The organism is Cyanobacterium sp. Dongsha4, from assembly GCF_036345015.1.
In the GTDB taxonomy this organism is placed as follows: Bacteria; Cyanobacteriota; Cyanobacteriia; order Cyanobacteriales; family Cyanobacteriaceae; genus PCC-10605.
Window position 1 is genome coordinate 115,344 of record NZ_CP084098.1, and the last position, 57,671, is coordinate 173,014.

General features: G+C 34.4%; 54 protein-coding genes, 1 other RNA gene and 1 pseudogene (2 of these 56 cut by a window edge). 29 read left to right on the forward strand and 27 right to left on the reverse strand.

Annotated elements, in window-relative coordinates:
- Both proC and Dongsha4_RS00505 read left to right on the forward strand, forming a co-directional pair.
- Positions 1–202: the 3' end of a pyrroline-5-carboxylate reductase gene (gene proC, locus Dongsha4_RS00500; protein WP_330203850.1), read on the forward strand. Its footprint begins 605 nt before the window's first position; the window shows 202 of its 807 coding nt (coding positions 606–807); its start codon lies beyond the left edge, outside the window; it ends in the stop codon at positions 200–202.
- Positions 203–275: 73 nt separating this feature from the next.
- Entirely contained in the window at positions 276–1,640 is a 1,365-nt protein-coding gene (locus Dongsha4_RS00505) for a flavin monoamine oxidase family protein (protein WP_330203851.1), read from the forward strand.
- A gap of 159 nt (positions 1,641–1,799) precedes the next feature.
- Here Dongsha4_RS00505 and Dongsha4_RS00510 read toward each other — a convergent pair whose 3' ends face one another.
- Positions 1,800–2,246 carry a peroxiredoxin gene (locus tag Dongsha4_RS00510; RefSeq protein WP_330203852.1) on the reverse strand — a complete coding sequence of 149 codons (447 nt, stop codon included), beginning with the start codon at positions 2,244–2,246 and terminating at the stop codon, positions 1,800–1,802.
- A gap of 69 nt (positions 2,247–2,315) precedes the next feature.
- Here Dongsha4_RS00510 and Dongsha4_RS00515 point away from each other — a divergent pair, with 69 nt between their 5' ends.
- The gene (locus tag Dongsha4_RS00515) at positions 2,316–3,029 is read left to right on the forward strand and encodes a hypothetical protein (protein ID WP_330203853.1); all 714 of its coding nucleotides are present in this window, start codon (positions 2,316–2,318) and stop codon (positions 3,027–3,029) included.
- 98 nt (positions 3,030–3,127) lie between these two features.
- On the opposite strand, the gene petE is transcribed toward Dongsha4_RS00515, so the two are convergent.
- On the reverse strand, positions 3,128–3,496 hold the full coding sequence (gene petE / locus Dongsha4_RS00520) for a plastocyanin (protein ID WP_330203854.1): 369 nt from the start codon (positions 3,494–3,496) through the stop codon (positions 3,128–3,130).
- A 146-nt stretch (positions 3,497–3,642) separates the two neighbouring features.
- On the opposite strand from petE, the gene ffs reads away from it, so the two are divergent.
- Positions 3,643–3,739, forward strand: an RNA gene (gene ffs / locus Dongsha4_RS00525) — signal recognition particle sRNA small type.
- 383 nt (positions 3,740–4,122) lie between these two features.
- On the opposite strand, the gene Dongsha4_RS00530 is transcribed toward ffs, so the two are convergent.
- The 8 genes from Dongsha4_RS00530 to Dongsha4_RS00565 all read right to left on the reverse strand — a co-directional run bounded on the left by Dongsha4_RS00530 (position 4,123) and on the right by Dongsha4_RS00565 (position 15,869).
- Positions 4,123–5,199 (reverse strand): DNA (cytosine-5-)-methyltransferase, encoded by a 1,077-nt coding sequence (locus Dongsha4_RS00530; RefSeq protein ID WP_330203855.1) that lies wholly within the window; start codon positions 5,197–5,199, stop codon positions 4,123–4,125.
- A gap of 51 nt (positions 5,200–5,250) precedes the next feature.
- Complete coding sequence (locus Dongsha4_RS00535) at positions 5,251–6,015, reverse strand: hypothetical protein (RefSeq protein ID WP_330203856.1); 765 nt, start codon at positions 6,013–6,015, stop codon at positions 5,251–5,253.
- A gap of 130 nt (positions 6,016–6,145) precedes the next feature.
- On the reverse strand, positions 6,146–10,828 hold the full coding sequence (gene gltB / locus Dongsha4_RS00540) for a glutamate synthase large subunit (RefSeq protein ID WP_330203857.1): 4,683 nt from the start codon (positions 10,826–10,828) through the stop codon (positions 6,146–6,148).
- 460 nt (positions 10,829–11,288) lie between these two features.
- Positions 11,289–11,720, reverse strand: coding sequence for a DUF4168 domain-containing protein (locus Dongsha4_RS00545; protein WP_330203858.1), 432 nt, complete (start codon positions 11,718–11,720; stop codon positions 11,289–11,291).
- Positions 11,721–11,810: 90 nt separating this feature from the next.
- Positions 11,811–13,181, reverse strand: a complete 1,371-nt coding sequence (locus Dongsha4_RS00550; RefSeq protein ID WP_330203859.1) for an MFS transporter — start codon at positions 13,179–13,181, stop codon at positions 11,811–11,813.
- Between the two features lie 167 nt (positions 13,182–13,348).
- On the reverse strand, positions 13,349–13,663 hold the full coding sequence (locus tag Dongsha4_RS00555; protein ID WP_330203860.1) for a DUF3067 family protein: 315 nt from the start codon (positions 13,661–13,663) through the stop codon (positions 13,349–13,351).
- Positions 13,664–13,708: 45 nt separating this feature from the next.
- Entirely contained in the window at positions 13,709–15,058 is a 1,350-nt protein-coding gene (locus Dongsha4_RS00560; RefSeq protein ID WP_330203861.1) for a DUF6745 domain-containing protein, read from the reverse strand.
- 25 nt (positions 15,059–15,083) lie between these two features.
- A complete protein-coding gene (locus Dongsha4_RS00565; RefSeq protein WP_330203862.1) occupies positions 15,084–15,869 on the reverse strand; it encodes a hypothetical protein in 786 nt (261 codons plus the stop codon).
- A gap of 159 nt (positions 15,870–16,028) precedes the next feature.
- Here Dongsha4_RS00565 and Dongsha4_RS00570 point away from each other — a divergent pair, with 159 nt between their 5' ends.
- The 4 genes from Dongsha4_RS00570 (at position 16,029) to Dongsha4_RS00585 (ending at position 18,700) form a co-directional block, all read left to right on the forward strand.
- Entirely contained in the window at positions 16,029–16,184 is a 156-nt protein-coding gene (locus Dongsha4_RS00570; RefSeq protein ID WP_330203863.1) for a hypothetical protein, read from the forward strand.
- Positions 16,185–16,355: 171 nt separating this feature from the next.
- Positions 16,356–16,895 (forward strand): cytochrome b6-f complex iron-sulfur subunit, encoded by a 540-nt coding sequence (gene petC / locus Dongsha4_RS00575; protein WP_330203864.1) that lies wholly within the window; start codon positions 16,356–16,358, stop codon positions 16,893–16,895.
- A gap of 55 nt (positions 16,896–16,950) precedes the next feature.
- Positions 16,951–17,916 (forward strand): cytochrome f, encoded by a 966-nt coding sequence (gene petA / locus Dongsha4_RS00580; protein WP_330203865.1) that lies wholly within the window; start codon positions 16,951–16,953, stop codon positions 17,914–17,916.
- Positions 17,917–18,220: 304 nt separating this feature from the next.
- Positions 18,221–18,700 carry a pentapeptide repeat-containing protein gene (locus Dongsha4_RS00585; protein WP_330203866.1) on the forward strand — a complete coding sequence of 160 codons (480 nt, stop codon included), beginning with the start codon at positions 18,221–18,223 and terminating at the stop codon, positions 18,698–18,700.
- A 35-nt stretch (positions 18,701–18,735) separates the two neighbouring features.
- Here the strand turns inward: Dongsha4_RS00585 and Dongsha4_RS00590 are convergent, their stop codons facing one another.
- From Dongsha4_RS00590 to metK, 3 genes are all read right to left on the reverse strand, one after another.
- Positions 18,736–18,972 carry a hypothetical protein gene (locus Dongsha4_RS00590; RefSeq protein ID WP_330203867.1) on the reverse strand — a complete coding sequence of 79 codons (237 nt, stop codon included), beginning with the start codon at positions 18,970–18,972 and terminating at the stop codon, positions 18,736–18,738.
- A gap of 141 nt (positions 18,973–19,113) precedes the next feature.
- Positions 19,114–20,730: a TM0106 family RecB-like putative nuclease gene (locus Dongsha4_RS00595; protein ID WP_330203868.1), complete on the reverse strand. Its 1,617-nt coding sequence runs from the start codon at positions 20,728–20,730 to the stop codon at positions 19,114–19,116.
- Positions 20,731–20,896: 166 nt separating this feature from the next.
- A complete protein-coding gene (metK, locus tag Dongsha4_RS00600) occupies positions 20,897–22,159 on the reverse strand; it encodes a methionine adenosyltransferase (RefSeq protein WP_330203869.1) in 1,263 nt (420 codons plus the stop codon).
- Between the two features lie 113 nt (positions 22,160–22,272).
- On the opposite strand from metK, the gene Dongsha4_RS00605 reads away from it, so the two are divergent.
- A complete protein-coding gene (locus Dongsha4_RS00605; protein ID WP_330203870.1) occupies positions 22,273–22,845 on the forward strand; it encodes a DUF1176 domain-containing protein in 573 nt (190 codons plus the stop codon).
- A gap of 80 nt (positions 22,846–22,925) precedes the next feature.
- On the opposite strand, the gene Dongsha4_RS00610 is transcribed toward Dongsha4_RS00605, so the two are convergent.
- The 5 genes from Dongsha4_RS00610 to Dongsha4_RS00630 all read right to left on the reverse strand — a co-directional run bounded on the left by Dongsha4_RS00610 (position 22,926) and on the right by Dongsha4_RS00630 (position 26,944).
- Positions 22,926–23,246, reverse strand: coding sequence for an STAS domain-containing protein (locus Dongsha4_RS00610; RefSeq protein ID WP_330203871.1), 321 nt, complete (start codon positions 23,244–23,246; stop codon positions 22,926–22,928).
- Between the two features lie 161 nt (positions 23,247–23,407).
- Positions 23,408–24,484 carry a magnesium-protoporphyrin IX monomethyl ester (oxidative) cyclase gene (gene acsF, locus Dongsha4_RS00615; protein ID WP_330203872.1) on the reverse strand — a complete coding sequence of 359 codons (1,077 nt, stop codon included), beginning with the start codon at positions 24,482–24,484 and terminating at the stop codon, positions 23,408–23,410.
- 163 nt (positions 24,485–24,647) lie between these two features.
- The gene (locus Dongsha4_RS00620) at positions 24,648–25,394 is read right to left on the reverse strand and encodes a DUF2232 domain-containing protein (protein ID WP_330203873.1); all 747 of its coding nucleotides are present in this window, start codon (positions 25,392–25,394) and stop codon (positions 24,648–24,650) included.
- Positions 25,395–25,433: 39 nt separating this feature from the next.
- The gene (locus Dongsha4_RS00625) at positions 25,434–26,027 is read right to left on the reverse strand and encodes a L,D-transpeptidase (protein WP_330203874.1); all 594 of its coding nucleotides are present in this window, start codon (positions 26,025–26,027) and stop codon (positions 25,434–25,436) included.
- Positions 26,028–26,350: 323 nt separating this feature from the next.
- A complete protein-coding gene (locus tag Dongsha4_RS00630; RefSeq protein ID WP_330203875.1) occupies positions 26,351–26,944 on the reverse strand; it encodes a hypothetical protein in 594 nt (197 codons plus the stop codon).
- A gap of 344 nt (positions 26,945–27,288) precedes the next feature.
- Here Dongsha4_RS00630 and Dongsha4_RS00635 point away from each other — a divergent pair, with 344 nt between their 5' ends.
- From Dongsha4_RS00635 to pipX, 5 genes are all read left to right on the forward strand, one after another.
- Entirely contained in the window at positions 27,289–28,053 is a 765-nt protein-coding gene (locus tag Dongsha4_RS00635) for a DUF1449 domain-containing protein (protein WP_330203876.1), read from the forward strand.
- A gap of 70 nt (positions 28,054–28,123) precedes the next feature.
- Entirely contained in the window at positions 28,124–30,217 is a 2,094-nt protein-coding gene (locus Dongsha4_RS00640) for a flotillin family protein (protein WP_330203877.1), read from the forward strand.
- Positions 30,218–30,404: 187 nt separating this feature from the next.
- Positions 30,405–30,713: a hypothetical protein gene (locus Dongsha4_RS00645; RefSeq protein ID WP_330203878.1), complete on the forward strand. Its 309-nt coding sequence runs from the start codon at positions 30,405–30,407 to the stop codon at positions 30,711–30,713.
- 765 nt (positions 30,714–31,478) lie between these two features.
- Entirely contained in the window at positions 31,479–33,983 is a 2,505-nt protein-coding gene (locus Dongsha4_RS00650) for an ATP-binding cassette domain-containing protein (RefSeq protein ID WP_330203879.1), read from the forward strand.
- Positions 33,984–34,492: 509 nt separating this feature from the next.
- A complete protein-coding gene (gene pipX / locus Dongsha4_RS00655; protein ID WP_330203880.1) occupies positions 34,493–34,762 on the forward strand; it encodes a transcriptional coactivator PipX in 270 nt (89 codons plus the stop codon).
- Positions 34,763–35,045: 283 nt separating this feature from the next.
- Here pipX and Dongsha4_RS00660 read toward each other — a convergent pair whose 3' ends face one another.
- From Dongsha4_RS00660 to Dongsha4_RS00680, 5 genes are all read right to left on the reverse strand, one after another.
- Positions 35,046–36,983 carry a glycoside hydrolase family 10 protein gene (locus Dongsha4_RS00660; RefSeq protein WP_330203881.1) on the reverse strand — a complete coding sequence of 646 codons (1,938 nt, stop codon included), beginning with the start codon at positions 36,981–36,983 and terminating at the stop codon, positions 35,046–35,048.
- Between the two features lie 217 nt (positions 36,984–37,200).
- Entirely contained in the window at positions 37,201–38,223 is a 1,023-nt protein-coding gene (locus tag Dongsha4_RS00665; protein WP_330203882.1) for an ABC transporter ATP-binding protein, read from the reverse strand.
- Between the two features lie 478 nt (positions 38,224–38,701).
- Positions 38,702–39,421 (reverse strand): GTP cyclohydrolase I FolE, encoded by a 720-nt coding sequence (gene folE / locus Dongsha4_RS00670; RefSeq protein ID WP_015218358.1) that lies wholly within the window; start codon positions 39,419–39,421, stop codon positions 38,702–38,704.
- A gap of 280 nt (positions 39,422–39,701) precedes the next feature.
- Positions 39,702–40,430, reverse strand: coding sequence for an SDR family oxidoreductase (locus tag Dongsha4_RS00675; protein ID WP_330203883.1), 729 nt, complete (start codon positions 40,428–40,430; stop codon positions 39,702–39,704).
- A 432-nt stretch (positions 40,431–40,862) separates the two neighbouring features.
- The gene (locus Dongsha4_RS00680; RefSeq protein WP_330203884.1) at positions 40,863–41,876 is read right to left on the reverse strand and encodes an AraC family transcriptional regulator; all 1,014 of its coding nucleotides are present in this window, start codon (positions 41,874–41,876) and stop codon (positions 40,863–40,865) included.
- Positions 41,877–42,474: 598 nt separating this feature from the next.
- Here Dongsha4_RS00680 and Dongsha4_RS00685 point away from each other — a divergent pair.
- The 4 genes from Dongsha4_RS00685 to Dongsha4_RS00700 are packed head-to-tail and all read left to right on the forward strand — an operon-like array spanning position 42,475 to position 44,416.
- Positions 42,475–42,885, forward strand: a complete 411-nt coding sequence (locus tag Dongsha4_RS00685) for a hypothetical protein (RefSeq protein ID WP_330203885.1) — start codon at positions 42,475–42,477, stop codon at positions 42,883–42,885.
- A 34-nt stretch (positions 42,886–42,919) separates the two neighbouring features.
- Positions 42,920–43,459 (forward strand): DUF2808 domain-containing protein, encoded by a 540-nt coding sequence (locus Dongsha4_RS00690; RefSeq protein WP_330203886.1) that lies wholly within the window; start codon positions 42,920–42,922, stop codon positions 43,457–43,459.
- 56 nt (positions 43,460–43,515) lie between these two features.
- Positions 43,516–43,923, forward strand: coding sequence for a hypothetical protein (locus Dongsha4_RS00695; RefSeq protein ID WP_330203887.1), 408 nt, complete (start codon positions 43,516–43,518; stop codon positions 43,921–43,923).
- A gap of 16 nt (positions 43,924–43,939) precedes the next feature.
- A complete protein-coding gene (locus Dongsha4_RS00700; protein WP_330203888.1) occupies positions 43,940–44,416 on the forward strand; it encodes a hypothetical protein in 477 nt (158 codons plus the stop codon).
- 14 nt (positions 44,417–44,430) lie between these two features.
- Here the strand turns inward: Dongsha4_RS00700 and Dongsha4_RS00705 are convergent, their stop codons facing one another.
- The 3 genes from Dongsha4_RS00705 to Dongsha4_RS00715 are packed head-to-tail and all read right to left on the reverse strand — an operon-like array spanning position 44,431 to position 45,218.
- Complete coding sequence (locus tag Dongsha4_RS00705) at positions 44,431–44,598, reverse strand: hypothetical protein (protein ID WP_330203889.1); 168 nt, start codon at positions 44,596–44,598, stop codon at positions 44,431–44,433.
- Between the two features lie 49 nt (positions 44,599–44,647).
- The gene (locus tag Dongsha4_RS00710; RefSeq protein ID WP_330203890.1) at positions 44,648–44,938 is read right to left on the reverse strand and encodes a hypothetical protein; all 291 of its coding nucleotides are present in this window, start codon (positions 44,936–44,938) and stop codon (positions 44,648–44,650) included.
- Positions 44,925–45,218 (reverse strand): BrnT family toxin, encoded by a 294-nt coding sequence (locus tag Dongsha4_RS00715; RefSeq protein WP_330203891.1) that lies wholly within the window; start codon positions 45,216–45,218, stop codon positions 44,925–44,927. The genes Dongsha4_RS00710 and Dongsha4_RS00715 overlap by 14 nt, the downstream gene beginning before the upstream one ends.
- 116 nt (positions 45,219–45,334) lie before the next feature.
- Between Dongsha4_RS00715 and alaS the strand changes: the two genes are divergently transcribed.
- The 3 genes from alaS to Dongsha4_RS00730 all read left to right on the forward strand — a co-directional run bounded on the left by alaS (position 45,335) and on the right by Dongsha4_RS00730 (position 49,906).
- A complete protein-coding gene (gene alaS, locus Dongsha4_RS00720; protein ID WP_330203892.1) occupies positions 45,335–47,980 on the forward strand; it encodes an alanine--tRNA ligase in 2,646 nt (881 codons plus the stop codon).
- A 61-nt stretch (positions 47,981–48,041) separates the two neighbouring features.
- The gene (locus Dongsha4_RS00725) at positions 48,042–48,506 is read left to right on the forward strand and encodes a hypothetical protein (protein WP_330203893.1); all 465 of its coding nucleotides are present in this window, start codon (positions 48,042–48,044) and stop codon (positions 48,504–48,506) included.
- Positions 48,507–48,808: 302 nt separating this feature from the next.
- Positions 48,809–49,906 (forward strand): hypothetical protein, encoded by a 1,098-nt coding sequence (locus Dongsha4_RS00730; protein ID WP_330203894.1) that lies wholly within the window; start codon positions 48,809–48,811, stop codon positions 49,904–49,906.
- 79 nt (positions 49,907–49,985) lie between these two features.
- Here the strand turns inward: Dongsha4_RS00730 and Dongsha4_RS00735 are convergent.
- A pseudogene (locus Dongsha4_RS00735) lies at positions 49,986–50,144 on the reverse strand (IS701 family transposase); the annotation flags it as partial.
- A gap of 181 nt (positions 50,145–50,325) precedes the next feature.
- On the opposite strand from Dongsha4_RS00735, the gene Dongsha4_RS00740 reads away from it, so the two are divergent.
- The 8 genes from Dongsha4_RS00740 to Dongsha4_RS00775 all read left to right on the forward strand — a co-directional run.
- Entirely contained in the window at positions 50,326–50,568 is a 243-nt protein-coding gene (locus Dongsha4_RS00740) for a 2Fe-2S iron-sulfur cluster-binding protein (RefSeq protein WP_330203895.1), read from the forward strand.
- A 188-nt stretch (positions 50,569–50,756) separates the two neighbouring features.
- Positions 50,757–52,298: an apolipoprotein N-acyltransferase gene (gene lnt / locus Dongsha4_RS00745; RefSeq protein ID WP_330205364.1), complete on the forward strand. Its 1,542-nt coding sequence runs from the start codon at positions 50,757–50,759 to the stop codon at positions 52,296–52,298.
- Between the two features lie 208 nt (positions 52,299–52,506).
- Complete coding sequence (locus tag Dongsha4_RS00750; protein ID WP_330203896.1) at positions 52,507–52,917, forward strand: metalloregulator ArsR/SmtB family transcription factor; 411 nt, start codon at positions 52,507–52,509, stop codon at positions 52,915–52,917.
- A 476-nt stretch (positions 52,918–53,393) separates the two neighbouring features.
- Positions 53,394–53,681, forward strand: a complete 288-nt coding sequence (locus tag Dongsha4_RS00755; RefSeq protein ID WP_015219497.1) for a hypothetical protein — start codon at positions 53,394–53,396, stop codon at positions 53,679–53,681.
- An 810-nt stretch (positions 53,682–54,491) separates the two neighbouring features.
- Complete coding sequence (locus Dongsha4_RS00760) at positions 54,492–55,475, forward strand: metal ABC transporter substrate-binding protein (RefSeq protein ID WP_330203897.1); 984 nt, start codon at positions 54,492–54,494, stop codon at positions 55,473–55,475.
- 139 nt (positions 55,476–55,614) lie between these two features.
- Positions 55,615–56,379, forward strand: coding sequence for a metal ABC transporter ATP-binding protein (locus tag Dongsha4_RS00765; protein WP_330203898.1), 765 nt, complete (start codon positions 55,615–55,617; stop codon positions 56,377–56,379).
- A 129-nt stretch (positions 56,380–56,508) separates the two neighbouring features.
- A complete protein-coding gene (locus tag Dongsha4_RS00770; RefSeq protein ID WP_330203899.1) occupies positions 56,509–57,372 on the forward strand; it encodes a metal ABC transporter permease in 864 nt (287 codons plus the stop codon).
- A gap of 140 nt (positions 57,373–57,512) precedes the next feature.
- Positions 57,513–57,671, forward strand: the 5' portion of a protein-coding gene (locus tag Dongsha4_RS00775) for a hypothetical protein (protein ID WP_330203900.1). Its footprint extends 12 nt past the window's final position; only the first 159 of its 171 coding nucleotides appear in the window; the start codon lies at positions 57,513–57,515; its stop codon lies off the right edge, out of view.

Here is a 57,671-nt window from a genome sequence, read left to right on the forward strand (position 1 = left end):
GTTAGCAGTACAAACAGTCTTAGGTACAGCAGAATTGGTTAAGCAAAAAAACTTACATCCTGCCCTCTTAAAAGATCAAGTCACAAGCCCCGGCGGAACAACCATTGCAGGAGTTGCCGCCCTTGAAGAAAAAGGTTTCCGTAGTGCCGTTATCTCCGCCGTTAAATCTGCCTATCTACGCTCTCAGGAATTAAGTCTTTAATCTTTATTAAGGTTGTTCCATATTTTGTATTATAATTCAGGTATAAATAAAATTATGAGATCTTCAATTAAGAATGACACATAGATATGATTGCATTATTGTCGGTGCTGGTTTATCTGGATTAGTTGCGGCACGTAACTTACAAAGAGCGGGAAAAAATGTCGTGGTTTTTGAAGCTCAAGACTACATAGGTGGGCGTATGTTAGGAAAACATATTGCTCCTAACCAGTATATAGATTTGGGTGGTCAATGGGTAGGTCCTACTCAAGACCGCTTTTTAGCTTTATTAGATGAATATAATATTCCTCGTTTTCCTTCTCCTTTACAAGGGAAGGTAGTGTTAATCTACAACGGCAAACGGCAAGAATTTAATGGTTTTTTTCAGGGTTTTGCAGAAGGCGATCGCCCTAATGTATCTGAGGAAGAATGGCAAGATGCAATGAAAGCATGGAAAACGTTTGATGAGCTTTCCCAAAGTTTATCCCCTCAATATCCAGAAGCTAACGAAGCAAATAAAAAACTGGACAGCCAAACTTTTGCTCAGTGGATTCAAGAAAATACACAAACGGATTTCGGTCGTTGGTATTTTGCCTATATGTGCCGTGCAGTAGGGTTTCTAGGTCCTGCTGAACCTGATGAAGTTTCACTATTACACGTTTTGTGGGGTAATAAATCTGCCTCCCAAGCCGAACATCCAGAAGCAGAACTTATCCACGATGGTGCAGGACAAATACCCAGTAAAATTGTCGCCGAATTAAACAACCAAATTCATCTCAGTGAAGCGGTGGTGAAAATCAGCCAAGATGATCATGGAGTTGAAGTAACCACCCTCAAAGGTATATATCAAGCTAATTTCGTCATTGTAGCCATGCCTCCTCATTTAGCAGGAAAAATAACCTATCATCCTCCCTTACCAGCTATTAAGCAACAACTTACTCAACGCTTTCCGATGGGAACATTAGCAAAATTACTGATCTCCTATGAAACACCATTTTGGCGTTCTCAAGGACTTGCAGGAGTAGGTATGGGAAACACAGAATGGATTGAACTTTTTGCCGATAGTTCAGACCCTCGCAGTGGAAAAGGGGTATTAGCTACTTTTGTCATGGGCGATCGCTATCATCGGTGGATAAAATTAACCGAATCTGAACAAAAATCCGTTGTTTTATCAGATTTAGCTAAATATTTGGGACAACAAGCCCTATCTCCTACAACCTTTGATATACAAGATTGGCCTTCCAATCAATGGGTAGGAGGTGGTTATGCCGCTTTCATGCCTCCGGGGGTATGGACAAGATTTGGACAATCAATCAACAAGCCTTTTAATCGTATTTACTGGGCTGGAACAGAAATAGCAGAAAGATGGGCAGGTTTTTTTGATGGTGCAATACGCACAGCCGAAGCCGCCGCAGAAGCTGTTTTAAAATCGGCGGAATAATTTGAGAGGTTAGGAGATTGGGTTATTGGGGTGTTAGGGTACTAGGGTACTAGGGAGAAGTTAACTAAACTCTTTTGCCCTTCTCCCCTTTTAAGGGGAGAAACAGAGGGGTTTATCTCTTGCCCCTTGCCCAAAAAATTTATCTCCAACTCAGTTTGATTAGCCTAAAATAGCCAAGATGTCTTGAGCATGAGTTGCAGTTTGTACTTTATCATCAACATGAGTAATTGTTCCTTCTCCGTCGATAATATAAGTTACTCTTTGGGGATAAATCTGCCCATTGTAGGTCATTTCCACATCATAGGCTTTAGTAATACTTCTATCAGTATCAGCTAAAAGTTGAAAAGGCAAACCATACTTTTCTTTAAACATTTTATGAGAAGCCTCATCATCATTGCTTACCCCCAAAACTACCATATCTTTGCCTTGATATTGGGTATAGTTATCACGGAAACTTTGAGCTTCTTTAGTGCAACCGGGAGTATCATCTTTAGGATAGAAGTATAAAACCACAACTTTACCAGCGAAATCAGATAAGGAAACGGTGTTACCGTGATCATCTTTGGTTGTAAAATTGGGTGCTTTAGTACCTACTGCCAGAGTCATAATATTTTCCTACAATTAATATAAACTGTGATGCTTTTCTTAATTTTACTTTACAATACTTAACCTCAGATGAAAATACCTTTTCCGAACAACTTTGAACCTCAAAAGCCTTTAAAAATATATGATTACCAAGATATAACTATTATAATTTTTGCGAAATCTCTCAAGCCGAGTCAATTAAATTTGGTCAATTTATATCAACAAGGAATTATTCCCCCCCATTGGCAATTAAAAGAGCCTGTAGTTTGTAAACCTCATTCCTTCCAATTATCTTTTCAAGAAGGTATAAATATTAATGTTGAGATAGGAAAAGTGTCTTTCAGTTATAAAAAAAAAGCTAATTCTAATTCTTTAAATATTATTGTCAATAACTTTATCGCTCAAATTCTTAAGTATCAGTTTCAACGATTTCAGATAGTTTTTCGCAGGTTAATTACTTTTCCAAAGGGTAAATGCTCAGGTTTAAATTTTATCAACAATAACCTTTTGAGTTTGCCAGAAAATAGAATAAAAGTAAATAGTGTTTCACCGCATAAAATACAGTTAAATTTTGTTTACAAGTTGGAAAATCAACCATTATTGATAAGTGTGATTGATACTCCCATCATCAAAAAGAAAATTAACTATTCTGGAATATTATTTAAGGGATTAATTAATGATGAAAAGACCAAGAGTATGAATAAGAATAAATATTATGATAATCATTCTGGTTCAAATATCATCAGTAACTATCCTAAGTATTTGGATTTTTTTAATCAGATTGTTAATAGCTATTTATTGTAATGATATGGGCAAAGTTTATAATTTTGTATTACTAAAAAAAATGACGGTATAAAACCGTCTTCAATGATTGTGATGAAAAGTAAGTATTTTTAATTTTATTATTCTACAATGATAGTACCATTCATTCCAGCACCACGATGAGGTTCACAGTAATAAGGATATTCACCTGGTTCGTTAAAAGTTACCTCAAAAGATTCTCCGGGGCTAAATGCTAAACCTTTGTGACTTAATTTATCTGCATCTTTTACAGAACTATCAAAAACTACGTTATGAGGAGCTAATTTATTATTTACCCATTTTACAGTATCCCCTGCTTTAATAGTTACTTTTGCAGGTTGGAAAGCTAACATACCACTATCTGCACCCATTTTTACTTCTACTGTATCAGCTTGAGCAGGAGCGATCGCAGTAAACATGAATGTCACTGCTAAAAGTAAGGAAGATAAGAATAAACCTAATTTTTTCATTGTATTTTTTGTATTTTTACAGATCGTCAAATTTTATTTTCTACTATCATACTATGAACTTTGACCTAATGTCATATCTAATTTAAAAAATTGTTTTGGACAATTAACCTTGTGTTTGTTGAGAAGATTAAGTTATAATGGTCATTGACTCGAACTTATGCAACTGTGACGCTCAAACCTTGTCAGGACCGGAAGGTAGCAGCAATACGGGATGCTTATGGTGGGCGTAAGATTCGGGTCTTAGCGATACATAAATTAAGGTTTTCATTGCCTTCTGTGAAGAGAGTTTTTTAGTTAATTTCTTGTTAGATGCGATCGCATTTTGCTTCTAATTTTCAGTACCATATAAATTATAGTTTATCTTTTAAAGAGTGTGATCGAACATTCTCAACATATTAGCTTAAAACTTTGTTGTAAAGCTGGAATCTTCTTTTCGATTTTATCAATTACTTGATGGATAAATTGTAGCAAAGATGCAGAAATAACTGGTTGTGCTTCTGCAATATGTATTTGTAAATTATTAATTTGAAAAAAGCCTTCTCTAGCTTGTTCACTAATTTCGGTTAATTGTTCTAAACTGAAAAAATATTATACACAAAAGGTGCGATCGCCCCTTAATTATCAAATTAAAATAAAGATAATTGTTTTTCTTCTTGAATCGAGATTTTTTTCTCTCCAGTTAACATACTAATTAAACATTTACCCAAATGAAAAGCCAAATTAACAGGTACTGCATTACCTATTTGCTGATATTGTGATGTTAACGAACCCATAAACTCCCAATCATCAGGGAAAGTTTGTATTCTTGCATATTCTCTTACGGTTAAAGGTCGAGTTTCGATGGGATGACATCTTTCTGTTTGAGTTTGAGCAGGGCTACAAGTCAAAGTTAAACAAGGTTCATTATAAGATAATCGTTTCGCAAAACCAGTTCTTCCCCCCCCTTGATAATAACTATTTTTCATATATTGTTTCTGAACTTCTTCTGGCAAATTACGCCAATTTCCTCCCTCTGGTACTAATTCCATAATCTCTTTTTTTCGTTGATTATATTTAACACCTTCTGAGATAGGGCAATTTTTTAATGCTTCTTTTAAAGTAATAATATAATTATTTTCTCTGGGAAAAATGGGTTGAATATTCAAATCTTTTCTAGTTCCCATAATGATAATTCTTTCTCTTTTTTGCGGAACATCAAAATATTGAGCATTCAATAATTTATAACTTGTTTGATAGCCTAATTCATCTAAAGTTTTTAAAATTATAGCTAAAGTTTCACCTTTTTTATGAGTAATTAAACCTCTAACATTTTCACCAATAATAATTTTAGGTTGAACTTCTTTTATACATCTAGCAAAATCAAAAAATAGTGTACCTCTAGTATCTAAAAATCCCTTTCTTTCTCCTGCATGACTAAAGGCTTGACAAGGAAAACCCCCCGTTACTATATCTACTTTATTTTGATATTTTGTAAAATCTATTTTCGTTACATCTTCATTTAAAACCTGCCAATTAGCACGATTCTTAGTCAATGTCTCACAACAATTTTTATTAATTTCAACTAATAACTCTGTTTGTAAACCAGCATTTTCTAATCCTAATGCCATACCTCCACAACCAGCGAATAACTCAATAATATTAAAATCATATTTTTGTGGATTTTTTAGTATTTTATATGACCCTGATAGATTGTTTGATAACATATTAATTAAATAGTTTAATAATTATTTAAGTTATTATAACAAATTAAAAGATTAATAAAGTTCTTTATCTATTTCCCTGATGGTTTTTGCCAGTTTATTAAGTATTAAATTATAGTCTAAATTGAGCAAAGACCAAAAAGATTCACCTGCTAATCTTTCAATCTGATATTTTTCACAACTTGCCTTATTTATAGTCCAACTATTCCCCATATCAAGAGCGACTGCAAAAATAGAAAAAGGATGAATTTTTAACTCATTAATTGAGCGACTACTTTGACTTCCTGTAAGAGTATCTTTTTTTGTTTTGAGTTGAGTATATTTTATCTTTTCTTCGTGAAAAATAATTAAATCTATACCTTTTATTGTTATATCTAATTCCTTATCAGGTAGAAAAACATTATTCACTATTCCTGCAATATCTTCTAATTTATGACCCATATTTTCCGAAATAAAACGGGTATAAAGATTAGATAAATATAAATTTTCACATCCTGCAAACTCAAAAATATTTTTAAAAGTAGTCTTATTTTCTTGAATCTCTTTTCTGAATTTATCTTTTTCTTGAGACAAAGCAAATAAAACTTCTTGTTTGAATTTGAGTAAGATTTGATCTATTTTTTGCTCAATTTCAGTTAATGTTAATGGTTTATTTACACGCCTAAAATAGTCAGGTAAATATTGATCTAAAATACGAGCGATTTGATAAGCATTTCTCAACTCTTGATCTTGCGGTATAATATCTGGGATAACGATTTTGTCTTTTTCGTTAGTTATTGCTTGTAAAAGGTTTTGTTTCGTTGTTTTATTTATTGGCAAAATATAACCTCATAATTAAATAAACCACCTTGATTTTACCCTTTTAATATCAAAAAATAAAGGTGGGCATTGCCCACCCTACTTTGTTTAACTCTTTGCGACTTTGCGTCTTTGCGTGACAAAAAAAACCTTAACTTCCTCCCACACGGGCTACATCTTGGGCGTTAGCTTCAAATGCCGCATTTAACGCTTCATCACCGCTTAAACCAGAATTAATTGCCTCTTTTAATGCCTCTAAAACTCGTTTATAATCACGAGGCATTACTTTCACAAATTTACCGATATTTTCCTCCCAATTATCAAGAACTTTTTGGGCTTTTTTACTATTAGTAAATTGTTGATGTTTGACAATTAATTGTTTTAATTCGGCAATCTCCGAAGCATCATCGAGGGTTTCTAAACCAACCATCTCCGTATTGCAGTGGGTAGCAAAATCCCCTGTTTCATCAAGAATATAGGCGACACCGCCACTCATTCCTGCGGCAAAGTTACGCCCCGTTTTACCGATGATAACTACTTTACCACCTGTCATGTATTCGCAACCATGATCGCCCACTCCTTCCACAACGGCGGTTACACCTGAGTTACGGACACAGAAGCGCTCTCCTGCAACCCCTGAGATATAAGCCTCACCACTGGTTGCACCATACAAGACTACGTTACCGACAATGATATTCTCATCCGCTTCAAAGGTGGCTTTTTTGTCGGGATAAACGATGATTTTACCTCCGCTTAAGCCTTTGCCGATATAGTCGTTAGCGTCTCCTTCTAATTCAAGGGTGACTCCTTTCGGTACAAATGCACCTAAACTTTGCCCTGCACTACCGACAAAATGCAACTGCACGGTATCTTCGGGTAAACCTTCCCAGTGTTTCTTGGTAATTTCGTTACCTAAGATTGTGCCAACCACACGGTTAATGTTTTTAATGGGTAAGGTGGCTTTTACCTTATCTCCTTTCTCGATCGCACCTTTGCACAAATCAAGTAAAGTAGTCATATCGAGGGACTGTTCTAAACCGTGATCCTGTTTGATGGTACAATGACGGGGAGTATTAGGATCAACGTTGGGTTGATGGAGAATGGGAGATATATCGATACCTTTAGCCTTCCAATGCTCGATCGCACCTTTAGGATTTAATACATCAGTACGTCCTACCATCTCATCCACTGTGCGGAAGCCTAATTCTGCCATAGTTTCCCGCATTTCTTGGGCGATAAATTTCATGAAATTGACGGTATAAGCAGGATCACCTGTAAATTTAGCACGAAGTTCGGGGTTTTGGGTAGCTACTCCCACAGGGCAAGTATTCAAATGACACACCCTCATCATGATACATCCAAGAGTCACTAAGGGGGCGGTAGAAAAGCCGTATTCCTCTGCACCTAACAGAGTTGCGATCGCAATGTCTCGCCCTGTTTTCATTTGCCCATCGGTTTCTACCACAATACGACTGCGGAGGTTATTTAATAAGAGGGTTTGGTGGGTTTCCGCTAATCCCAATTCCCACGGTAGTCCTGCGTGTTTAATAGATGTGCGAGGAGAAGCGCCTGTGCCTCCGTCATAACCAGAGATTAACACCACATCGGCTTTGGCTTTAGCAACCCCTGCGGCGATCGTACCTACTCCCACTTCTGACACTAATTTTACATTAATACGGGCTTCTCGATTAGCGTTTTTCAAGTCATGGATTAATTCTGCTAAATCTTCAATGGAGTAAATATCATGGTGAGGAGGAGGAGAAATTAAGCCCACTCCGGGGGTAGAATAACGCACCTTCGCAATCCAGGGATAGACTTTTTTACCCGGTAATTGCCCCCCTTCACCCGGTTTCGCACCCTGTGCCATTTTAATTTGTATCTCTTTAGCTTGGGATAAGTAAAGACTGGTAACACCAAAACGCCCACTAGCTACCTGTTTGATAGCACTATTTTTTGAGTCTCCCTGCTCATTAGTCCAAGTATAGCGCTCTGGGTCTTCCCCTCCTTCCCCTGTGTTGGATTTACCGCCAATGCGATTCATGGCAATAGCGAGAGACTCATGGGCTTCTTTGGAAATCGAACCGTAACTCATCGCCCCTGTTTTAAAGCGCTTCATGATGTTTTCGATAGGCTCAACTTCTTCAATGGGTATGGATTCCCGTTGTTTAAACTCCAATAAGTCACGGAGACGGAAGAATTGCTTTCCATGATCATTGATCATTTGGGAGTATTTTTTGTACAATTCATAATCTCCCTGTTGCACTGCCTGTTGTAAGGTGTGAATGGTTTGAGGGTTAAATAGGTGTGCCTCGCCGTCTTTACGCCATTGATATTCTCCTCCTGCATCGAGGGTATGTCCGTTAACTTGTCTGTCAGGGAAAGCGTGGCTATGACGCATAATCGTTTCTTGGGCAATGACATCTAAACCGATGCCTTGCAAACGGGATGCTGTCCATGTAAAATACTTATCAATGACATCTTGATTAAGTCCGATCGCCTCGAAGATTTGCGCACCCCGATAGCTTTGGATGGTAGAAATACCGATTTTTGAGGCAATTTTAATGATGCCTTTGGTGACGGCTTTGATATAATTTTTACAAGCGGTTTTATGGTCAACATCGGTGACTAACCCTTGTTTAATCATATCTTTAAAGGTTTCAAGGGCAAGGTAAGGATTGATCGCACCGCAACCATAACCTAATAATACAGCAAAATGATGGACTTCTTTGGGTTCGCCTGATTCAAGGATAATACCAACACGGGTACGAGTGCCGTTACGAATCAGATGGTGATGTAATCCAGATACGGCTAATAAAGCTGGTATGGGAGCGTTGTAAAAATTCACATCTCGATCGCTCAAAATAATATGGGTGCATCCCTTCTTAATTGCTTCGTCAACTTCCTCAAAAATGTTCTGTAAGGTGCTTTCTAGCCCTTTTACCCCTGATTTGGGGTCAAACAGAATTGAACAGGTGTGGGCTTTAAATCCATGATTACCACTCTCTTTCGTTAAGGGGGGGTTGAGTTCGGGATTGTCGAAATGATGAACACTAGGACAATCTAGGCTTTTGAGAATTGCTAATTCTTCATTGGTAATAATGGGAGTTTTGAGGGCGATGAGATGACAACTTTCGGGAGTTGGCTCTAATAAGTTACCTTCTTTACCGATGGTAGTCTCCGCAGAGGTGATAATTGCCTCTCTAATGGGATCAATGGGGGGATTTGTCACCTGTGCAAATAGTTGTTTAAAGTAATCATACAACAATTTGGGGCGATCGCTCAATACAGCTAAGGGAGTATCTATACCCATTGCACCAATAGATTCTACTCCGTCTTTACCCATAGGGGCGAGGAGCATTCTTAAGTCTTCAAAGGTATAACCAAAGGTTTGTTGTAAGGCGATGAGGATGTCTGGATTAATACTTTCATCTTTAGGAGTTTGATCCCCCCTTAATCCCCCCTTAATAAGGGGAGCGAGATCGTCTAGGCTATATAAGTGATCATTTAGCCATTGTTGATAGGGATGTTGATTGATAATGGGTGCTTTTACTTCCTCATCTGGCACGATACGCCCTGCTTCCATATCCACCAAGAACATTTGTCCGGGTTGCAATCTGCCTTTGCTTTCTACCCTTTCCGGCTCAATGGGCAATACCCCTGCTTCCGATGCCATAATCACTAAACCATCTTTAGTAACAGTATAGCGAGAAGGACGTAAGCCGTTGCGATCGAGGATTGCACCTATTTGTTTCCCATCTGTAAATGCGATCGAAGCTGGTCCATCCCAGGGTTCAATTAAGCAGGAATGGTATTGATAGAAGGCTTTTTTCTCGGCACTCATAGACTCATGTCCACTCCAAGGCTCAGGAATCATCATCATTACCCCGTGAGAAAGGCTACGCCCACTTAATACCAACATTTCTAAGGCATTATCAAAAATCAGAGAATCACTGCCATTGAGGTTAATTACAGGCTGAAGTTTTGCCATATCATCCCCAAACAAATCGGATTTAAACAGGGATTGACGAGCGTGCATCCAATTAATATTGCCTCTAAGGGTATTTATTTCGCCGTTATGGGTGATGTAGCGGTAAGGGTGGGCGCGATCCCAACTAGGGAAGGTATTGGTGCTAAAACGAGAGTGAACAAGGGCTAGAGCCGTTTCTAACTCAGGATTACTCAAATCTAAATAGTACTTACCTACTTGCTCAGGGCGCAACATTCCTTTATAGACAATTGTACGACTGGAAAGGGTTGCAGGATACCAGTATTCATCTATTTTTGGGGCTTTAATAGCGTTAAAAGAGCGTTTACGGATTACATATAATTTGCGTTCAAAGGTTAAATTATCGGTAATTTCATGGTTTTTAGCGATAAATACCTGTTGCATAAAAGGCTCACAATTCAAGGCACTTTTACCCAAATCCGAGTTATCCGTAGGCACATCACGCCATCCTAATACTTTTTGCCCTTCTTCCGTTACAACTTGCTCAAATATTCTTCGGGCTTTATTTCTGGCTTCTTCATCGGGGGATGCAAAAATCATACCTACGGCATAATCTCCCACAGGAGGCAATTCAACACCTAGTTTTTCGGCTTCTTTACGCATAAAACCATCGGGTAACTGCATTAAAATTCCTGCACCATCCCCTGTATTTGCTTCAGCACCGCAACCGCCTCTATGATCTAAGTTTATTAAAATAGTCAAAGCCTGACCAACTATTTCATGAGATTTTTTCCCGTATTTATTGACAACAAAACCGACACCACAGGCATCATGTTCGTTTTGTGGATCGTATAATCCTTGTTTTTTGGGGATGTGAGTATTGATCATAATTTCTTCCTAAAATGTAGAGTTTAACTAGCTGAAAATCTAAAGAAATTCTTAAGCATAGCTCTTTTTTCTCTTTGCTTTATTACCTAAACATTATAGAAAGATTTATAAATTACCTCACTTTTTTTGTCAGAAATTTAATATAAGATTAAGTTTTTTTAAGATAAAAGAAGATGATATTTATATGGTATTTCCTATTTATAAAAAAATAGTAGTATTAAATGAATAAAGTAAATATATAGCCTATTTAACCTGAATTCGGGATAAATTTTCATCTATAAGTGATGGCGAAAAGGGCAAAGTTAAAAGGGCAAGGGGCAAAGGGCAAAGGTAATAAACAATTAGTAATTAGTAACTTCAGCACTTTAATAATTAGTTTCTCCCTAAAACCCCAATACCCCAATACCTCAATCCCCAACACCTAACCTTATCCGATATTCTTAAACCTAACTGAGGTTAACTACATTTGTCCAATGATAGATTGCAAACGTTGTTTTAAACTAGGATTTTGTTTGACTTGCTGAGTTATTTGATTAAAACGATTAACACTTAAGCCGTGATTTTTTACGATAGTTTCTGACTGATCACAATATTCGATCGCCATGTTACGGGCATTATCAGGAAGTTGACTGAAACTTTGTCGCTGGTTACAACTCATTTGCCCCATAGATTTACCGACAATTCCTTCTATATTACTATAGGTAGTTTTGCGTAAATTCTCAATTTCGATCGCAGCTTGGGCATATTTTTTTAAATCTTCATCAGAAACATTTTGCGCCATAGCTTTAGATTGAATAGAAATTGAACCCTGATTGTACTCAGGAACAACCCCCAAACTAACACCAAAAACAGCCAAACCACAAACTAAAAAAACTTGAGAGCCTACTTTCATAAATGTCCTATTACTTTGATGAAATAACATAGTAGAGTAACAATAACAATAAAAATATCTATTACTTAGTATGAAGCAATCCATACCCAATTAGTTCCCTGATTTACCAGTAATTAAAGAAGTTAAAGCCATCCCTGAAACGGCTAAAGAGGCAAGAATCATCAGAACAAACCTTAAACCAAAATAAGTTTCCGCAATTCCTGCTAAAGCTAAAGGTAAAGATAAAGCAATATTAACCGCATTATTTTGCAAACCAAAAACCTTACCACGCATATCAGAAGGAGTTTCCGCTTGAATAGTAGTTTGCATTGGGACACCCACCAAAGCCGCAAAAATACCCAAAATAACCGTCATTAGTAAAGCTAAAATCAAATTATTAGTAGCCACAGATAAGCCACTCAATGCCGCTCCCATGCCCATTGAACCCCAAAAGCTAAGTCGAGCATGAGAAATCATTTTACCCTGATGAGTAACAAATACTGCACCAATAGCAATGCCAATGCCCGTTGCCGCCAATAAATAGCCAAATTGATCAGCCTCCATTCCGGGTATAGTTTCTGCTAAACGTACCGCTAACACTGCCAAAGCCGCAAAAATAGAAAATAAAATTACTAATTGAAATAAAGCATTACGCACTCGATGATTTTTTTGCAAATATCGTAAACCGTCTTTTATATCTTCCCAAGGATGATTTTCTTGTTGTTGCCTATCCTTATCCTTTTCCCGACTACGCATCGTAATCAGCACAAATCCAGCTAAAATGTAACATCCTCCTACTAACAACTCTTTCCCATAAGCAAAAGAAAAATTCTCACCCCAGTTATAGGTTATTTCTAATAAAGGCTCACCTACAGCAAAACCAATGATTAACATAGCCATCATGGTTGTGGTATATAGAGAATTTGCCGCTAATAAATCTTTTTTCCTAACGATTAAAGGAATTGTTGCTTGTTCTGCCGGAGCAAAAAATTGAGTTAGTGTGGAGACGGAGAAAGTCACTAATAAAAGTAACCAAAATGACCAAGGTAAAGAGAAAAAGCCCATTTCCTGTTTATTAATTAAAAGGCAAAAAGGCAAGATTAAAACTAATATACCTCTACCTAGATTGGAGACAACTAAAACACTTTTTTTAGACCATCGATCAACATAAACTCCTGCTAAAGAACCAAATAAAATTGCAGGTATAGTAAAAGCTATCATAATTAATGATACCCACGAACTGATACTTTCTCCTTGAGTCTGAAAGTTAGCACTAATTAAGGCGATCATTAAAACTAAATAAATCTTATCCGCCAATTGAGAAAATATTTGTCCTAGCCAGAGAATAAGAAAATTAATATTCCTTAAAACACTCATTATTCCGTTATTGGCTTTCTGATGGGTGGGAGAAGGATTAGCGGGAGATGAATTGGCTGATACTGGCTCTGATTTTTCTTCGGTGTCCGTTTCAAATACTGGCATTAGAGTTTACTATTAATATTCAATTACAAGGAATGGATCTTAAATTATTATAAATCTTATTAAACAAGGGCTTTTTTTATTTGCTTATCGAGTTTATTTTTCCCGAAACCTGAAGCCTTAAATCTCCCTCAAACTAACATTATGAATCAATAAATGTGTAAGGTTAGTTAACTATCCAAAATCCATTCAGAAGCTCTTTCCCCTAAATTCAAAGAAATACTTACTGCTTTTCCTAAGCGAGGCTTACTTTTCGTGTCTGTGATTCCTTCTATTACCTGAGACACCACTCCCCAACTGGTAAGATATTGGGCTATTTGTTCTAAATTTGCCATGTATTCGGCTTGGGTGTAATGAAAGGATGCTTGTTCTAAATATTTCCACATTACTTGAAAATAAATTTTGTCCTTAATTCTTACTACTTGGGCATCGTAAGAGTAACCCCATTTATCAATGATTAATTGTTGCAATTCTTGTCCTGTCATAATGATATTGAAGTTTTGTTTAGATAATTTCTAATATCCTTGATACTAACTAGCCATAATAATATCATCTGGATCAATTCCCCAGTTAATCCAACGTATCGCTTCTCTAGCGGAGGTGAAATCTGGAGGAATTCGCAAAGCATGAATAAAATTGGTACTAGGACAAATCATTTTTAGTAAACAAATTGGTTGTTGATCAATGTCGTCGATAATGTCATTAAATCTTAAAATGGTATATTCTCCCCAAGTGTCCACTTCTTCGGCTTTTAATTCTGTGGCAAGTTTGTCATAACCGATTCCTTGAATTAATACTCTTCTTAACTCTGCATTGTTTTCCTGTAATAGCCATTTTCCTTGCCAATTTTCTGATTTGATTTGTCCATATTGAGGCGGTAAAATTACCCCTTCATAAGCATATAATCCTTGATCATCTTGGTAAACAAGTGCTAATGCCCCTTCTTTATGTAATAAGTAATCTTTATTGACGTTAATTTCTCTTGGTTTATCGCTTATTAAACAGAATTTTTCTCCTGCTATAAACCAACCACTATTAGTTATAAGTTTTTGCCAACTTTCCCATCTTTTCTCATGATTAACACTTTGACAAAGATAATTATAGCATTCAAATTTAATGGCTTTTAAACATAATAATTCTGGGGTCAGAAAATCTTTAGTAAATAGATTTTTTCCAGATTCATCTGCTAATGGAGAGAGATGTTGATTTGCGTTTGATTGGTGTAATATATTAACAATCTTTTTTAGGGCTTCTTTAACTATTTTATTTTTAATTTTTTTCCCTAAGTATTGAAAGATAAAAACTAAGAAATACTCATTTAATTTGATTTTAATTTGTCTGACTAATTGCTTTATATTATCTTGTTTTTTATGGTGCGATCGCCTCTTTTCAATTAGAACTTTTAAATTCAGATCAATATCTGCTAACTTAGTATTTTTATTGGACTCAAAATCGGCTCTAAATTTTCCTTTGAGATTATCCCCTAAAACGAAATTTAAGTAATGATAAAAGACAATTGTTACTTCCTTAGTAATTTCTTTTAATAATCCTTTTTCACCTGCTTGTAAATGAAATAAAATTTTACGGGTTAATAACTGTAAATTTTCCTGTGAAAATGATTCAATTACTAATTTGATCAAATATTCTCCTAGTTGATAAGGACTACTAAAATAAATAAATTGAGGAGAATTATGACCTAAGTTTTGATAGACTTTACTCAAATTAGACTCTAAAACAGGGAAATTAATTGGTTGAGTTGATAAAGCCTCTTGTTGCCACTTTTCCTCTAAAGAAATTAGTTTACTATTAACGTCATCTACAGTAATTTGCTTAGGAGAATTTAGTCCACTAATAGTAGTTTTAAAGTCAAACCAAGCCATAATAACTCACCTCCTTTATTCAATGCTAATCTACTACATCAATCCAATTTTTGGGTCGTTTACCTGTGGCATGATTAATAAAACTATCTATCCAATTATCAAATTCATTGACATCAGATTTACTGGGAGAAGATGAAGACACTTTTTTTGTCGGAGAAGGAGGAGTAACATAATCATTCAATGATTCTCTTTTTGCTTCTACATATCTAATTTTACGTTTCCTTATTGGTGATTTTTCTCCTTCTATATTATCGCTATATTCATGATTAAATTTATCTTTATTCGCTTGTATTCTCTCTAAATATTCTTTTCTTTTTTCTGCATCTTCTACTAATTTATCCCAATATTTAAAATCAACTTTATTGGCTAAATCTGTTAAATCATCTTTCAATGGATTGTCTTGTTTTTCTGTAGAATGATCAGAAGAATCAATTAAAGTATTCTTTTGAGATAAAGTAGTTTTAGAAGTCAAATTAACGTTACTATTATTATTATCATCCAGAGGAGAAATAGGACGATATTCCCTTTGAATACGCACCATCCAATCACCTTTAGGGATATTTAGGGCATGATGTTCGTCGTGTTGAAGTTTTGCCGTTGGAGAAAGTATCCTTAAAAATAAAATTCCATTACGTTCGTACAATTCTGCTTTCCCTTCACTAATACGATGGGAATGCCCTGTAACTTCTCCTTTTGCGAGGGTGAGATTGGGTAATTTTACTGATTTATTAACAGGTAATTTTTCCCACGGGATAATTAACACATCCCCCTGACGAATAACTCCTGTGTGAGTGGATGTCGATGAAGCCATAATTTTAGACCTCCTTTTGTCAGTATTTTCACTTAAATCTAACGTACCCGTTTTGATGGAGAAAGTTATCATCTTGAGAGTTCGGGGTTAGGGGTTCGGTGTTCGGAGTTAAAATTAAGATAGATCATTTTAGTTGATTGATGTAAGGAGAAGAAAGAATTGGAATATTTTGATGCCAATGTAAAAAATGGGCAAATAATGTTAACTCCTATAAAGGTTCAAAGAGGGGATACGGTGAGGAAAAAATTAGGGAAGTTGGATATTGGAGAGAAAGATATTATTGAAGCGTTGGCATGGGCAAGAAAGACTTTGTGAAAAATGTCAACAAAAATAAAAAAACCATTGAATATTAAGGATTGGTTCTGCAAAAGGTTCATTTTTTGTAATAATTAGATAATGACTTTTATTAACCTTGTTTAACATAAGGGTTATTCGCTAATTGTAAAACCATAACCACCTTATACAATCAAATAATTTAGTTTACCTATGACACAAATTTCTGGAAATGCTGATGTACCCGATATGGGGCGTCGTCAGTTTATGAATTTACTGACTTTCGGTACTATTACTGGTGTAGCAGCAGGGGCTTTATATCCTGTGGTTAGCTATTTTATTCCTAAGTCTGCTGGTGGTACTGGTGCTGGTATTGCCGCAAAAGATAAGCTAGGTAATGATGTGGTAGCTAGTGAGTTTTTAGCTTCTCATCAAGGGGGCGATCGCACCTTAGCTCAAGGTTTAAAAGGTGATCCCACTTATTTAATTGTCACCGAAGATAAACAAATTGCTTCCTATGGTTTAAATGCTGTTTGTACTCACCTTGGTTGTGTTGTACCTTGGAATGCGTCTGAAAATAAATTTATTTGTCCTTGTCATGGTTCTCAGTACAACAATGAAGGAAAAGTAGTAAGAGGTCCCGCACCTTTATCTTTAGCCCTTGTTCATGCTGATGTTAACGATGATAAAGTTTATTTAAGCAATTGGGAAGAAACTGATTTCCGCACTGGTGAAGAACCTTGGTGGAGTTAAAAAATTTCCCCTATTAGTTTTTATTTAGCTAAATTTTAACAAATTGTAAATATCAATGAGAGATAATTCTTTTTTTCGTCAAGTTAGTCGAATTTGCTTAGTGGCGATCGCTTCTTTAAGCATATTATTATTCAGCAATCTAGGTTTACCTCAAGCCGCTAATGCTTACCCTTTCTGGGCACAAGAAACCGCCCCTGAGACTCCCAGAGAAGCTACTGGACGTATTGTCTGTGCTAACTGTCACTTAGCCGCAAAACCTGCGGAAGTGGAAATTCCCCAGGCAGTTTTACCCGATACAGTTTTTGAAGCAGTGGTAAAAATTCCTTATGATCACTCTCAACAACAAGTATTAGGAGATGGAAGCAAAGGCGGTTTGAACGTAGGTGCAGTGTTAATGTTACCCGATGGTTTCCAGATTGCCCCTGAAGACCGTATTCCCGAAGAAATGAAGGAAAAAGTTAACGGTGCTTATTTCCAAACTTATAAAGAAGGACAAGATAACTGGATTATCGTTGGACCTTTACCCGGTGATCAATACGAAGAAATTGTTTTCCCTGTATTATCTCCTGATCCTAAAAATGATCCTAATATCCACTATGGAAAATATTCCGTACATTTAGGAGCAAACAGAGGTAGAGGTCAAGTTTATCCCACAGGTCAACTCAGCAATAATAATGTTTTCAAATCCACTGTTGCTGGTGCAATTACTAATATTACCGAAGCTGAAGCTGGTGGCTACACTGTCACTATCAATGACGGAGCAACCGACTATTCTGTTGAAATACCTGTCGGACCTGAATTAATCGTCACTGAAGGACAAGAAGTAGCTGTGGGCGAGGCTTTAACAAATGATCCTAACGTTGGTGGTTTTGGTCAAAAAGATACCGAAGTTGTGTTACAAAGCCCCGATCGCATCAAATGGTTATTAGTCTTCATCGCAGGTATTATGCTTGCTCAAATTCTTCTAGTATTGAAGAAAAAACAAATCGAAAAAGTACAAGAAGCGGGTTTATACTTCTAATCAATCCGATTTTCAAATTTATTTGATTGTGAGGGTTTTATACCCTCTTTTTTTGTTTATTAGTGAGATAGATATTAGATATTGCTTGTACCTAAAGAAAAACATTTCGGTTTTTTTGTTGAACCATATAATGCTAGAAGAACCTGTCATCTGAAACCTACCTAAATCAAACATTTTTGCTGAACAAATGAGGTATATTTTAGACAGTTGTAAGGGTTTATTTTTTAGCAAAACTGCTCACACTTTCTTGATATGATGGGAAATAAATAAATTCAAAACGAATTGTAAGTTATATCATAAGGTAATGATTTTTTCTCAGGTAATTAGTTTGGTTTTAGCTTTAATAATTGCTTTTTTTGCTGTTAACCCGTCGGCGGAGGCTTTAGACTATACAAAACGGGATTTAGCAGAAGTGGACTTTTCTGGGCAAAATTTAACAGATGCCACTTTCAATAAAACAAATTTACGCAGTGCCAATCTTAGTCAAGCAGATTTACAAGGAGTTAGCTTTTTTGGGGCGAATATGGATTCTATTAATTTAGAAGGGGCTAATTTAACTAATTCTATTCTTGATTCGGCTAGGCTTACTCGTGCTAATCTTCGTAATGCGGTACTTGAGGGAGCATTTGCTACAAACACAAAATTTGAAGGGGCAGATATTGAAGGGGCAGATTTTACAGATGTTATTTTACGTCCTGATGTAGAGGATATGCTATGCGAAAAAGCAAAAGGAGTTAATCCCACCACTGGTAAAAAAACCCGTGACACATTGTATTGTCCCTAGAAAAATATCTTCTCTACTGTTTAATCAAATAATTTTTACTTGTTATATATTTTTACTGCTTTTGGTGTAAATACGGGGATACGGATACATAACAATAATAATAATGCCAACATATGTATTGACCAATGTGCGATCGCAAGTCCCCAAATAATAAATACTGAAGCGGTGAAAATTCCCAAAATAAGGTGAATGTCTTGATTTGTACGTTGATAAATAAATATACTTGCGATGGTGGTAACAAATAAAAGTGTCATGAAGATGGGTATTAGCATGGCAATCACCTCGACTATTGATAGGGAAAACAGAAGCAACAAAAGGTCAATGAAAATCAAATTTATGATTACTTTTGAGTCATAATTGGCATTTATTTTTTGCTGTGATTATAACTTAACATTTTTGGGTCAGTATGATGGTTAAATAGAATACTTTGAATTAGAATTTGATAAAACTTCACAGTTATTAATATTTTGCTGTAATTTTTTTTCCTCAAAACTATTATATTTTTCCATCCATTTTTTTAGTTCATAAGTGCCTTGACAGTCATCTTCATTGTAAATAATAATGTACTCTAACCAAGTAGAATTACCCGTTTTTAACCATTGATCATACCAAAACACACATTGATCCCCTCCCACATTACCACCATTAGAAGATAATTTTCCTATTTTTGGGTCACGCCATCTAAAACCCAACCAATTAGCAACGGTTTTTAAAGAATAGTTTTCTACTGGTAAATAAAAAGAATTCATGAGAATTTTATGTAAGTCAAATAATCGAGATAATAATGTTTTTAATTGAGTAGAAGGTGTTTGATATAAATAGGCTAGTCTTTTGATAGTTTCAATTTCATATTCTGAGTAGTGGAAAATCGGGGCATTGGGATATTGATTGATAAACTCTAAAAATTGATGCCAAATAATTTTTTCTTCTTCTGGGGTTTTTGCCAAAAAGCTATAGTATTTTTGTTGGTTATTTTTTTTGTCAATTAATAAAATTCCTAAGAGATAATCTAAGGTGCGATCGCACCACATACTATTATTATTGAAATTATTACCTTGTGTACTGCCTTGCAAATTACCATCTGCCTCAATATCAAAATATAACTCGATGTCATTATTAGGTATTGGGAGTAAATTAGGTCGCTTAAGAATTGCTTGATGAGAAATAAGCGAAATAGACTGTTGTAAAAGCCTATCGGCAATACCTTTAGTGAAAACAAAAGTTAAATCGGATATGGAAGTTTGAGAAAGGGTAGTCATATTGTTAACCCCTATTTGTTTTAAATATTCAATTCTTTTTGGTGTCATACCAGGAATAAGAGACAAATGTTGATCTGATTTTGCTTTTTGATAACAACCTTCATACCAAGGACAAAAACTGCATTTCTGGCGAGATATATATACATCAGGTATATTCTCTCCTGCTAACATCTGAAAACACTCATTAATTAATTCCTGAGAACGAGAAAACCAAACTTTGAGGTTGATTCTATGAGGTTTACGATTATCTCGCAAAGCCATTTCTCCTCTGTTGATATTAATTCCTTGAATTTGATTAAGAATATCAATAGTAAAAGCCATTAATAATTTATATTCAGGTTTAACATTTTTTCCTAAATGAATATTTAATGGATAATAACTCCAGTTTCCTAATTCAGAGGGAATATTTTGCTTAATTAAAACGGTGGGAGTAGCGGTTAGGGTTATTTTTCCTGCCTCACCATCGATAAGATTCCAAGCCACAACTCCTTTATAAATACTTTCTACCCCTTGACTCATTAATTGTTTAGTTAATGCAATCAGTTTTTCCTTATCTACCTCCACCTCTTGTGTCTTGAGCATATTTCGAGGTTGATGAGGATTTAAACCATAATGAGCAATAATTTGTTGGTGATGAAATTCTTTTTCTGCTCTTAATTTAGAGAGAAAATCCTTCTCTGGTGACTTTTGACCCTCTTCACCATAAATATCAAGAAAAGCACGACGGGAACAACGTCTATAGTGAAGCAATAATTCGTCTGTCAAAAGCATATAAGCAAAGTGCAAAGTTAAAAGGGCAAAGGGCAAAGGTGAATAGTTGATGTTGATAATTAATAACTCCTAACTCCTAACTCCTAACTCCGAACCCAGAACACCCTAAGCCCTCAATACCCTAATACCCTAACACCTTTTTCTTTACCTATGACTCACTCAATAATTATGCGTTGGTGAATGCAAGATTTTGACTGATACTATCTCTAAGAATAGCCGCCTTATCTGTACGTTCCCATGGTAAATCTAAGTCAATTCTGCCAAAATGCCCATAAGCGGCAACATCTTGGTAAAAACGACCATTTCTCTGGGCAGGTAAGTTTCTTAAATCAAACATTTGAATAATACCTGCGGGGCGTAAATCAAAGTTAGCTTTAACTAAAGGTAATAATTTATCTTCAGAAACGGTAGAAGTGCCAAAAGTCTCAATTAAAATACTAACAGGTTGAGCAACTCCGATGGCATAGCTAAGTTGTACTTCACATTTACCAGCTAAACCAGCCGCAACTATATTTTTTGCTACATAACGAGCGGCATAAGAGGCACTGCGATCGACTTTTGTGGGATCTTTTCCAGAAAAAGCACCACCTCCATGGCGAGAATAACCACCATAGGTATCAATAATAATCTTACGACCCGTTAAACCAGAATCCCCTTGAGGACCACCAATCACAAATTTTCCAGTAGGATTGAGTAAGAAACGAGTTTTATCAGAAGGCTTTAGGTTTAAATCCGAAAATACAGGATTAATTACCACTTCTTGGATAGCTTCTTTTAAGGTAGCCTGAATTTTATCATTATCGGTAATATTGCCGATAGTTTCACTATGTTGAGTAGAAATGAGAATGGTGTCAATACCCACAGGTTGATCATTTTCATAGGCAATGGTAACTTGAGTTTTACCGTCAGGACCTAAATAAGGTAATTCTCCAGATTTTCTCACCGTTGCTAAACGTCTTGATAAGCGGTGAGCTAAACTAATGGGCATGGGCATTAATTCAGGAGTTTCGTTACAAGCATAACCAAACATGATACCCTGATCTCCAGCACCAATACTGTCTAATTCATCTTCACTGAGAGATTCCCGTTTTTCCTGTGCCTGATTAACTCCTTGGGCAATATCGGCGGATTGTTCATCTAAAGCCACTAAAACGGCACAACTATTGGCAGAAAAACCGTTACTAGCGTCAGTATAGCCAATTTCAGCAATTTTTTTACGGGCTAAATCCACATAGTTAACATTGGCTTGAGAGGTAATTTCCCCAGTAATTAAGACTAAACCAGTATTAACAACTACTTCAGCCGCAACTCGACTAGATGTATCTTGAGCTAATAAAGCATCTAAGATAGTGTCGGAAATTTGGTCACAGATTTTGTCCGGATGCCCCTCTGTAACGGACTCGGACGTAAAAAGATAACTACGACTCAATTGTTTATTCCTCTATATTTAGGTTTGATATTTTATGATAGGTTAATATTGCCATAAATAAAACAGACAAACCTATCTTTAATTTTCCTAACTTGTTATACTTTCAATCCCTTTTGAATCGTTTTTGCTTATATATCTTAATTTTGTTATTGTTTGGTTGCCAAAAAGAAACTAAAGAAAATTCCGAGCCAGAAGCAATTATTATTACTCCAGAAGAAAAGCAAGTAATTATCGGCAAAATTTATGAAAATCAGAAAGAGATAAAACTGTGTAATCAAGAAAGAGACCAAGCCTTATCCATTGATTCTACAGAAATTTATCCTTTAAATGAAAATCAGTATTTAGTAGAGATTCTATGTTTTTTAGGGGCGTATCAAGGTAACTATCAATATCTGTTATATAATCCTGTTGATTCAACCATAGAAAAAATTAGTTTTGCCACTTTCAGAGATAACCCCCAGAATTTACAGTTAACTAACACTTTCACTCTTAATGGCTCTCCAGAATTTGATCCAGTTAGTCAAACTCTCTTTTTAGAGGCGAAGTCTAGGGGTTTGGGAGACTGTGGTAGCTTTGTGGTTTATCATTGGCAAAATGGCGAATTTACCTTGAAAGAATACCGCTATAAGTCTGATTGTGATGGAGTTTATCTATCTCCTGAAAAATATCCGCTTATTTATCCTTGAAGAAGGCAAAAGTCAAAAGTATGGTTTTGAGGACTAATTTATTATATCCAAAGCAAGAGAGCCTTTTTAATTCTATTTTCTTAACTTTTTAATCTTTCTTCCAATTCCGACTTATCATTAATAATTTCAAAAAGATGCCCTGTATTGGTTAACTCAAACAACATCTTGACTTGGTCATTTAAAGACATTAAGAATAGTCTTCCGCCTTTTTCTCTAACCATTTTCAAGGCTAATACTAAAGCCCCTAAACCTGAACTATCCATAAAGTTAACTTTTTTAAGGTCAATCAAAATTAGATTGACACCCTCACTAACTAAATCCTTAATTTGTTGACGAAAAACAACTGCTTTATTAGCATCTAACATTCCATCAGGGCGTATAACTTTGACTTTAGATAACATGGATAGTCACGTAAATAGGTTGATTTGAGTATATCATCATTTATTTTAGCTGATACTATCGTTTTTGAGAAATTTAACTTTTGATAAAGACACAAAAAAACCTTAACCGTTGCCAGTTAAGGAATATATATCAAACACAAATAATGAAGTTGTCTGGTTATTTAACAAACACAACCTTGTTGTTTTTCTACTTCGATAGGTTTGATGAAGTAAAGTTTTATAAACTGATTCATGTTAGACAAGTATAAAGGTAGTTTGCGTAAAAACTTCACAGGTGCGATCGCATTTGTTTCATCGATGGCTCTTAATTGTTCACAATTGCTAACACAAATCTCTAAACTTTCATAGAAAGCAGGATTATCAACATCAATAATTACAGGGAAAACTCTGGCGGCGGTGTTATTGGTTTTCTCAATAACGTGTTTATCATAACTTCTTGCATCTAAGCCAATGGAAGCATAGAAGTCAGAGCGTTGTAAATCATTGAGGTACATAGTAGCAAATACGGAAAGAAGGAAGAAACGACACCACAACTTCGCTTTCCAATCGTTTAAGAAACTGGGTTGAGCTTTAAGAATAGCATCGAAGAAATCTCCGTGACGATTTTCGTCTTGACACCAATTTTCAAAAAACTTGAAGATGGGATAAATACGACTTTCAGGATGTTGCTCTAAGTGACGGTAAATGGTGATGTAGCGCCAATAACCAATTTTTTCGGAAAGATAGGTAGCGTAAAAAATAAATTTAGGTTTAAAGAAAGTATATTTACGACTCTTGGTTAAAAAGCCTAAATCTAGGGTTAAATTAAAGTCAGAGAGTGCTTTATTAAGGAAACCTGCGTGACGGGCTTCATCCCGAGACATTAATAAGAAACATTCAGCTAAGAGAGGATTGGTGTCTTTTAAACGTCTGCCCAGTTCTTTATATAACAAGAAACCAGAAAATTCAGCAGTACAAGAACGCTCTAAAAATTCTACAAATAAACGACGGGTTTCACCATCAATGTGATCCCAAGATTGGTCAAAATCAGCGTTGCGGACAAAGTGATGACGGTTATAATCTTCTTTAAATTCAGCGAGGATGGCTTTTAATTCTTCCTCATTGGCACTTAAGTCCATTTTTGCCATTTCCTCGAAATCAGTGGTATAAAAACGAGGGGTGAGGATGGTTTCTTTCGCTGGTGCTTTCACTCCGGGGCGAATTTCCTCGAATTCTGAAGGTCTAACTGTTGTTACCATAATTTCTTGATAAAAATAAAATTTGTATTTATTGCTTTTGCTTGTATATCAAATTCTAGCTAAATCTCAGTTTAACAAAATCTTTCCCCCCTCTCTGTCGTATTTTGTTAAGAGTTGTTAAGAACTTTAACTATATTTTTCCTTGTTCTTCTATTTTCTGTCTTTATTCATAATCTAAAATTACTTGCAACCACTTCGGAGGGCGTGGAATGGGAGTCTTAAGGCGATCGAGCATTAGTAGGGCGACTAGATGAACTGTTAGACTATAAATAATATTATTAACCATCACAACTGCGATCGCAAGTAGCTGAATAGTAATCATATCAGGACGAGCTAAAATTCCCAGTTTCAGGAAAATCCAATCAGCTAAATTGGTGATCTGACTAATTACATACACCCATAAATCTTCCCCTAACAGAATTGAAAATAACCAAAAGCGGAAAAAGAAACCAAAACAACCAATCAAACTCGCTACAAAAATAGAAACATACCAATTTACTCCTCTACGCCATAATGCTCCTAATTGTATTCCCATCAAGCCATAGGGTACGATATAGACGATACTGCGAGGAGGTCCCATCAATATTGCTAATAACAAGCCACAGACAATAGTAGTGATAATGGATGCTCTTTTACCCCTGCGTAGATAAACTAAGGCAATAGGTAAAGGAAACAACATTTTCAAAAAAGGACCGATGCGAAAATAATAATCAATCAGCCAAATTAAACTCGCTGTACTTGCCAAAAAAGCACTTTCCACAAGGGCGATGGTTTCTGGTTTAAATTGATAATATTTGGTTTGTTTCTCTTTTAAATTAACATTAGACTCAGATGCGATCGACTGATAAGTTTCCTCTTCATCAATCCAATTAGAATCATCAACGGAAAAGTCTGGTTTAGAATCTGTCAAGGGTTATCTCTAAAATGAATTTTCAGGGCTTATTATAGCTTACTGCACTACCTTCACTGGTGTACCCATAGACACTAACTTAAATAATTCTTTAATATCTTTATTTCTCATTCTCACACAACCATGAGACACTGCTTGACCTATTAAATGCTCCCCCGGTGTTCCATGAAAACCGATAAAATTTTTACCATCAGTCCAAAACCCTATCCAACGCTCTCCCAAAGGATTGGTAGGACCTGGAGGAATTACTTTCCCTGTCCAAGGATTTTGCCACGAGGGATTTTCTACCATTTGAATAATCTCAAATTCTCCTTGAGGAGTTTCCCAACCTTCTCTACCCACTGCTACGGGGAAACTAGCAATGACTTGATCTTGTTCATAAACTTCAACTACTCTTTTTTTCAAACGCAAAACTAATTGAAAATTAAATACTTCATCGGGACTATAAAGATAAGTGCTAGAATCTCCTAGAGGAGGCAAACTAGGAGCATTGATTTCTAGCAGTTGCTTTTGAATATTGTTGATAGATTCTGAGCTAAAACTGGGAGAAACTCCAGTTAAAGAAAAACAAAAAGTTATTAAACACAGAACAATATTTTGTTTTAAATGGCGACTATAAAAAAGGAGTTTCATGGGTTTATGATGCCCTGATTTTTCAAATAAGATTCGGTTTAATTTTATTTTATCGTTAATGGGTGCGATCGCATCAAATTACGCAAACTTAATTTTAGTGTTTAGGTAAATAGATTTCAAAAGGGTACTCGTTAAAAGGGCAAGGGGCAAAGGAAAATAGTTAACAATTAGAAATTAAAAACTCCGTTCACGACTGAAAGGAGTGTACGAGCGAAGCGAACTCTCGTCTTCCCTAATACCCTAAAACCTCATCTGCCTAAAACCTGAAGCCTAATACATACCTTAAATTACAGTTTAACTGTCTCTGGATCAGAGTTTATTTATTACCATAGTCCTCTGATGGGTTGAGAGGTTTCTTGATATTCGATAATTTCTGTTTGCTCCACCATTGTTTGAGTTTCTACCATGGTACTTTGACGGGGGGGAAGGTCTGCGACAGAACTACTAGAACTAGTTTCTAAAGCCTTCCAAAGAGCGGCAGTACGTTCATTCAAAGCAGCATAAGACCCATCTAGTCTTTTATAACCATATTTTGATTCTAAGATAGAAATCCACTCAGATTTTGCACTTTGCACAAAAGAGTAGCTACCATCGGCATTTTTTAACACCAAAACATCTGAACCAGGAGCAACACCTCCCACTGCGGTAAAACTTGTGCCGTTGTCTAAACCAATAAACATGATACCGCCACTTTTACCTACTACTCTGCCTAATAAGTAGTCACCCCATTCTATCTGGGGTTCGCCCATATATGTTTGATGACCAAGTAGTTGACTGATAATTAAGGGTGATGAATTATTTTGCGAGTTATTTGAAGTGTTTTGTTGAATTTCTGCTTTTGTGGGAGAAAGAGAAACTAGACTTAACAAAATACCTAATCCGAGGGTGGAAACTGAGGAAAACATTTTTAGATTCATAAATTGTCCTTCGCTTGTTATGAATTTATTTTTGATAGGTTATTACTAAAAATTATATATTTCTTTTATTATTAACCCCTTAAACCTTTATAAAAACTTTAGAGTCATGAATTAAAAGTTAACAAATAATATAGAAAACGATATTTCATTACGTTTATTTTGCAAAGAAAATATAATTAACTGCTAACTCAATTCAATTGCCATATCAATTTTTCTGCTTTTCATTTTTCTCCATCAGATAGAAGATTGAGATTTGTTTATATTTTTATCTTTCTTCAATATCTGGGGTTAAGCTATTAGTGGATGAGCTTTTTATTTTTTATTGATTGCTATTTCTTCAAAAAATGTTATTCGACATTGCTAATTTAACTTACTGGATTTTTCTCGGTATTGGGGTCTTACTATTTCTCTTTGTGATTATTTCTGGAGGTGGTGAAGATCAAGATTTAGATACTGATGTAAATTTTGAGAGTAACATAGATTTTGATACCGATGTGGACTTTGATGCGGATGTAGATGCAGAAGTTGATGGAGATGTTGATGGGGATGTGGATCATAATCTTAAAACTGATTTAGATGAAGGAGTTGAGGCGACTATCTTTTCTTTTCTTTCTTGGTTTGGTTTAGGTAAATGTCCTTTGATGATTTTATTAGCCATCGATTTTTCTACGTGGGGGGTAACAGGATGGTTTTTAAATGTTCTGGTTGGTGGTTTTCTTAATGCTATTCCCACTGGTTTTATTGGTTTCTTAATCTTTTTCATCTCTTTTTGTTTGAGTGTGTGGGTGGGTGGGGTGTTATCTGTCCCCATTGGTAAAATTTTTGCTAATGCTGGAGAAAATGTAGAAGGCGATCGCCTCATCGGTTGTAGTGGCGAAGTAACGTCTTCCAAAGTTCCCTATATTGTCGAAGGAAGAATCGCTCAAGCGGACGTTTTAGACTCTGCTAGTAATCTGGTAACAGTGGAAATTTGTTTACCTGAATGGGCGAAAGTTATACCTTCAAAAGGTCAGGAAGTACTAATTATCGAGAAAAGACAACATTGTTTTTTGGCTATTGCTAAAGACAGTTCTGATCAAGATAAATGGTTTAATTCTATTAGAAATTAGCAATTATTAATTAGGTAATTAAAATTAATTATTTTTTATTAAATTTAATCATCAAAACAGGAGTAAATAAATGAAATTTTGGCTAGAATTAATACAACAAATTCCCGTTAAAAATATAGATTTTGATTTAGAAAATAATCAAAAATTAGAGTCTAATTTGACTAATAAAATTATCGAGATTCCTAGTGCTAATTATCCTACCACTATGGCTCAATTAACAGTAGGAAATATAACTTTTTTTGGAGGAGTTATTGGGGTTTTAGTTATCCTTGGATTAGTGGCAATTTGGGGCTATACAAGGGTTTATGTGGTAACTCCTAACAACGAGGCTTTTGTTCGTAATGGTGGTATTTTTGCGAAAGATAAAAAGGTAATTTTAAATGGTGGTTGCATCGTTATCCCCGGTATTCATCAATTAACCCGTGTGCCTTTGAGAGAAATTTCTATCGATGTGGTAAGACAAGGTAATTTAGCGGTGCGCACGAGGGATTATTTACGGGCAAATATGCGAGTAACTTTTTATGTCTGTGTTAGTGCCGATAAGGATGCGGTTTTAACTGCGGCTCAAAGGTTATCTAAACAGGGTAAAATTTCCCCTGAAGATATAAAAGATGCTTTAGAAAAACGTGCTGATGATGCCATTAGGGCGGCGGCGAAAAAGAAAAGTATCGCAGAAATTGATTCGGATAAATTAGGTTTTGCGGAGGAAGTTTTAAATTTAATTCAACAGGATTTAAGAAAGGTTGGTTTAACTTTAAATAATATTGCGATTTCGGAAATTGAAGAAAGCGATACCTATGATGAAAATAACTTTTTTGATGCTCAAGGAGTGCGATTACGTACCGAAACAATTCAAAAATCCATTAAGCAAAAATTGGATGTGGAATTGGAAACTCAACGGGAAAAAAGAGAGTTAGAATTAAATACTCAGGTAGCTATTGAGCAACAAGAATTACAAGCAGAAAAGCAATCCTTAAATATTAAAAAGGAAAAAGAAGAAGCTAAATTAACCCAAATGAAGGAAATTGAATTTCTCAAAGCCCAACGGGAAAGGGAAGTTCAAGAATCAAAAGATCAAGAACAGGCTAAAGTTGAACGTAATAAAATTTTACAACAACAGGCGATCGAAGAAGAAGATATTAGAAAAAAATTAGCTGTACAACAAAAACAATATGAGGCAAATATTGCCCTAGAAGAAAGTAATAAACAGTTAAGAGTTGCCCAAACCTCACAGGCACAAGAGGCGGAAGTGGCAGAAATTGAGCGTCAACAAACCGTAGAAGCATCTCGCTTAAGAGCCCAAATTGCGATCGCAGAAGCAGAACAAGATTCAAAAATAGCACAACAACAGGCATCCATTGCTATTGCTAATAAAGAGAAAGAAAGATTTGCCGCCGAAGCCCAAAAAGCTCAAGCAGAAGAAGGGGTAAAAACAGCAAGAGAGGTAGAAAATGCGGAAAGACAGAAAAAATTATCTTTAATTGTGGCAGAAAGAGAAGCTGAAGAAAAACGTATTACGGATCAAAATGTAGTAGAAATTGATGTTTTCCGTCGTCGTCGTCAAGCAGAAATCGCCCGTCAAGCGGCAGAATTAGAAGCTGAATCTATCCGCACCCTAGCAGATGCTCAGAAATATAAAGCCATTGCTGAAGCAGAAGGAAAATTGGCGATTATTCAAGCAGAAAATGCTCTTAGTAATGCTAACCGCACTGCTGATTTACTCAAACAAATGATGCCTTTATTAATGCCCCAATTGCCCGAAATCGTAAAATCTCTTGCACCGCAACCCGGAGTTTTAGGGGATGCCCGAATATATGCTTTTCCCGGTATGAGTGGTAATAGTGTTAATGGTAACGGTAACGGCAATGATATTAATAAATTATTGCTTTCCACTAGCGGTTTATCTTTGATTAATACTCTATTAGATGAAGGAAAATTAGGTAACTTAGTGGCACAACTAAAGGGCTTACTGCATTCAGATTCTGGTAGTAATTCTAATCTCTCAGAGGTAAAAATCAGCAAAAATATTGATAATACTTCTACTATAGAATCTCAATCTTTAGCCTCCGATTATAATGAAGAGACAGAGGATAATTACTCTAGTGAAAACTTTGTTGAAGAAGATGAGGATTTAGATTTCTCTCCTTGGGCAGAGAATAATTAGTGTTATATTTCATCTCTTAATTTAATCGTAAAAAAGAGTAGCGAAGAGTAACAAAAGCAAGAGGTTAAAGTCTTTTGTAGAAAATTCATGAAAAATGTTAGTTAAACTGAATTAGGAATTAGGATTTCAACTAAAGAAATTTTGTCTGAATCAATTAGATATATTAATTAATCAATAAAAAGAAATTATGAACTCAAATCAACAACCTCAATGGCAAAAAAAATTAGAAGAAATAGAAGCTGAAATTTCTAATTCTAGTCAAAATCCAATCAATGCTATTAATTCTGAAAAATCTAAAAGTATGTTTTTGCAAGTTAAAAATTGGTTTATCTCTCTTCCTGCGGTTGGAAAAATCGTCGTTGGTTTATTCGGATTTGCAGTGACAATTTCTTTATTAAAAGCTGTTTTTTCTCTTGTTCAATTAGCTATTAGTTTAGCATTTTTAAGTGTTATTGTTTACTTTATTTATCAATTTTTTATTAAATCTAAATCCTAAAAGAATATAGTTTTTTGATAAAATTAATTATAACTCAGTTCAGAAATTCACAAAAATACATTTTAGTTGATTTTCTTGTTTTCAATTTTTTATGATTAATCTATCAGTTTAGGAAATTAATTTTTATCAGCAAGGAAATTAAACTCTTGGCTCTATTACCTCTTGTTGTGTAAATTATTAGTTTAGGTAGCGGATTTAGGAAACCCCTCTGTATCTCCAAGGCTGTTTCATTCTAAAATTTTCTGGTTAAGGCAGGAAATGGGGAATAGGCACTCTTGCAATAGTTTTTAATGGTTTATGGTTATAAATTGATAATCTCAACATTTTTAACTACTTCTTAATCCTCAAAGCTCTAAAACGCTATATTCTTTTACTGGCAATAGTTTTAGCGTTTTTGTATTTCTACTTTGAAACAGCCTTGCTCTGTATCTCCCCTTAAAAAGGGAGAAGGGGAAAAGAAAACTATTAAATAATAATTTATGAACTTTTAGTTTTTATTCTACTATAAACACTATTAAATTAATTAAATTAATGCTATAGAAATTATTTTCTATTAATTTATTATCACCACACTCTGAAGAGTCAAAATCTTTAATTAAGCTATTACTTAATACCATAACAAGAGTTTTTTTGTTAATATTTATTAGTTTTAACAATTGAAATTTTTGACAATAAAAATATATTGATACTGTAAAATTTTTACAATTTCCATCTACTAAAACCTGCCTAAATCTGAGATTTTTATGCTGAACTGAGGTTGATTTTATGAAAGAAGAGAATAATAATTCAATAATAATTACTAAAAATAATCCTTATATTATTTGTGGTAATCATGGGCAAAAATTACCGCCAATGGAATTAGTTAAAGATCAATATTTATTAGGTAGAGATCCTAATTTTGTTGATTTTGTCGTACCTAATGAATGGTTAGTTTTTAGTCGTATTCAGGCAACTTTTGTTTTCATTGAAAATCATTATCATATATTTGATGGCGATCGCACTTCTTCTAGTAGTAATAAGCTATACATTAATAATAATTTAATTACCCCTGATGAGGGTTATATTTTGAGACACGGGGATGTAATCAGAATTGGCAATAATGTAAATACGATTGCAACTATTGAATTTTATGACCCAACAAGGATTACAGCATTACCAAGTATTCCCGAAGGTACAATTTTAATTAATGAAAATTTAGTACAGTCTAGTACAGTAATGTTTGATCCGAATACTCCTCCCGAAAAAATTGCGGTGGTAGGGGACAAATGTTCGGCAGATGTAATTAATTTAGCTAGTCAAAAGGAAATTATCATTGGGCGGGATAAAAGTTGTGATGTGGTGTTGAATGCTCCAACGGTGTCTCGTAAGCACGTGACGATTGACTATGTCACCGAGGGCAAATGTATTGTTTCTAATTATAGTCCTAACGGCATTTTTGTAGATGGTTTTCCCATTAAAGGACGCATTACCATTAATTCAGGTACGGTAATTAAAATTGTGCCTTATACTTTTGTTTTTGACAAAGATAAATTATTAGTTGCAGATACAGGAGAAAATATCCGTTTAGATGCTCAAAATATCAGCTTAATTGTTAAGAATAAAAGGAAAGAAAAAATAATTTTATTAAACAACTTATCTATGCCCATTGAACCAAAACAATTAGTTGCCTTAGTTGGAGGTAGTGGGGCAGGAAAATCAACTTTTTTAAGAACTTTATTAGGCATTCAAAACACCACTTCAGGAAAAGTCTATTTAAACGGAGAAGATTTAGCGGAAAATTTTAATTTATATCGTCATCAAATTGGCTATGTACCTCAAACAGACATTATTCACAAAGACTTAAAAGTAGAAGAAGTTTTGCGTTTTACTGCTAAATTAAGATTACCCCCTGACATTGATATAGATACTATTATTGAAAAAACTTTAGCAGATATTGAGATGTTAGAAAAACGGGATGTTTTAGTTAAAAATTTGAGTGGAGGACAATTAAAAAGAGTATCCATAGGAGTAGAATTATTAGTTAATCCTAAGTTATTTTTTCTCGATGAACCCACTTCTGGATTAGATCCGGGTTTAGATAAAAAAATAATGCAATTATTGCGTAAATTAGCAGATCAAGGAAGAACTATTATCCTTGTTACCCATGCTACTAATAATATCAAATTGTGCGATCGCATCGCTTTTTTAGGGCAGGGAGGCAACCTTTGCTTTTTTGGTAGCTATGAAGAAGCTAAAAATTTTTTTGATTTAGAAAATAAAGATTTTGCCGATGTTTATCTTGAATTAGACAATAAAACTGCGGTGACTCAAACCGCCGAAAAATATCAACATTCCACCTACCAACGTCACAACATTGAAAATAAACTCCTAACAACTAATCCCGTTGATAAAAAGAAAGAAAAATCCAAACCCATAAAAGGTAACTTTTTTCGACAATTACTGGTTTTATCTCAAAGATACCTTGAATTGGTAAAGCGCGATCGCATCAACTTGATCATATCTCTCTTAACTGCACCCATCGGCATTATGCTAATCAACTTAGCCGCAAGAGAACGAGAACCCTTTATCATAGGAACAGAAAATGATCCTTCCATTGCACCCTTCGCTCAAACTGTGGTTTTTGTTTTTACTTGTGCCGCTCTATGGGTAGGACTAGCAGGATCACTACAAGAAGTAGTCAAAGAAAAAGATATTTATCAAAGAGAAAGACTGGTAAACCTAAACCTTCGTGCCTATCTCGGCTCAAAACTATTAATTATCGGTGCATTAGCCATCGTACAAACCTTGTTTATGGTGAGTGTCGCCCTTCCTTCCTTTGACTCTCCTGAACCAGAAATAATATCTTGGTGGGCAGGATTTGCCATTACTAGCTTTCTCACCCTTCTTAGCGCCTCCTGTTTAGGATTAATGGTTTCGGCTATGGTGACAAATATTACTCAAGCAAATAGCGCCTTACCAATTCTTTTGTTACCACAAATTATCTTTTCTGGGGTGTTGTTTGAAATTAAAGGCATAATTCAATATATCTCATGGTTAATGATTAGTCGTTGGTCTGTGGGCGCTTATGGTTCATTGGTGGATATTAATGGCTTAATTCCCGAACCAACTATCTTACCTGACGGCACAACAATGCCTTTACCATTTGAAGAAAAATATATCTATCAACCTGACTGGGATAATTTAAGTGCAAATTGGCAAATGTTATTAATTCACGCCTGTTTTTATCTCTTAATTACTTATTTTCTACAGAGAAATAAAGATATTCTTTAAGCAAGAAGCAGAGGGCAAAAGTTTTTAACTGACACTAACCCCAACACCCTAATACCCACCTGAGTTTGGAGTTCGGAGTTCGGAGTTCGGAGTTCGGAGTTAAAAGTAATAATTATTGACAAAAAAGCTGAATAAATTGATTTTAAATGAGTTTTTCCTAAATTTAATAATTTTTTATTCCAAAATTGGCTCGATGATAACTCGAGGGCGCTTTATTTTTCGATACTTTTTTCATCGAACTCAGGTAATAACCCAATCCTCTGACACCTGCAACCTGAAACCTGAAACCTTTTTCATAATTCCTAACTCGTCTTCCCCAATAACCTGACACCTGAAATAAACAATAATCAGAAATTTTTGCGTCGGACTGAGATAATATTAGGGTCTGAGTGAAAGTAAACAAAAGTTAAGTTATTTATACCTAGCCATAGAATAATTGTCCCATAAGCGATAAAATCTAGTATCGTCCATGGTAAACCGCAAAAATGAACCCTGACTAGATAACCTTAATGAGTACAGAAATATACATAAATCACCCCAATTTTGGTCTTTTATATCGATTGTGTGTTATCGATAAAAATGAGGAATTATTTACTACTCTTTATGCTCAACGTCTGTTTTTTAAAGTAGTAATACAGTCACAATCCCCACTATTTGAACCTTTAAGTCGAACAGAAGCCCGTATTTTAATGGAGAATAAATTACGCCGTTTAAGAGGTAACGGAGAATGGCAAACCTATCAAGAGGTTAATCAACTTTATCAAAATACTTTTCAATAGACTTCTTGCAATCTGAGTTCGAGATAAAATTGTCGGTTAAGGTAGGCAATAGTATTTATAATTGACATTAACTAAGGTTAAATTAATTTTTAAATACATTTTTCTCAAGAAAGCTGATTTTTTCGGAGAAAATTTCGCCAATTCTAAGTTGAAACTCCTTATTTTTCAATACTTTTTTCATCGAACTCAGGTTATTTATTGCACAAATGAGGCAACAGACAATAAGCAACAAAAAAATCGTGTCCAATCCCATAGAAATTAATTTTAAATGAGATCAATTAATTTAATTTTGCGTCAAAAAAACAGTTCTTTCTCCGTATTTTAATAAAGATTCAAGAGTAGCTAAACGATTTTTCCATGTTTCCACTTGTTCGGGATTTTCTTGGTTATGTTTTGCTAAATAATGACTGAATCTTACTTTAAATATGGATAAATCTTTCTCAAGGTCTTTTAATTTAGCTGGTGTAGGATTTTGAGCCAAATCAGAGAAGCGATCGCCTAATTTATCTGCTTGTTCTGACCATTGTTGTAAGTAAGCTGGATCAATATTAATTTGATTATTAGCTAACAGAAAAATCCATTCTTTTTGTAATGCTTGATAACGTTCTTCTGCACTTTGAAAGGGTTTTCGATAAGGAATAGGAGATGCTGTTGTTCCCTGAGTTTGTTGGAGCATTTTTTGCAAGGTGGGTTGAAAGTTCTCCGCCGCAAATAAGGCATATCCAGTGGAGGGCATATTGCGAATGGATTGAACTTGGTCAAAAGTTTCGGTGTCAGGTACGCTTAATAAACGAATACCAGGAATAACTAGACCCGAATTTTTTCCTGCTAAATCATGTACAGACTGGGTTCTAGCTTCAAAACTCCCTGTATCTAAAGCATAAGTCATTAGTACCATAACATCGACCCAACCACTGTAAATCCATTCTTCCCAATGTTGTTGTAGTACATTCAGTCTCTGGTTTCTTTCCATAGGAAATACTGCGGCCGAAAGGATTAAATCTGGGCGTTTTTCTTTGAGTCTTTGAGAAACTTCTGCGACGAAACTATCTATTTGTTTAATTTTAAAACCAGTCCAAACAGACCATGCAGAGGAAGATTTTTGAATTTTTTTCGGATCTACTCCATGACTTTCTTTGAAAAAATGACGACTGGCGGCGGTGTAACCAAAGGTTTGTTTGGTATGATTATCTTGGAAAGGATAACGAATATAATCTAATTGAATACCGTCCACGTCATAGTTAGTGGCAATTTCTTCTAAGAGGGAATAAAGATAATTTCTAACATAAGGATTGGCTGGATCAAAAAAGGCTTTTTTAAATCCGGGGGTGTGGTTAAAAACAGCTCCATTTTCATCTTTTAACACCCAAGTCGGATTGCGGGATAAAACTGGACCTAGATAGTTTTGTGGTTGTCCTAATATTTGATTATGTCCTTGATTAGCCGCCGCAAAAATCCAAGCCCAAGCGTGTAATTCCATATTTCTTTCGTGGGCTAGTTCGATCGCAGCTTTGAGAGGATCCCAACCTTTGGTCATGGGGTTTTGTTCAGGAGCAACTCGGCTAGGATAAATAGGATAACTGGCGTTAATGGTTTCAAAGAAAACGGTATTAATTCCCGCTTCTGCCATTTGATTAAATAAAGGTTCTAAATCGGCTTTAGATCTTGCTTTGACGATAGTACCTCGATCGAGCCAAATAGCTCTTATTTCTGATTGGGCAAAAGGTCTATCTACAGGGTAATTATCCCACAGTTCCCTTCTGGCATCTAGCCACATTCTACGAGCTTGGGGAAAGTTTTGACGGGCTAAGGTGGGAAATTCTACTAACAATTGTTGAGCAGATGCGATCGCTTCGTAGGCTCTATTATTACTGTAACGACTATTAGACTTTGTTTCTGTATAGCTAACATTAGTCAATTGACGATATTTAGCCAACTCTTGCACTACGGCACTCATTGAACCATCATACTTTGTATTTTGAGCTTCAGCAGTAATTAAAGTACTTTCTACCCGATAGATTAAATCTTGCAACTCATTCACCATTTGTTCAATTTCTCGGGGAGAGACTTGACTAACAGTAACGGAGGGGCGTTGAGAAATCGATAATGGTTTATTTTGAGCTCTGACAACTTCTATAAATGTGGGGGGAATGTTGATTAACCCTAGCATAAGTAAGGTTTGTTGGATCTGAGTCCAAAGGCTTTTTCTATTGAATAACATTATTTTGGCTACTTTAACTATATAAATTGATGTCGATCAAAGTTTTAAGAAATATTAAATCACTCCCCACACAATAATAACAGATGGTGTTCAATCAGTGAATAACTCTGTAGAGAGAGAGATTCGGAGCTTTAAGAGTTGGGGGTATTAGAGACTTTAAAAAATGGGTGAGTAGGTAGAGATAAATTAACTATTGCCTGAGAGGGCAAGAAGTCTATTAACTTCTCATGGCTTGTTTTTTTTCCGCCTTCAAATCTCTTTTATTAATCCCTTCTATTTCCGCATCCATCAAAGTTCTACCCGTTGCGGCAAGATAAACATCATCTAAACTAGGACGAGATTGACTGATACTAAAAATGGGCAAATTAGCTTCTGTTAATGTTTTTTCAATAGTAGTCAAAGAATTATTCTGAGGTTTGACAATTAAATTTAAAGAATTGCCCTGAGCCTGATTAATAATAATTTCTTGAACAAATGGTAAGGATGACAACTGATTTTTTGCTGTTTCCACTTCTGAATTAGGGGTAAATTCTCTGATTCTTAAAGTGATGCGATCGCCTCCTAAACGATCTTTTAAGCTAGAAGGAGAACCTTGGGCAATCACTTCTCCTTGGTCAATAATCGCTAAACTGTCAGCTAAAGCGTCTATTTCTTCTAAATAATGACTGGTAATCAAAACACTTGTACCAGACTTTTTCAATTGCCGTAGAAAATCCCAAATAATCATACGACTTTCAATATCTAAACCCACAGAAGGCTCATCCAAAATTAATACCTTCGGCTTATGTAACAAACCTGCCGCTAAATCTAGTCTCTTTCTAATTCCTCCAGAATAAGTACCACATTGGCGATCGCAATATTCTTGTAAACCTAAAAGTTGTAATAACTGATCAATTCTTTCCTTCCGACTAGAAGCAGGTAAATGATAAAGAGAAGCCTGTAAATTTAATAATTCTCTACCTGTTAAAACCTTATCAATAGCAACCTCTTGGGCAACATAGCCAATCATTTCTCTCACTTTTTTGGGTTGAGTAATAGCAGAAACGCCTCCAACTAAAACTTCTCCGCCATCAGGTTTGCCCAAAGTAGTTAAACAACGAATAGTAGTGGTTTTTCCTGCACCATTTGGCCCTAATAAACCGAAAATTTCTCCTGCTTTGACCCTAAATGAGATATTTTTTAGAGCTTGAACTTGTCCATAATTTTTATGCAGTTTTTCAACGACAATTACATCACTCATCTGACTACCATATTAAACTGACATTATCCTTAACTATAGTCTCATATTTATCGCAAAATCAGCAAAATACATTGAGAGGAATTAGGAGTTATGAAAGAGGTTTCAGGTTGCAGGTGTCAGAGGACTGGGTTATTACCTGAGTTCGATGAAAAAAGTATCGAAAAATAAAGCGCCCTCGAGTTATCATCGAGCCAATTTTGGAATAAAAAATTATTAAATTTAGGAAAAACTCATTTAAAATCAATTTATTCAGCTTTTTTGTCAATAATTGTTACTTTTAAATCCGAACTCCGAACTCAGGTGGGTATTAGGGTGTTGGGGTTAGTGTCAATTAAAAACTTTTGCCCCTTAACCTTTAACAGCCTATTCCCTATTCTCTAACTTAATCGACAATGTTATATCGGACTCAGATTAATAAGGTTTTAGCATCTCAGAACCTAAACCTTACACCTAAAACCTAAACCCTTAAAATTAGTAACTAGAGAAAACTAGGTTTATGACGAATTAAGTCAAGAAACTCCTGACGGGTTTTGTCGTTATCTTGAAATTCTCCAATCATCGCACTGGTAACAGTCCAAGAACCGGGTTTTTGTACACCACGCATAACCATACACATATGGGTTGCTTCCATAACCACCGCTACTCCTTGAGGATCGAGAATTGTTTGGATTGCCTCAGCGATTTGACGAGTTAAACGCTCTTGTACTTGCAATCTGCGAGAGTACATTTCTACTATTCTAGCTAATTTACTTAAACCTACTACTTTTTGGTTAGGAATATAAGCAACATGAGCCCGTCCCATAAAAGGTAACATATGATGCTCACAAAGGCTGAAAAAGTCAATATCTCTGACTAAGACCATTTCATTATGACCTTCATCAAAAATAGCACCGTTAACAAGTTTTTCCAAAGATTGGTTATAACCCTGAGTTAAAAATTGCATTGCTTCAGCAACTCTTTTTGGGGTTTTTAAAAGCCCTTCTCTTTCTGGGTCTTCTCCTACTGCGTCCAAAATATTGCGTACCGCATCCATCATTTGTATTTTGTTTTCTTCTTTTGCCTCATGAATTTGGGCTTCTTTGCCATTATGAGTGTTGCGATCGGGGCGACTGGCTACATTATTATATGTTTCAGTGGTGATGGAATCATGATTGTTAGGTACATTCTTGGAGTTGGAGTTGTTAGAAAATTCTGTCATAGTTTAAGTTAGGAAAAATTGATATTAGTGCAAAAGTAAAAGTAAATGGATTTGAGTATTAATTCATAAAATCTTAGCCATGGTTAACTATCAAGATGAGTATAATTGGAAAAATCAAGGTCAACTATACCTTGAGTTCTAATTTTGTCATCTCGTATATTGGCAGATTATGGGAAGAATTTATCATCAATCCTGATTAGTTTTGTTTGAGAATGAAGGTCAAACCTCAGTAAAAATAAAAATATTCAGACGAATAAAATTAAGTCGGTACTCAACGAGTTTATAAAGAACCGCCACTAGGTGCAATGGTTAACTTTTCTACTACTGCTCCTTGAGGTAACAAGACAGCGTGTAAAATAGTTTGAGCAACTGTTTCTGGAGTAAGCATCGCTGATTTGTCGAAATTAGCTTGTACTGTTTCTGTCTCCCAAATAGGAGTATTAACTGCTCCCGGGGAGATAGTGGTTACTCTAATACCGTTTGCTCTTTCTTCAACAGCAAGACATTCGCCAAAAGCGACTAAGGCTGATTTACTAACAGAATAAAGTCCCCATTCAGGAAAGAAGTTAGAAGCTGCGATCGAAGCTACATTGACGATCGTACCTTTACCTCTTTCTCTCATAGAAGGCAGTACCCCCATGACACATTGAAAAACGCTGGTCAAGTTTAAATCTAAAACCCTTTGCCAGTCTTTCAAGGAAGTATCTTTTAACAAATTGGTATAACCCATTCCCGCATTATTAACCAAAATGTCTATGGGGCCGAAATCTTCAGCAATAGCCTTAATGACAGTTTGTACCGTTGATAAATTTGCCAAATCAGTGGATACTATTTTGACCTGCCCCCCGTATTCAGAAGCTAGATCTGCGACTTGTTGCAATTTTGCTTGATCACGACTGACTAAACAAAGATCTATTCCTGATGACGCAAATGCTAGAGTAGTGGCTTTGCCGATACCACTACTAGCACCAGTAATGATCGCTCTAAGTCGGTTCGGGGCATTTTCCATGATATTATTGCGTTTACTAGATATTTTTAACGGCTAAATTCGGTTATTTCCTCTTTAGCGAGTAGTTGAAAATATTAAAGATGAATTACGACTTATTCGCCAAAATCACCAATGGCAATTATAACACTATTGGGTTGATATAACTTATTTCTGAGTTAATTATTTATTTTTTCTAATTTCATACTCTTTTACTATTGAAAAAAGTCTATATTGATTAATAATTTCTAACTATAAACATTTAGTATCCCTTTTTTATCAAACTTCGTAAATCCTTGCAATTTTCAAATTCTGCATTTTTTATAGTTGTATATTAAGTGATTCGCCCATTTTAAAACACAATTATTAAAAGCTGAATTAATTATTATTAAGAGGATTAAAGATTTTTTATTAATAGTAAACCTTAGAAATTGACAAAAGAGAAGTTGCTTTTTCTTAGAGAATGAGAGGGTTAGGAGGAAAATTTTTAAATTCTTTTGGTGTTTTGCCAGTCCAACGTTTGAATGCTCTGGTAAAGTGCGAAGGGTCTTTATATCCCAATTCATAAGCTATATCAATAATTTTCGCTTTTTTATCTTGCAACAATTCCATGGCTTTTTTATATCGTATTTGTTCGAGTAACTTATCATAAGTTAGTCCTTCTTTAGCTAGTCGTCTTTGTATAGTGCGAGGAGTTATTCTGATAATTCCTGAAACCATTTCCAATGTTAGATAACCTTCCTTTAAGAAAGGAATAATTACCAATGCTAAACGTTGAGAAAACAAAGAAGGTGGAGCAGTCTTAAATAAAAAATGATATTCCTCCTCTAAAGAAAATTTATGGGTAGATGTGGGCAAAGGCAATGATAAAAAATCACGGGGAAATTCGATCGAATTTATTGCTACACTTCGATTAATTTCAACTTCACTTAAAGGATTATCAACAAAATTACTAAAATTAGTTTGTAAGCTAATCTTTTTCGGATACCAACTTTTCCCCGCCACTATCTGAATTAAATTAAGCATCATCCGCAAGGAAAAATAACAAGCATGATCTAACATTAACTCTTTAACATAGATAAATTCTTGACATAGATAAGCCTTACTGCCCCTTTCAATTAACCAAAACCGTTCACAAGAATTAAAAAATCTACCTACATAAATTGCCGTTAGAATTGCATCATATAGCGTCAAACATTGAGTCGTCATTCGCCCCAAAATACCTAGAGAATTAAAAGAATTTCTTTCCGCTACCAACAATCCTAAATTAGAAATACCCTGTTGAAGAGCGGCATCATGAATAAAATTAAAGGCTTGATGACAAGAAATAGATAAATTATCATCCTCCAAAGCATATGTAGAAATTTTCCATTGTTTCAACAATGTTTCTGTTGGTGTTCCAACTTCCTCTAAAAAATTAACAAAAAGATGAATCGGTGCAACTCTAACAAGAGGAATAATATTTTTCATAGTTCTTAATAAAACTTAAAAGTAAGCATAAAATAAAATGAAAAAATGCTAATAATACTTACCAATAAATAAAACTGGATTGTAATTAGTTGATTGTGCTACATTTTTACTGTTTCAACACACTAAACATATCAATAAGAATCCATAAAAAATTAGTAATCTCGAAGAATTATCTCTTCTGACCTTCCTTAAAAATGAAGGAAATATCATAATTAAGTTTTTTTTGTTAAGAGAGATTTAGAATAAACTCAAACTAGAGAGCTTTTACAAAAATTACATTCAAATTAATTTTATGAGGAAAACGGTCAATTTTCTGCCTAAATCACATCTTATTTAATTTTGACAACAAGTCTTTTTTAGCCCCTTTTCAGTATAAATACTGATATTTTAACTACTTATCGGCGTAAAATGGCAAGAAAATTATCAGAAAAAATTTTATAGTGAATTTATCTATCAACATTTACAAAATTGTCAAGAATATAGTTTTATCTAATCAATTGATTCAAGTTTTATGCAGGAAAAAATAAAGGAAGAAATCAAAAAAGTCGGCTCATTAGCTCTATTTTTTTTAATAGGGTTTGCCTATATATTGATTACAATGAAATTTCTATTAGCTGAGTATGATATTGATGTTTATGTTTTTTCCAAAACAATTATTAGTGCTTTAGTAGCGGCTAAAGTTGTAGCCATTATGGATGCAATGCCTTTCATTAATCTCTATTCCAATTCTCCGGGTTACGTACGAGTAATGTATAAGAGCCTAATTTATGTGGGAGGAGTATTCCTTATTTCTTTAGTGGAAGATTTATTTCATAGTTATCGACAAGTCAATTCCATACAAGGAGCGATAAGTATATTTATTGAAACCCGTCATTTTTTCCATTTTATGGCAGTTACGATGTCGATTTCTCTAGTTTTTATTATTCATAATATTTTTCATGAAATTGACTCTTATTTAGGTAAGGGCAAACTAGCTAGATTATTTTTTGAAAAACCAACAAATTTCTAAAAAAGTTAAACCTTAGTATTTCTTTCGTAAAAATATGAAAATTTTTAAAATAATTACCCCTTTAATTATCAGTGCAAATACTGCCATTATTCCTTTTTCAGCTTATAGTCAAAATGACAGTCAAGCAACTTTTTTTACAGGTCAACCTCCTGTTTTTGTGGGAGTCAAAACTCCCGACTCCACTGTTGATTTACCCGATGCACACTATTACTTTACCTTTACTCTCCCAAGTAATTCTATAGAAGCGATCGCACAAATAACAATTCAACAACAAGAAAGCCCTGAAATGATAGCTCTCAACATTAATAACACTTCTGCATTCATTGGGGATCAAGATAATCAAGGTCAGACATTAACCATTCAACCCTCAGAATTATCAGAAGGAACAGGAGTAAATATTCTCTTTAATCCCCCCGTGCCTCCTGGTACAACTTTTACTGTTCGTTTGGAAGCGGTACGAAATCCCAGTCAAGACACCACTTATATGTATGATGTCACTGTTTTTCCTGCAGGAAATAATCCCACTGCTTTTCCTCTGGGAGTTGGAAGATTGAGTTTTTATCAATTATTTTAATTAGAATTAACTTAAAAATCTATTTTTTAGTAACAAACTAATCAGAGTGTAATTTTATGAATCAGAAATTTTTGAGCTTATTTCTTCTCATCGGAAGTTTGACAACAACTCCTTCAGTTGCCCAAATGAATACTAATATTGATGATTTACCAAATAATTCTAGCCAAGATGAAATATGGTATTGCACTCAAAACAATAAGGAAGTGTTAGTAGAAGTAAAGTTAGTTAACAACTGGCAACAAGTCATTGAAAAAGACTCATGGCAATGTGTTCAACAGTTAGTTAGTATTCCTGATAATATGCCCCAATTTTCTTGTGAGAGTGACGGAGATCAAATAAATTTGATAACTCTTACTTGGTTAAAAGGAGAACAAGCAAAAACTCAAATGAATAGTTGGATTGATGCTTTTCAAAAGCAAGACATGATTTGTACCACTGATGAAACTAATCCATTTTGGCAATAATGAGGTCATTAAAAGAATGATTAATATAAATAGTTTGAGTATTGTTAGCTTTTTAAGTATTTTTTTGGGACTGCAAATGCCTGTTTCTGCAGAAAACTGTATCCCTATCCCCCTAGTTGGTGGACAAGGTAGCAGTGTAACAAAAACTGTTTCTACCCCTACTATTCCCGCACCTTTTGGTATCAATATTACTCGGAATAACTGGAACACGGATTGGGCAGTACCCAGTAATAACAACACTTTTCTTCGTTATTTAGTTGAAATTAGCTCTGATGATGGAGGCCCTTTCGATATTAGAATGTATCTTAAATACAGTGACCAAACTGCAGATCAGTTTTTTAGCCAAGAAGCAGTAAATATAGTGACAAATAAACCCTTAAAAATAGAGTCAACCCCTCGCCCAGATGCTCAACCCTATCAAGTTAATTTATTTGTAGGAGGATTAGAATCCTTGGGCAAAACCTATACAGCTACTGTCATGGGATGTCATTAATTATTCAAATTCAATCATAAAGACTCACCAGATTGTGATTTTCTTCTAATTCCTCTAAACACATAACGATAACTTCCTTTATAATTAACTTTAAAATTTCTTGCCCATTCTTTATTTCCCCCATCACTATATTCTAATATATGTTCATCATCACTATTGCTAATAATTAATGACTTATTCATAATTATTTACCCTCTTTTATTATTTTTAATTTAGCTGAGATATTAACAATTAAAGTTGAGATTTAATTTCATTAATAATTTTTTCTCGCTGAGATTCTGAAGAAATATATTTCGATAAAACCTTAAGGGTAGAATTAAATAATTTTTCAGAAAATTCTTGGCTAATGTCTTCTCTTAAATTCTTTCCGATATAATATTTAATTAAAGATTCTACTGATAAATTCCGATTTTGGGCAATCATTTCTAAGTTTGCTAAAGTATCTAAAGGAATTTTTATTGATACTATTTCCGACGGACGAGGCTTAATTTTTAGAGTAAAATCTTCATTAGGATTGTTCATATAGTTTTTGTTCATAAGAGGTTGCTTTTCTCGCAGATATAATTCTAATTCGTTGATTCCTTTCAATAAAAACTACTAGCAAAAGTCGATAATTTAAGGAATAACCAATGATAAATTCCCTTGTTTCATCATTTCTAGTTGCATCTCCTGTTTGATAAAAAGGATCAAAAAATACTTCCGCCGATTCTTCAAAAGAAATACCATGTTTAATAATATTTGCTTCGGCTTTTTCATTATTCCACTCAAATTCACTTCCTTGTAAGTTATAAAAAATGTCCATATATGCCTTAATGTTAGCAAAAGATAAATTGCATGGTCACAAAGCATTAACTAAGTTAAATACCTACTAACGATTTTAAGAGATAATAGGAGATAGACCATTATTGATAATATTTTATGACTAATATTCCTCCTTCTTTAACAGGAAACGAAATCAGAGAGAAATTTTTAAACTTTTTTGCCGAAAAACAACACAAAATCCTTCCTAGTGCTTCATTAGTGCCTGAAGATCCCACTGTTTTACTGACGATCGCAGGAATGCTTCCTTTTAAGCCCATTTTCTTAGGGCAGAAAACCCCTGATTATCCCCGTGCTACTACTTCGCAAAAGTGTATCCGTACTAATGATATTGAAAATGTGGGACGCACTGCCAGACATCATACTTTTTTCGAGATGTTGGGGAATTTTAGCTTTGGTGATTATTTTAAGTCAGAAGCGATCGCATGGGGATGGGAATTATCAACTCAAGTGTTTAAGTTACCCCCAGAAAGAATTGTTGTTAGTGTGTTTAGAGAAGATGACGAGGCTTTTGCAATCTGGCGAGATGAAGTAGGAATACCAGAAAAACGGATTATTCGTATGGGAGAGGAAGATAATTTTTGGAAATCTGGAGCTACTGGTCCTTGTGGACCTTGTTCGGAGTTATATTACGATTTTAAGCCCGAATTGGGGGATTTGGACATCGATTTAGAAGATGACTCCCGCTTCATCGAGTTTTATAACTTGGTGTTTATGCAGTATAACCGAGATGCAGAAGGTAATTTAACACCTTTACAAAACAAAAATATTGATACGGGCATGGGGTTAGAAAGAATGGCACAAATTCTGCAACAAGTGCCTAATAATTACGAAACTGATTTGATTTTCCCCATTATTGAAACGGCCGCTAAGTTAGCAGACATTGACTATGGCAAAGCAGAGAATAAAACAAAAGTATCTTTAAAAGTTATTGGGGATCATGTTCGTTCCGTAGTTCAAATGATTGCCGATGGTGTTTCTGCTTCTAATACGGGAAGGGGTTATGTTTTACGTCGTCTTATACGTCGTGTGGTGCGTCATGGTCGTTTAATTGGTATTGATGGTAATTTTATCAATGAAGTGGCAGAAAAGGCGATACAACTCTTAGAAGGGGTTTATAGCAATACTAGGGAAAGGGAAAAGGTAATTAAAACGGAGTTGCAACGAGAAGAATCTGCTTTCTTGGCAACCCTTGAAAGGGGCGAAAAACTCTTAAATGAAGTGATTATTAAACTGAAACAAGACCAAAAAACCGTTATTTCAGGAGAAGATGCTTTTACCCTTTATGATACTTATGGTTTTCCTCTCGAATTGACTCAGGAAATTGCGGAAGAAGAAGGCTTAACCGTTGATATTGAAGGTTTTGAGGCGGAAATGGAAGCTCAAAGGGTGCGATCGCAATCTGCCCATGAAACCATTGATTTAACGGTACAGGGTAGCATAGACAAATTGGCAGAGCATATCCATCCTACCGAATTTTTAGGCTACCACGAATATCAATTAATTAGTCAGATTGAGGCACTATTAGTTGATGGTAAATCGGTGGAAAAAGCCGAATCAGGGAGTAAAGTTCAGTTAATCTTCAATAAAACTCCTTTTTATGCTGAATCAGGTGGTCAAATTGGCGATAAGGGCTATTTAGCTGGAGAAGATGTGTTAGTTTCTATCGAGGATGTGCAGAAAGAGTCAGGCTTTTTTGTTCACTATGGTACAGTGGAAAGAGGCACAATCAACGTCGGGCAGAAACTACGTGCTACCATTGATAAAGCCTGTCGTAACCGTGTCCGAGCCAATCATACCGCTACTCATTTATTACAATCTGCCTTGAAAAAAGTTGTCGATGAAAATATCTCTCAGGCTGGTTCTTTAGTATCCTTTGATAAGTTACGTTTTGATTTTAATTGCTCTCAAGCCCTCACTAAATCTCAATTACAACAGGTTGAAGATTTAATTAATACTTGGATTGCTGAAGCCCATACTGCTCATATCTCCGTGATGCCCTTAGAAGAAGCTAAATCCAAAGGTGCGATCGCAATGTTTGGGGAAAAATACGGCTCAGAAGTCCGTGTTATCGATATTCCTAGCGTTTCGATGGAATTGTGTGGAGGCACTCATGTTAACAATACTGCGGAAATTGGTTTATTTAAGATTATTTCCGAAACGGGGGTTGCTTCTGGTATCAGACGAATTGAAGCGGTAGCAGGTGCGTCAGTTTTAGAGTATCTCAAAGTAAGAGATAATGTGGTGAAAGAATTAGGGGATAAATTAAAAGCCAAACCCGAAGAAATTACCGAACGTTTTGCCAACATACAAGATGAATTAAAAGCAACTCAAAAAGAAGTAGAAAATCTCAAACAAGAGTTAGCTTTATTAAAGTCTGAAAACCTAATTAATCAAGCTCAAAGTATTGGAGAATTTAACATTTTAGTGGCTAACTTAGATGATTTAGATGCAAAATCATTACAATCTGCGGCCAAAAAATTACAGGAAAAATTAGGTAATTCAGCAGTTATTTTAGCTTCTATTCCCGAAGAAAATAAAGTTAGTGTTGTAGGGGTATTTAGCGATAAAGTTTATCAAGAAAAAGGATTAAACGCCAATGAATACATCCGTGAAATTGCCCTTGCTTGTGATGGAAAAGGCGGAGGAAAACCTAACTTTGCTCAAGGTGGAGGTAAAGATATAAGTAAATTAGAAGACGCTTTAACTATGGCTAAAAATAAATTAATTGAAACTTTATCTTAATCTTTTTGGTGGGCATTGCCCACCCTACTTTTTTGCAATTTTTATTAAAATAGATAGCTTAATGATGTTTCTTAACATATCAAGTATTTCTGGCTTTTTTTCTAATATTCAGAATCAGACTTTTCGTCAATTATCACAGACAGGAAAACAATCAGTTTCGTGGAATCTTATAGATAAATTTTATCGAATCGTGATTGCTCATTACAATATCATTGATTCATCTTTAAGAATGAAAAGAGATATGTCTTCTGGCAATAAAACACAAATTTCTTGGAATAAATTAGATATTTCTCCCCGATTAAGATATGAGTTGACTTGTTTAATAACAACCCTATTAAAGAATTTAGATAATTTTGATATTGACAAATTAATTAATCAAGATTCAGAATTAATAGAAGAAGATAAAACTATTGTAAAAAATGCTTATTACTCTTTAATGAAAAATATTCAATTAGTCTCTCAATTATTGGATGAGCCTTGTTTTGGTAGAGAAAAAATCGAAGAAGAAAATGAGAATGTAAATTAAGAATATTCAGGTTCTTAATCATAAAAAATTATTAATATACGTTGTTGATATACAAAAATATCATTATAAAACTGTCAATTAAAGTTACATACGCTTCTTAGAGTGACAAATACAATACCTTCGAGTCAATTTATCAACTTTGAATCAAGACTTATCGAAAAAATGAAGATTTTATAAAGACTTTATAAAGATATTGTAAAGTTATTGTGAAGTTATAAAAACTAAAATTCTTTGACCTATAATTAAGTATATAGGATCAATATACTTCTCTACTCAGTGTTTATACTGATTTGAATGCAATAATGAACAATAAAAAAAATTATTTAATAATACTAATTAGTTTGATTTTTACACTAATTTTTAGTCTAAAAGTGAGAGCAAAAGTATATAGTTTTGATTTTGAAAAAGATTTAGAAGATAATTATTTAGATCCATTTGTTTTAGATACTTATGAAGATTCTGAGCAAAATTCAGTAGGTACTATCTGGAAATCAAGGGGTATAATTATTTCTACAAAAGATACAAATAAACCAGTAGGATTATTTCAAAGTAATTGTATTCCGACAAATGGGGTTTCTTTAACCGCAAAAGAAAAAAAGTGTCAGGAGGAAAGTTACGGGAATAACGGTTTAGCTACAGGAGAAGGAAAATACTTTCTAAAAAGTAACCAGATAAGCTATAAAACTGAACCTCAAGGTAATATTTTAATTATTGAAAACACTCCTGGTAATGGCATCCCCGAAGATTCTCCCGATGGCGGTAAAATTAGATTTGATTTCGATCGCACTTTATTATCTAATGTTGTAGTGGATAAAATTGGTATTGTCGATCATGCTAAAGGTAATATCCTTGTCAAATATATAGACGGAGAAGAATATATAAAAACAATTCACCATAAACAAAGAAATCAGCTAGAATTTTATGAAATTCCTTCTGGGGAAATAGAATATATTGAAGTGACTTTTCAAGGTAATGGTGGCATAACAGAAATTACTTTTGATAAATTAATTGCCTTAGAAACAGCTAATAATTTATTTTCATCATTTACTGTCCCTAGCCTAATTATAGGAGGTTTAGGTACATTTGGTATTATTGGAAACCAAAATGAGAATAAATACTCTGATGTTTTTGAACCATTTTTTTCAGAAGATAAAAAAAATTACGATTTATTAGACTTAAAAATAGTTGAAAAAGATGGTCATCACAATAATAATAATTCTTCACTTAATCCAAACAATTCACCACCAAAAATAGAGGAAATATTATTTAATAACTCATCTGAAGTAACTACTGATGAAAGAGAAGAAAATGCAGTTTCAGTACCTGAACCACCTATGTTTATGGCTACTTTAATAGCTTTAGTATTCGGAAAAATCATAAAACAAGTACATATCACCTAATTTATTTAAACTCTAATATATAGCGTTGCCCCATCTTTATGAGATACATTTTTTGTTTACAATTCCCTCTTATTAAGCAACGATGCCATTGAATAAAAGTGTAGGCACAACATACCAAAATAAAATGTCTCATTAAATTTCTTTTATTTCTGACTTGATATTCTGATAAACCTAACCATCCCTTGATTTCACGATAAAATACTTCTATCCAATTTCTTTTTGTATAACTGTCCACTATTCAATTTACACTGACTTTTTCCCCGTTTCATTTGTCATTAAATAATCAATATCGGTGGATTTTTCAATTAAATTAAAGGCAATTTCAGTAAGATTTTTCCCACTTACTTTCAAATTCTCTTGCTCTTTCTGCGTTTGACCTTGTAAAGTTAAAATTTAAACTACTAAAAATTGACATTTTTATGACTACGGTAAAAGTGACTTTCTTACCTGATAATGTTACTGTTGAAGCGGAAACAGGTGAACCATTGCTCGATGTTGCAAAACGTGGAGGTGTTTTCATCCCCACAGGATGTTTAATGGGATCTTGCCATGCTTGTGAAGTAGAATTAGATGATGAAACTCCTATCTGTGCCTGTATTAGTTCTATTCCTAGTGGTATAGAAGAACTAACCATTAATCTTTATTCTGATCCCGTGTGGTAAATGAGTTATCGTCAGTTATCCTAGAATAATTATTTTCTTTATATAGTAATTACCGATTAGACATCGCAAAGATAAAAGCCTTGATTGACAAAAATTTTTTCCATATCTCCTATTCTTCTCTCTCTTCATCTTCAAGATTTCTCTTACATATTCCCAGTCTGATAATAGCTCTTTTTGGGGGGATATTAATGGGGTTAACTGTTGCCCCTTTCAACTGCTATTTTTTAGCTTATGTTGCTCTTATTCCCCTTATTTTTGCTTTATATCAATCATTTTTCACCGCCACTTTAGCAGGTTTTTTGTGGGGATGTGGTTATCATGGCATGGCCCTATTTTGGATTACGGGAATTCATCCCATGACTTGGATGGGTGTTCCTTGGTTATATAGTTTATTAATAGCTTTAATTTGTTGGCTTTTCATCACTTTTTGGGGAGCAATTTTAGTTACTATTTGGTCTGCATTTATTAACTTTATTATCAAAATAGAATATACTCGAAAGTGTTTTTCTTCTTGGATTATCGTTCTTTTAGGAATTAGTACTTGGTGCATTTTAGAAAAATTTTGGAGTCTTGGCTCTCTCTGGTGGTCATCTTTAGCTTATACTCAAAGCCCCTATAATTTATCCATCTTACAGTTATTAACTATTTCTGGAACAACCACTATTACCGCTTTTATTTTATTAATAAATTTTCTAATTTTTTATGCTATCAATTTATATTTTAATCCTATAAATCAAGATAAAAAATATTTTGTACCGCTACTTTTTTTGACATCTTTTGTTTTTATCTCTATCCATCTTTTTGGTTGGCTAATCTACAATATACCTCTCCAAGATTCTTCTAACAAAGCCATTAAAATTGGAATTATTCAAGGAAACATACCTAATGAAATTAAACTATATGATCCCGGTTTAGAAAAGGCGTTAATTAACTATCAAAAAGGTTATGAAAAATTGGCACAAGACAATGTTGACTTAATTATAACCCCTGAAACCGCTTTACCTTTTTTTAATGAAGATATTGAAAACAATACAAGTTTTTACAAAATAGTCAAGAAAAACAAAATACCTGTCATTTTAGGTGCATTTAAAGCTCTTAATAGTTACGATTATACTAATAGTTTATTTAGTATTAATAAAGATGGAAAAGTTATTAGTAGATACGATAAAATAAAATTAGTTCCCCTCGGAGAATATATTCCCTTTCGACAAATTTTAGGAGATTTTATCCGCCGCTTATCTCCTCTTGATACTCAGTTAGTGGCAGGAAACTATAATCAAAATTTTTCCATTGCCATGAAAGATGAAAGCAAACAAGTTAGACTGTCAGTTATTGTTGCTATTTGCTATGACTCTGCTTTTAGTGAAGTATTTAGACAACAAGCCTTAAAAGGAGGAGAATTTATCATTACCGCCGCTAACAATGCCCACTATAGCAATAGTATGCCTTTGCAACATCATGCTCAAGATGTTATGCGCGCCATAGAAACAGGGAAATGGATGGCAAGGGCTACGAATACTGGATACTCAGCAATTGTAAATCCCCGTGGTGATACTATTTGGCTTTCCAATCTTAATGAGTATCAAACCCACATAAATACCATTTACCGTCGTCATCAACAGACTTTTTACGTACTTAAAGGAGACTGGCTTAATAAACTTTTTATCCTAATTATGACAACTTATCTCTTTTTTAGAATAACTGTCAACAAATTTATTCATTTGCAGTAAAACGAATAATCTGAACTTTCACCAATTTACTTTATCATGATATAATCAATTATTGATGATACGGGTAGAAGCTCGAAAATAGGGAACTGAAAATAATCAACAATATACCCTATTTATTTTCACATTATAAAATGTGTGTCCAGAGAATCCTTTAAAATTAAACATCAATAAAAGTAGATAAGTATTAGTTGAATTAAGTTGAATGAAAATGATTAACAAGTCCAATTCTCAAGTCGAAACAAAAAATAATACTGAATCTTTATCTGATTGCTTAATGGCACAAATGCCTCCTGCCGCATTAGATTTAGTTGCTGATTTTTTTAAAGTCTTATCAGAAAGCAGTCGTTTAAATATTGTGTGTTGTTTGAGGACTGGTTCAAAGAATGTTACGGAAATTATTGATAAAACAGGGTTAGGACAAGCTAATGTATCTAAACATCTTAAAATCTTAGCACAAGCTGGAATTGTTGCTCGAACTCAGAAAGGAATTAACGTGTATTACCAAATTTCTAATCCCTTCGTATTTGAATTATGTGATTTAGTTTGTAATTCTTTATCCATTCAAATACAACAACAACACGAGCAACTAAGACAAATACAAAAAATGCACAATAACTAAACAATCAATTCACAACCGTTTTAAAACAAAAATATATCTCTATCAGTAAAAATCACAAATATAACACTGATAGATAAAAAAATCATATTAGCTCATATTTTATTCTCTCCAATGATTTAGGGGTGTTTTTCTTCTTTTTTTTTTGAATTTATTTAATTTATAAAAATCGATTAAATAATAGTAGTTTTATAAAGTTTGTGTAAAGAAAGTCACGAATCAAATAAATACTTAATAGACCTAAGTGTTATTACTTAAATGTTAATTAAAAAATGTAAACAAAATAAAGAATCTATTAAAATTAAGCTATAGAGATAGTTTTTCATTAAAATGATCCCATACAATATGAACCAAAATAAATAAAATTAAGAAACAATTTCTATATCAAATTAATTTTTTTTTGAATATAATTTATCATTACAGATGGTAAAATAGATTACAGAAAAGTAAGTAAAAAATAGACAACTCAAGGAATAATTATGAACGAATTACTTAACAATAATGGGGAAGAACAAAATTTAACTCGTGATGAGAGAGTTAAGCAGTTGAAAAATATGATTGACACTTTACATATTGCTGAAGATATTTCTCGTAATGGCTATTTAATTACCAGTTCAGAATTAGCAGATTTAATGGATATTAATGCAAGTGCTGTCACCAGTAGAGGAGAAGAATGGTCCTGGCGTAATTGGATTGTTTCTAGGGTTAGACGAGAAGGCAATCAAATTTTATGGCAATTAGAAAGGGTTGAAAAAGTAAACGAGTAAAGGCGTTATTTATTTTTCCCCAAAAATTCAGAGATAATTATGGCTTAATTTTCCTTCTTATATTATTAATTAATCTCATTTTGTGCTATCGGCAGAAGCAACAGTTTAGCAATATTTTATTTTCATAGTTTTAATCTTGTATTTTGTTACTGAATATAAATTCAATAATTAAATCACTTCTTGACTAAACATTTAATGTTGAAAGCTGATAGCCACCATAAAAACATAATATATCTTACTGCTTCAATGTGGGTCAATTTATAGAGCAGTTTAACTGCAACAAAAGTCAATTATTCACATTTATAATAACTCCGAAGCTATAACTTAATGAATATAATTTCTTCTAGTTACAAGGTAAAACTATTTCTTCAGCAAGGGGCAAAGGCTCATATGGCAAGAGTTATGTAAATTGACTATTTTCCTATGGAAGATAGAATTAGTGGAGAATGAGGTATAAAAGTTCAAAACACGACTGTAATAAAACTAATTTTTCTCTCTACATTCCCTAGTTTTATTCAAAAATACTTGTTTCCCTCAGTTTTATATAAGAATATCTGATTTGGGTAGGTGTCAAATGAAAGGTTTCAGGTTTGATTTTTTGAATATTTACCTATTTGTCACTCATATTGGCAACAAGAAAATCAATTTATCAAATGTTTTTCTCAAAATTTGTCAATTTTAACTCCAAAATCTAAACTCAACATCCAAAATTCCACTAATACTGAGGTTGTTTCTGAAAAATGATGGTTGATGTTTGGTTAATTTTTAAGATATTATGAATAAAAAATGAATAAAAAATGAAAAATCTTTATGATAAGGTTTTCACAATCTCAAAATAAACTTTTAATATTTACTGTTTTACTTGGATTTACTTTGATAGGATGTAATGGCTTGTCAGAAGTAAACCAGAGCAGTAATCCAGAAAGTGAACAAATAAATAATGCAGAGTTGAATAAGGAGGAAGGAAAAAAGAAGGTTTTAACTAGCTTCACTATCTTAGCTGACATGGCGAGAAACGTGGCTGGAGATAAATTAATTGTTGAATCAATAACCCGTGTTGGGGCTGAAATTCATGGTTATGAGCCGACTCCTAGTGATTTAGTGAAAGCCGAATCAGTAGATTTAGTTCTTTATAACGGTATGAATTTAGAACGTTGGATGGAGCAATTTTTGGGAAATGTGCAAGATGTTCCTTCTGTAATATTAACTGAAGGTGTTGAACCAATTCCGATTAGAGAAGGTGCTTATATAAATAAGCCAAATCCTCATGCTTGGATGTCTCCCCAAAATGCTTTAATTTATGTGGAAAATATCCGTCAGGCTTTTGTGGAATTAGATCCAGAGAATGCTGATACTTATAATAATAATGCTAAGGTTTATAGCGAAAAAATCAAAGAACTCGATCGCATCTTAGAGTCTGATTTAGCGAGGATTCCTGAAGATAAGAGATATTTAGTCAGTTGTGAAGGGGCATTTTCCTATTTAGCCAGAGATTACGACTTAAAAGAGATTTATCTATGGCCTATCAATGCCGAACAACAATTCACCCCGAAACAAGTGCAATCTGTAATTGAAAAAGTTGAAGCTAATGATATTCCTACGATTTTTTGTGAAACTACTGTCAATGATGAAGGACAAAAACAAGTAGCAAAAACTACAGGGGCAAGATTTGGCGGAAATCTATATGTGGATTCTCTTTCCAGTGAAGAAGGTGCAGTGCCTACTTATCTGGACTTATTAGAATACGATATTCGCACTATTACCAATGGTTTGTTAGCAGGAGTAAATAATTAGAAGTATTTTCCTAATTGAAGAAAAAACTATGTCAACTATTAGTTAACAATACCCTTTCAAAATAAAAAATTGTCAACCAAAACATAACGTAATTTTTCCCTAAAAACCTCATTTGTAAACTTTAAGGATAAAATCAATCATGAAAACCCCAACTCAACCCTTAAATATTAATTTCGATAATCTCAGCGTTACTTACAGCAATGGAAAATTAGCCCTTTATAATGCTTCTTCTAGTGTCAAACCCGGATCAATAACAGCTTTAGTTGGTCCTAATGGTGGGGGTAAATCGACTCTATTTAAAGCGATTATGGGTTTTTTAAAACCAACAGTGGGTAAGGTTAGCATTGGTAATTTATCCGTTTCTGAAGCCCAAAAATCTCAGTTAATGGCTTATGTGCCTCAAGCAGATGAAGTGGATTGGGATTTTCCCGTCAGCGTTTTTGATGTGGTAATGATGGGGCGTTATGGTTATATGAATTTCCTACGTATTCCTAGTCAAAAAGACCGTCGATTAGTAATGGAAAGTTTAGAAAGGGTGAATTTGATTGATTTTCGTCATCGGCAAATAGGGGAATTATCAGGAGGACAAAAAAAACGAGCTTTTCTGGCAAGGGCTTTGGCACAAGAGGGGAAAGTTATTCTTTTAGATGAGCCTTTTACGGGAGTAGATGTAAAAACAGAGAAAAATATTATAGACCTTTTAATACAATTGAGAGAAGAAGGACATACAATTTTAATTTCTACCCATGATTTAGCTTCTATTGCCACATTTTGCGATCGCACTATCCTTCTAAATCGTACCATCTTAGCAGAAGGAGTAACAGAAGAAACCTTTACCGAAGAAAATTTAACTATGACTTTTGGCGGTTTGCCCATGAATAGTGTTAAGCAAATATTTAATTAAGGGATTAGAGAGTTCAAAGTTAGAAATGAGGTGTCAGGTTTCAGGTTTAGGGGAGTAATGAGTAATTATCAACTATTCACTATTGCCTCTTGCCTTGTCTTAATTACTAATTTCTAATTTCTAATTAAAATGATTGTGTTTTCTAATTTAGTCTCATGGTTTCTTGAACCCTTACAATACAGTTTCATGGTGAAGGCGATTTGGGTAAGTGCCTTTGTAGGGATTGTTTGTGCGGTATTGTCTTGTTATATTACCCTCAAAGGATGGTCATTAATGGGGGATGCGGTTTCCCATGCCGTTGTGCCGGGAGTAGTAGTAGCCTACGCTTTAAATATTCCTTTTGCCCTTGGTGCGTTTATTTTTGGTTTTGGTGCAACGGTGGCTATTGGCTATGTGAAATCAAAAACTCGTCTTAAAGAAGATACGGTAATAGGTGTAATTTTTACAGGATTTTTTGCCCTCGGCTTAGTTTTAGTTACCAAAATTCCCAGTAATATCGATTTATTTCATATTTTATTTGGCAATGTTTTGGGTATCTCTCCTGAAGACATTATTCAAACTCTAATTGCAGGTAGTATCACTTTAGTTGTCATTCTTATACGCCGTAAAGATTTACTACTTTTTTGTTTTGATCCTAATCATGCTAAGGCTATCGGCTTAAATACCAAAACTATCTACTATACATTACTATCTCTTTTAGCTTTGACTATTGTAACGGCTTTACAAACGGCGGGAATTATTATGGTAGTGGCGATGTTAGTTACCCCCGGTGCGATCGCATATTTACTTACAGATCGTTTTGATCAAATGTTAATCTTATCAATAGTTAGTAGTGTTCTATCTTGTGTTTTAGGCACTTATTTAAGTTATCATTTTGATGTTTCTACGGGGGGAAGTATTGTCGTTTTAATGACTGTGATTTTCATTTTAGCGATGATTTTTGCTCCTAAATATGGCATTATCAGTCAAAATACCAAAATATCTTCTACTTAACTTGTTTGCTTATGCTTCCAATAACAAAATAATCTATCTTCTGAGTTAAAAATAACGGATATTATCGCACTGAGGTCAAGAATAGAGTTTTTTTTTGATAAAATTTTCTTACACCAGTTATTGATTACTGCTATACGATAATGACAACTCATTTTATTAGTACGGAAATAGCCTTACCGACGAATCCTCTTATCCTTAAACAGAAAATTGAACAAACATTAAATCAACAGGGTAAACCTTTAAGATGGGCAATTACCTCAGTGAATGAAATAGAAAAAAAAGTTAAAGTAGAAGCAATA

Bases quoted from the DNA above. Each gene is read 5' to 3' on its own strand.
- Dongsha4_RS00695 (WP_330203887.1), top strand. From the start codon at position 43,516: ATGAATCAGAAATTTTTGAGCTTATTTCTTCTCATCGGAAGTTTGACA.
- Dongsha4_RS00730 (WP_330203894.1), top strand. From the start codon at position 48,809: ATGAACAATAAAAAAAATTATTTAATAATACTAATTAGTTTGATTTTT.
- Dongsha4_RS00640 (WP_330203877.1), top strand. From the start codon at position 28,124: ATGAAATTTTGGCTAGAATTAATACAACAAATTCCCGTTAAAAATATA.
- Dongsha4_RS00665 (WP_330203882.1), bottom strand. From the start codon at position 38,223: ATGAGTGATGTAATTGTCGTTGAAAAACTGCATAAAAATTATGGACAA.
- gltB (WP_330203857.1), bottom strand. From the start codon at position 10,828: ATGATCAATACTCACATCCCCAAAAAACAAGGATTATACGATCCACAA.
- Dongsha4_RS00630 (WP_330203875.1), bottom strand. From the start codon at position 26,944: ATGAATCTAAAAATGTTTTCCTCAGTTTCCACCCTCGGATTAGGTATT.
- Dongsha4_RS00690 (WP_330203886.1), top strand. From the start codon at position 42,920: ATGAAAATTTTTAAAATAATTACCCCTTTAATTATCAGTGCAAATACT.
- Dongsha4_RS00770 (WP_330203899.1), top strand. From the start codon at position 56,509: ATGATTGTGTTTTCTAATTTAGTCTCATGGTTTCTTGAACCCTTACAA.
- Dongsha4_RS00530 (WP_330203855.1), bottom strand. From the start codon at position 5,199: ATGTTATCAAACAATCTATCAGGGTCATATAAAATACTAAAAAATCCA.
- pipX (WP_330203880.1), top strand. From the start codon at position 34,493: ATGAGTACAGAAATATACATAAATCACCCCAATTTTGGTCTTTTATAT.
- Dongsha4_RS00740 (WP_330203895.1), top strand. From the start codon at position 50,326: ATGACTACGGTAAAAGTGACTTTCTTACCTGATAATGTTACTGTTGAA.
- Dongsha4_RS00675 (WP_330203883.1), bottom strand. From the start codon at position 40,430: ATGGAAAATGCCCCGAACCGACTTAGAGCGATCATTACTGGTGCTAGT.
- Dongsha4_RS00510 (WP_330203852.1), bottom strand. From the start codon at position 2,246: ATGACTCTGGCAGTAGGTACTAAAGCACCCAATTTTACAACCAAAGAT.
- Dongsha4_RS00515 (WP_330203853.1), top strand. From the start codon at position 2,316: ATGAAAATACCTTTTCCGAACAACTTTGAACCTCAAAAGCCTTTAAAA.
- Dongsha4_RS00725 (WP_330203893.1), top strand. From the start codon at position 48,042: ATGATGTTTCTTAACATATCAAGTATTTCTGGCTTTTTTTCTAATATT.
- Dongsha4_RS00610 (WP_330203871.1), bottom strand. From the start codon at position 23,246: ATGTTATCTAAAGTCAAAGTTATACGCCCTGATGGAATGTTAGATGCT.
- Dongsha4_RS00705 (WP_330203889.1), bottom strand. From the start codon at position 44,598: ATGAATAAGTCATTAATTATTAGCAATAGTGATGATGAACATATATTA.
- Dongsha4_RS00660 (WP_330203881.1), bottom strand. From the start codon at position 36,983: ATGTTATTCAATAGAAAAAGCCTTTGGACTCAGATCCAACAAACCTTA.
- Dongsha4_RS00590 (WP_330203867.1), bottom strand. From the start codon at position 18,972: ATGCTAATACCCATCTTCATGACACTTTTATTTGTTACCACCATCGCA.
- folE (WP_015218358.1), bottom strand. From the start codon at position 39,421: ATGACAGAATTTTCTAACAACTCCAACTCCAAGAATGTACCTAACAAT.
- Dongsha4_RS00755 (WP_015219497.1), top strand. From the start codon at position 53,394: ATGAACGAATTACTTAACAATAATGGGGAAGAACAAAATTTAACTCGT.
- Dongsha4_RS00750 (WP_330203896.1), top strand. From the start codon at position 52,507: ATGATTAACAAGTCCAATTCTCAAGTCGAAACAAAAAATAATACTGAA.
- Dongsha4_RS00650 (WP_330203879.1), top strand. From the start codon at position 31,479: ATGAAAGAAGAGAATAATAATTCAATAATAATTACTAAAAATAATCCT.
- Dongsha4_RS00635 (WP_330203876.1), top strand. From the start codon at position 27,289: ATGTTATTCGACATTGCTAATTTAACTTACTGGATTTTTCTCGGTATT.
- Dongsha4_RS00645 (WP_330203878.1), top strand. From the start codon at position 30,405: ATGAACTCAAATCAACAACCTCAATGGCAAAAAAAATTAGAAGAAATA.
- Dongsha4_RS00625 (WP_330203874.1), bottom strand. From the start codon at position 26,027: ATGAAACTCCTTTTTTATAGTCGCCATTTAAAACAAAATATTGTTCTG.
- Dongsha4_RS00545 (WP_330203858.1), bottom strand. From the start codon at position 11,720: ATGAAAGTAGGCTCTCAAGTTTTTTTAGTTTGTGGTTTGGCTGTTTTT.
- Dongsha4_RS00715 (WP_330203891.1), bottom strand. From the start codon at position 45,218: ATGGACATTTTTTATAACTTACAAGGAAGTGAATTTGAGTGGAATAAT.
- acsF (WP_330203872.1), bottom strand. From the start codon at position 24,484: ATGGTAACAACAGTTAGACCTTCAGAATTCGAGGAAATTCGCCCCGGA.
- alaS (WP_330203892.1), top strand. From the start codon at position 45,335: ATGACTAATATTCCTCCTTCTTTAACAGGAAACGAAATCAGAGAGAAA.
- Dongsha4_RS00550 (WP_330203859.1), bottom strand. From the start codon at position 13,181: ATGCCAGTATTTGAAACGGACACCGAAGAAAAATCAGAGCCAGTATCA.
- Dongsha4_RS00680 (WP_330203884.1), bottom strand. From the start codon at position 41,876: ATGAAAAATATTATTCCTCTTGTTAGAGTTGCACCGATTCATCTTTTT.
- petE (WP_330203854.1), bottom strand. From the start codon at position 3,496: ATGAAAAAATTAGGTTTATTCTTATCTTCCTTACTTTTAGCAGTGACA.
- petA (WP_330203865.1), top strand. From the start codon at position 16,951: ATGAGAGATAATTCTTTTTTTCGTCAAGTTAGTCGAATTTGCTTAGTG.
- Dongsha4_RS00710 (WP_330203890.1), bottom strand. From the start codon at position 44,938: ATGAACAATCCTAATGAAGATTTTACTCTAAAAATTAAGCCTCGTCCG.
- lnt (WP_330205364.1), top strand. From the start codon at position 50,757: ATGGGGTTAACTGTTGCCCCTTTCAACTGCTATTTTTTAGCTTATGTT.
- Dongsha4_RS00505 (WP_330203851.1), top strand. From the start codon at position 276: ATGACACATAGATATGATTGCATTATTGTCGGTGCTGGTTTATCTGGA.
- Dongsha4_RS00555 (WP_330203860.1), bottom strand. From the start codon at position 13,663: ATGACAGGACAAGAATTGCAACAATTAATCATTGATAAATGGGGTTAC.
- Dongsha4_RS00565 (WP_330203862.1), bottom strand. From the start codon at position 15,869: ATGGCTTCATCGACATCCACTCACACAGGAGTTATTCGTCAGGGGGAT.
- Dongsha4_RS00585 (WP_330203866.1), top strand. From the start codon at position 18,221: ATGATTTTTTCTCAGGTAATTAGTTTGGTTTTAGCTTTAATAATTGCT.
- Dongsha4_RS00765 (WP_330203898.1), top strand. From the start codon at position 55,615: ATGAAAACCCCAACTCAACCCTTAAATATTAATTTCGATAATCTCAGC.
- Dongsha4_RS00595 (WP_330203868.1), bottom strand. From the start codon at position 20,730: ATGCTTTTGACAGACGAATTATTGCTTCACTATAGACGTTGTTCCCGT.
- petC (WP_330203864.1), top strand. From the start codon at position 16,356: ATGACACAAATTTCTGGAAATGCTGATGTACCCGATATGGGGCGTCGT.
- Dongsha4_RS00760 (WP_330203897.1), top strand. From the start codon at position 54,492: ATGATAAGGTTTTCACAATCTCAAAATAAACTTTTAATATTTACTGTT.
- Dongsha4_RS00700 (WP_330203888.1), top strand. From the start codon at position 43,940: ATGATTAATATAAATAGTTTGAGTATTGTTAGCTTTTTAAGTATTTTT.
- Dongsha4_RS00560 (WP_330203861.1), bottom strand. From the start codon at position 15,058: ATGGCTTGGTTTGACTTTAAAACTACTATTAGTGGACTAAATTCTCCT.
- Dongsha4_RS00685 (WP_330203885.1), top strand. From the start codon at position 42,475: ATGAAATTTCTATTAGCTGAGTATGATATTGATGTTTATGTTTTTTCC.